Source organism: Kitasatospora sp. GAS204B (assembly GCF_029892155.1).
GTDB lineage: Bacteria > Actinomycetota > Actinomycetes > Streptomycetales > Streptomycetaceae > Kitasatospora.
In genome coordinates this window covers 169,870-224,305 of the sequence record NZ_JARZAG010000007.1, presented here as the reverse complement: position 1 = coordinate 224,305, position 54,436 = coordinate 169,870, and the positions used below count along the sequence as shown (strand labels likewise).

Below are 54,436 nucleotides of genomic sequence, written 5' to 3'. Positions count from 1 at the left end.
GTTCAGGGCGGGCCATGGTCTCTGCCGTCATCTCTGCCAGGGTCGCGGTGGGCCCGTTCTCGGTCATCGCCTCGCGGGCCAGTCGAAGATCCTCCTGGTCCTCCTCTGCGTGGCTCCGTCCCGCGAGAGTGGCATGCCGATTTTTAATTAGTTTGGGTAATGACGTATCCTAAGTATCATGTCCGAGATGTCCGAGGGCGACCTCGCCGCTGTCAGTCAGCTGCGGTCGTCCGTGATGCGGCTGGCGCGCAGATTGCGGCACCAGCATGTGGAGCAGTCGCTCAGCCCTACCGAGATGGGGGTGCTGGGGACGCTGGCCCGGTGTGGGAGTGCGACACCGGGGGAGTTGGCGCGGCGGGAGCATGTGCAGCCGCCGTCGATGACGCGAATCATCGCGATGTTGGAGGAGAAGGGGCTGGTGCGGCGGGAGCCGCATCCCGAGGACCGGCGGCAGGTGGTGGTCAGCATGACCGACCAGGCCGCGGCGATCCTCGACGAGAGCCGTAGGCGGCGCAACGCCTGGCTCGCGGAGCTGGCCTCCGGGCTGACCGAGGAGGAGTGGGCGAGCGTGCGCGCGGCGGCGCCCGCGCTGTACAAGCTCGCGCACCTGTAGCGCACCGCAGCCGGATGCACCGGACGACAGAGAGGACGACCGCATCACCGCAGGATCGACCAGGAAGACCAGCAGCGCGGCCCCGGCCCATGCCGAGGCCGCGCCCCGAGGGGAGCAGTACGTGATACCGCAGGGCGCAGCCGGCGCCGCCAACCGTCCCGACGACACCACCATCCCGACCACCAACCTCGCCACTCCCGTGGCCACGCCGGTGACTTCGCCCGGCGACGACGACCCCTGCGAACGCACCGCGGCGGCTGAGCCCGCCGCACCGGGAACCGCGGCCTCGACCCGGTTCACCCGCCCGACGGGGACCTTCTCCTCGCTGCGGGTTCGCAACTACCGGTACTTCTTCGCCGGGCAGATCGTCAGCAACACCGGCAGCTGGATGCAGCGCATCGCCCAGGACTGGCTGGTGCTGAGCCTCACCGGCAGCCCGCTCGCGGTCGGCATCACCACCGCCATGCAGTTCCTGCCCACCCTGCTGCTCGGCCTCTTCGGCGGCGTGCTCGCCGACCGGATGCCCAAGCGGCGGCTGCTGATCGTCACCCAGGGCGCGATGGGCCTGCTGGCCGCCGTGCTGGCCGTGATGACGATCACCGGCGTGGTGACCGAGTACCACGTCTACGCCTTCGCGCTGCTGCTCGGCCTGGTCACCGTGGTGGACACGCCGACCCGGCAGGCCTTCGTCTCCGAGATGGTCGGCCCCGAGCACCTGAGCAACGCGGTCAGCCTGAACGCCGCCAACTTCCAGACCGCCCGGCTGGTCGGCCCGGCGGTGGCCGGCCTGCTGATCGCGGCGGTCGGCAGTGGCTGGGCGTTCGCGCTCAACGCGGTCTCCTTCGCGGCGGTGATCGGCGGACTGCTGGCGATGCGGACCAGCGAACTGCGCCCGGTGGAGCGGATCCCACGCCAGAAGGGCCAGCTGCGCGAGGGACTGCACTACGTGCGGGAGCGGCCGGACCTGATGTGGCCGCTGGTGCTGGCCGGGTTCATCGGGACCTTCGGCTTCAACTTCCCCACCCTGCTCGCCGGCTTCGCCCACGAAACCTTCCACGTCGGCCCCGGCCGGTACGGCCTGCTGAACACCGCGATGGCACTCGGCTCGCTGGCCGGCGCGCTCTACGCCGCCCGCCGGGGCAACCCGCGCCTGCGCTGGCTGACCGGCGCGGCGCTGAGCTTCGGCGTGCTGGAGGTGCTGGCCGCCGGGGCGCCCGGGTACTGGAGCTTCGCGGTGCTGCTCACCCTGGTCGGGATCTGCGGCCTGACCTTCAACACGGCGGTCAACTCCTACGTGCAACTGGCCACCGAACCCGAGATGCGCGGTCGGGTGATGGGCCTGCTGGTCCTGGTCTTCACCGGCGGCACCCCCGTCGGCGCCCCGCTGGTCGGCTGGGCCACCGCCGCCTACGGCCCCCGGGTCGGCCTGCTGGCCTGCGGCCTGGTCTCGGCACTGGCCGCGGCGGTGATCGGCCTGGTCCTGGCCCGCTGCGCCGACCTGCGCCTGCGGGTCGACCTGCACCGGGGGAGCGGCGGCCGGGTGGTGGCGTTCGTGCCACGGCAGGCGCAGCCGGCGGAGTCGCCGTCGCGGGCGCGCGAGCGGGAGCTGGCGGCGGCCTGCTGACGGGACGTCGTGTGACGCTCGGTCAGATCCGGTTCTCCGAGATCTGGCCGAGCCGGCTTCGCCCGTCCGGTGTCCCCTGTGGAAGCGTCAGCTTCCTGCTCCTCGCCCTAGGCGCAGCGCGGCAACGGACTGGCTGAGGCCGGACTTCTCCAGTTGGGCCAGGACGTCATCGAGGGTCTGCGGAGGGTGACGCCGGGATGTTGCGATCTCCTGGATGCAGGCGTAGACGACGCGATCGTCCAGATCGATGAGGTCCAGGACGAACTCGTCGGCACTCTTGCGCTCGATGTTCCATCTGGCGAGACGATCGACGGGGAAGTCCTTCCGGTTCTCGGTGACGATGACCTGGGCGCCGGCCTTGATGGCGGCCGCGAGCACGTGGCGGTCGTCGGGATCAGGTAGTTCGAGCCCGTCGATGAGGGTCTCGAACCCCGTGACCAGGCAGTCTCGGATGGCGCCGTTCATCAGTTGCCGACGGCGGTGCAGCTTCTCCTGCGGGATGTTCATGTTCTCGGCCAGGTTGCGGTCGACCTCATCAAGGATGAGATCGGACCATCTGGCGCGGACGAATCCCTTCTGGCCGACGCGAATCAGCAGGTCTCGAAGCGTGTTCGGGTAGAGCACGCACGCGTCGTAGATCACGACAAAGGCCATGTCAGAGCAGTCCCAGCTCCTGGTCCAGCCGCATCAACTCGTCGGCGGCATCCTTGCGCTTGGCGTCGTCCTCGCGCAGGTACTGATGGACATCCGCGAAGCGGATCCGCCGGTGGCGCCCGACAAGCCTGAAGGGGATCTCGCCGGACTCGAGCAACCCGATCAGGTAGGGACGCGACACGTTCAACAGGTCGGCCGCCTGCTGGGTGGTGAGCTCGGCGTCCACCGGCATGATCTGGACGCCCTGCCCGTTGGCGAGAGCAGCCAGCATGGAGGCGAACAGCTCCACCACCGGCCGGGGCAGGACGAGAGCCTCGTCCTGGGCACCGGTCTCCAGATGGACGTGGATGTCCTCGTCCTTCTGTGCGGTGTGTGCCAGGTAGTCGTTGACTCTTCGCAGTGCCCGTTCGGCGTGGCCGGCATCGACGGTGCCCGGTTCGATCTTCTTGCCGCTGACAGTACTCATGGCTACCTCCGCTACGAGCCTAATCGAAGTATTCGAAATATTCGCAGCAGGTGCAATCCCTAGCTTGTGCTGATCCATGTTCTCGGAGTTGTGTTCACCCGAACGGGTGCATTGCATCCCGACCGCGTAGCGCGCACGTTCGGCTGGTCACCGCGGCGAGGCCGTCGGCGAGTTCCCCGGCTGTCGGGCGCTCGGGGGCGGGTGCGGTGAGGACGTCGGCGAGGATCGTCGTCAGGTGCGGCCACGGCCGCGCGGTGGTCAGCGGGATGCCGGCGGCGATCGCCTTCCGCAGGTCGGCCGGGCTGGTGTCCTTCGGGGTGAGGCCGGCGGCGGTGTAGCCGGGCGGCGAGTTCCGGGGCGACCAGGTGCCTGATACCGCCGTTGAACTCGCGCCACGGGTCGGGTCCCGCGCGCCATGACCAGGCGAAGTCGACAACTTCACGCCGCTGTTCGCCCCGGTCGAGCTGGCCGACGTCCTAGTGCACGCGGCGGGTGGCGAGGGCGCGGGACGGGACAGCTGAACGGACGGACTGGACGAGGGTGGTTCAGGGGGATCATGTACTACTAGGGTCGGGCTTCGTGCCGATCACCGACGTAGCTGTGCCCCGCAGGGCGAGGCTCGCCTTCCGCCTGATACTCACGGTAACGGCGCTGTGGAGCGTGGTGCTGCTCGCCTGCGTCTATGTCACCGTGCGGCTCGACCGGGCCGGCAACACTGTGGACCAGTACGGCGACCCCAACCTCGCAGCTGGCATGGCCGAGACCGCGACGGCTGCCATCGCCGTCCTGGCGGCGGTACCGACCGTGCTGTGGTTGATCACTACGATCGCGTTCCGGCGCGGCTCCCGGTTGGCCCCGGTCGTGGCAGCCCTGGTCACCGCCCTCACCGTGCTGTGTTCGATACCGGTCCTGAGGTTCACCGTAGGTCTCTTCTCCGGTGAGGCGTACGTCGTCGCCTTCGTCGTGATCGTCGACTGCCTGAGCGTGGTCGCAGTGTTCGCCGCGTGGACCCGCAGGAGCTGACCGCGCATCAGCAGCCCTTCGGGAAGCGCTAGTCCGGCGGGTGGCCCGCGACGAAGTAGGCCGGGGCCGTGGGGGAGTGGTGGCGGGCCAGGGTGAGGGTGGCGTGGTGGAGGGGGGCGCGGTCGCAGGGGGTGGGGTTGGCGGGGGGGGGGTTGGCCCAGGTGTAGCCGTGCAGGGTGGGGGCGGCGGTGTCGGGGATCCGGGCGAGGGCGGTCTGGGCCGGAGTGAGGGGCTTGGTGAAGAGGAAGGCGACGGTCTCCGGGGTCTGGAGATCGGAGGCGGTGTAGTCGACCGCTGCGAGGTCGGTAGCGGTGAAGCGCAGGTCCAGGCCGAGCTGGGCCAGGACGTGGCGGCGGGCGGCGAGGTGCGGGGGGACGTCCGGATCGGCCGGCCCGCCCGGGAGTTGGCGGCACGGGTGGGCGGTGAGGTGCAGCAGCAGCACGGTGGAGTCGTCGGGGTGGAGGAGGACGGCGCGCACGGTGAGGAGGCGGACGGTCACGTGTTGGCGTCCAGGGAGCGGATGGCGCGGGCGAGTTGGTGGAGTTCGGTGAGGTGGAACGGGCGGAGGCGGACCAGGACGGAGCCCTCGTGGGTGATGAGCCAGCCGTCGCCGGGTTCGGGGAGGTCGAGGTCCGCGTCGGTGAGGGCGGTGGTGAAGTCGGCCAGGGCGGCGGCCGCTTGGCGGCGGGGGTGGGTCATGGGGACTGCACCAGCCACTTCGCGTCGACCTCCCACTCGGGGCCGCCGCGCTCCGGACGGAGGTAGACGAGGTCGCGGGTGCGGTCCATGACGACGCCGAGGCGTTGGTTGAGCGAGTCGTAGACCAACTCGCCGCGCTTGCGGGGTTCGTGGGGGTGGTCCGGGGGTGTGCTGCTGTAGGGGTCGACGGTGGGGTAGGGCGGGGTGAGGCGGAGGAAGAGTTCGGGCCGACCGCCGCAGTCGGCCGGGCACTCGCACTCGGGCAGGCCGCGCTCGATGTAGGGCGGGGGAGGGGGAGTGGTGGGGTGGGGATGGCTTGTCATGGCAGATGGGCTCCGCGACTGGTGGCAGATCATGGCAGAGCAGGGCAAAGAGGAGGATTTTGGCCGTTTTCCCTGCGCACTTCAGTCTCGTGGTGTGACCATGGCGTCACAAGCGGTTGGGTAAGAGAGCTGCCAAGACTGTTGAGGGGATGATCATGGTCGTGGAGCTGGAAGTCCTTGACGGTGGGGTGTCGGACGAGGGGCCGATGACTTGGGGCAGGGTGCTGCGGATGCTCCGGGAGGAGAAGGGGCTGACGCAGGCGCAACTGGCTGACCTGCTGACAACTCATCAGACGATGATCAGCCACCTGGAGCTGGGCAAGGTCCAGCCAGACGAATCGTGGGCCAGGAGGCTGGATGAGGCGCTGGGGGCGGGTGGGTTGTTGGTGGCGGCGTTCAAGCTGGTGGAGCCGTACTTGTCACGGCCGCATCCGAACTGGGACGCCTATGAGGAGTATCGGAAGCTGGAGGGGCAAGCAGTTCGGTTGTATGAACTCGCCACCGGGCGGATGCCCGGCCTGCTGCAGACCGAGGAATACATGCGTGCACTGTTCGTCTCCTACAACCCTGCGGAGACCGAGGCGAAAGTCAGAGAGAGGCTTGCTCGGCAGAGCCGAAGGTTCGCATCTGGCAGACCTCACCTGGTCGCCGTGGTCGACGAGGCAGTGCTACGGCGTGTTGTGGGGAGTCCGGCTGTGATGCGAGCGCAGCATGCCCATCTGCTGAAGATGATGCGGATGGCCGATGCTGTCATCCAGGTGCTCCCGTTGCGGGAAGGCGACGCTGCGCGAATGTCTATGAGTGGCATGCTCATTCTTGAACAGACGAGTGGTCAGAAGCGCGTCTATTCGGAGAGTCTTGATCAGGGACACTTCATCGACAGCGCACGCCAAGTGAGTCGGTACGTCGATGAGTATGATCGGCTGCGCGCGCAGGCCCTGTCTCAGAGGGAATCTGCTGAGCTGATCCGAAGTGTCATGGAGGGAATGGCCGATGACCAACATTACGTGGATCAAGAGCAGCTACTCGGGCGCGAGTGGCGGCGCGTGCGTCGAATGGGCCCCACAGTCCGCTACCCGAGGCCTCGTCCCCGTGCGTGACTCCAAGGACCCCGAGGGCCCCGCCCTCACCTTCCCCGTCGCCTCCTTCACGGCGTTCCTTGCGGGCGTCAAGGCGGGTTCGCTTGCCATGCTCTAGCTCATGAGACTCTTCGTCGCCGTCCACCCCTCCCCCGAAGCGGTCCGCGAACTCGCCGACGCCACCACCCCCCTCCGCACGCTCCCCGGCGCGGAGCGCCTGCGCTGGACGGCTGAGGAGGGCTGGCACCTCACCCTCGCGTTCCTCGGCTCGGTGCCCGACGACCAACTCCCGGCCCTCCGCGAGGCCCTCGCGCAGACCGCGCTCGGCTACCAAGCGCACCGCCTCCGCCTCGCTGGTGGTGGGCACTTCGGTGACCGCGTCCTCTGGGTCGGGCTGGCCGGGCAGACGTGGGCGTTGCGTTCGCTGGCCCGGGCGGTGCTCACGGTGACGGCCGAGGTCGCCGAAACGCCGGACGCCGAACTCGACTTCCACCCCCACCTCACCCTCGCCCGCACCGGGCGCGGTGGCCACCCCGGGCGCGAGGAGCGCGCCGCGCTGCGCACGGCGGCCGAGCGGTTGGAGGAGTTCCAGGGTGTGGAGTGGCCGGTGACGGAGTTTCAGTTGATGCGCAGCGACTTCGCCAGCGGCGGCTCGCGCTACACCGTCGTGGACCGCTGGCCGCTCACTCGCTCCTGAGCGGCGGCCACGCGCGCATCGCCGCCGCCGCGAGCAGCTCCAGCTCCGCCCGCCCGACCCCGTCCCTGGACTGCTGCGACATCCCCTGCAGCACCGCGGCGGTGAGCCGGGCCAGGGTGCCCGGGTCGGTCTCGGGCGGCTCCTCGCCGCTGGCCACCGCCGCCGCGATCAGGCGTTCGAAGTCCGCGACGCTGCCCTCCCGGATCGCCCGCAGCTGCTCCCGCACCTGCGGGCTGCCGCAGTTGACCCCAGCGCTGATCACCAGGCAGCCGTGCGGCCGGCCTGGCGTGGTGAACTCCGTTGCTGAGTCCCGGAGCAGTCGCGCGATCCCCGCCCGCACCGTCGGCTCCTCGGCCAGCGCGCGCGCCACGTAGGCGCCGTGGGTGTGGCGGAACCCGGCCACCGCCTCCTCGAAGAGCGAGCGCTTGTCGCCGAAGGCCGCGTAGAGGCTGGGGGCCCGGATGCCCATCGCCTCGGTCAGGTCGGCGATCGAGGTCGCCTCGTAGCCCCGCTCCCAGAACAGCATGGTGGCGGCGTCCAGGGCCGCCGCGCGGTCGAAGGACCGGGGGCGGCCACGGGGCGGGGGAGTCGGCATGCCCAAATTCTATATCGCCCGCTACAGAAACCGTGCTACGGTCCTTTCCATAGCGACTGCTACAGAATGGTGGGGTGCGATGAGCAGGCTTGCGGGGAAGACGGCCCTGGTGACCGGCGGCAGCCGGGGGATCGGCAAGGGGATCGCGCTGCGGCTGGCGCGCGAGGGCGCGCTGGTGGGGGTGCACTACGGGAGCAACGAGGCGGCCGCCAAGCAGACGGTGGCCGAGATCGAGGCGGCCGGCGGGCAGGCGTTCGCGCTCGGCGCCGAGCTGGGCGTGCCGGGCGACGCGGCGGCGCTCTGGGCCGCGTTCGACGCGGCGCTGGCCGCCCACAGCGGTGCCTCCGGTCTCGACATCCTGGTCAACAACGCTGGGATCGCGGCCCGGGGGACCATCGAGGAGGTGGCCGAGGCCGACTACGACCAGGTCTTCGCGGTCAACGTCAAGGCGCCGTTCTTCATCATCCAGCAGGGCCTCGACCGCCTGCGGGACGGTGGCCGGATCGTCAACATCTCCTCCGGTGTGACTCGGATAGCCATGCCCGGCCTGATCGCCTACTCGGCCACCAAGGGCGCGCTGGACGTGTTCACCAAGACGCTGGCCCAGCAGCTGGGCGCCCGTGGTGTGACGGTCAACACGGTGGCGCCGGGAGTCACCGACACCGACATCAATGCCGACTGGCTGGCCGACGACGCGGCCCGGGTCGGGGCCGCGGCGTCCTCGGCCTTCAACCGGATCGGCACCGCCGCCGACGTGGCCGACGTGGTCGCCTTCGTGGCCTCGGCCGACGCCCGCTGGGTGACCGGCCAGTTGCTGGACGCCACCGGGGGCTCCCACCTCTGAAAGCGCTCATCCCGGCCGGGTACGCTCAAACAGTGGACCCCAAGACTCGAACCCGTATCGTCTCCGGCGCCTTCCTGCTGATCCTGGTGGCGGTCGCGATCGGCGCGCTGCTGCAGAAGTAGCGCGCCCGCAAACGGCGGAAGGGCCGCTGCCTCGCCGGCAGCGGCCCTTCCTTCCGTCGTCAGTGGGTCAGAGCTGCTCGACCACGTAGTCGATGCAGGCCGTCAGCGCCTGCACGTCGGCCGGGTCGATCGCCGGGAACATCGCGACCCGCAGCTGGTTGCGGCCGAGCTTGCGGTACGGCTCGGTGTCCACGATGCCGTTGGCCCGCAGCGCCTTGGCCACGGCGGCGGCGTCGATCGCGTCGTCGAAGTCGATGGTGCCGACCACCTGCGAGCGCTGCGCCGGCTCGGCGACGAACGGGGTGGCGAACGCGGACTTCTCGGCCCAGCCGTAGAGGTGCGCCGAGGATTCAGCCGTACGGGCGACGGCCCAGTCGAGCCCGCCGTTGCCGTTCAGCCACTCCAGCTGGTCGGCCAGCAGGAACAGGGTGGAGATCGACGGGGTGTTGTACGTCTGGTCCTTCGAGGAGTTGTCGATCGCGGTCGGCAGGTCGAAGAACGGCGGGACGTAGCGGCCGGAGCCGGCGATCTCGGCGGCCCGCGCCAGCGCGGCCGGCGAGAAGGCGGCCAGCCAGAGCCCGCCCTCGGAGGCGAAGGACTTCTGCGGCGCGAAGTAGTAGACGTCGGTCTCGGTGATGTCCACCGGCAGGCCGCCGGCGCCCGAAGTGGCGTCCACCAGGACCAGCGAGCCGTCGCCCGCGGTGCCCGCCGGGCGGCGGATCGGCATCGCGACGCCGGTGGAGGTCTCGTTGTGGGTCAGCGCGTAGACGTCCACGCCGGCCTCGGCGACCGGCAGCGGGTGGGTGCCGGGCTCGGTCTTGATCACGCTCGGGTCGTCCAGCCACGGCACGGCCTTGACCGAGGAGGCGAACTTCGAGGAGAACTCGCCGAAGCTCAGGTGCTGCGACTTCTGCCGCACCAGCCCGAGGGCGGCGATGTCCCAGAAGGCGGTGGAGCCGCCGTTGCCGAGCACCACCTCGTATCCCTCGGGAAGCGAGAAGAGGCTGCTCACGCCCTCGCGCACGCGCTTCACCAGGCTCTTGACCGGAGCCTGACGGTGCGAGGTGCCGAGCAGTGAGGTACCGGTGGCGGCGAGGGCGGTGAGGGCCTCGGGGCGCACCTTGGACGGGCCGCAGCCGAAACGGCCGTCGGCGGGCTTGAGGTCAGCGGGGATCTGAATCTGGGCCACCCGCGCAGCCTACTGGTCGGGCCGTGGGCCCAGCGCCCGCCGTCCGGCCGCTGAGATGTGATCTCCAGCGGCCGGACGGCGAAGAGCAGCTGATCGGGCGTCAGCGCGATTCAGGCGTCAGCGCGCGATCGAGTCGTAGCCCTCGATCTCGCGCGGGCTGCGGGCGGCCGGGCCGATGTAGCGGGCGGCGGGGCGGACCAGGCGGCCGGTGCGCTTCTGCTCCAGGATGTGCGCCGACCAGCCGGCGGTGCGGGCGCAGGTGAACATCGAGGTGAACATGTGCGCCGGGACCTCGGCGAAGTCCAGCATGATGGCGGCCCAGAACTCCACGTTGGTGGCCAGCACCCGGTCGGGGCGGCGGTTGTGCAGCTCCTCCAGGGCGGCCTTCTCCAGCGCCTCGGCGATCTCGAAGCGCGGCGCGCCGAGCTCCTTGGCGGTGCGGCGCAGCACGCGGGCGCGCGGGTCCTCGGCGCGGTAGACGCGGTGGCCGAAGCCCATCAGGCGCTCGCCCTTGTCGAGGGCGTTCTTGACCCACTTGGCGGCGTCGCCGGTGCGCTCGATCTCCTCGATCATGCCGAGCACCCGCGAGGGGGCGCCGCCGTGCAGCGGGCCGGACATCGCGCCGACCGCGCCGGACAGCGCGGCGGCGACGTCGGCGCCGGTGGAGGCGATGACCCGGGCGGTGAAGGTGGAGGCGTTCATGCCGTGCTCGGCGGCCGAGGTCCAGTAGGCGTCGATCGCCTTGACGTGCTTGGGGTCCGGCTCGCCGCGCCAGCGGATCATGAAGCGCTCGACGACCGTCTCGGCCTTGTCGATCTCGCTCTGCGGGACCATCGGCAGGCCCTGGCCGCGCGCGGACTGCGCGACGTAGGAGAGCGCCATGACCGCCGCGCGGGCGAGGTCGTCGCGGGCCTGCTCGGCGGAGATGTCGAGCAGCGGCTTCAGGCCCCAGACCGGGGCGAGCATGGCGAGCGCGGACTGCACGTCGACCCGGATGTCGCCGGAGTGCACCGGGATCGGGAAGGGCTCGGCGGACGGCAGGCCGGGGTTGAACTTGCCGTCGACCAGCAGACCCCAGACGTTGCCGAACGAGACATGCCCGACCAGCTCGTCGATGTCCACGCCGCGGTAGCGCAGCGCACCGCCCTCGCGGTCCGGCTCGGCGATCTCGCTCTCGAAAGCGATGACTCCCTCAAGCCCGGGTACGAAATCGGACATCACGCGGCTCCTCAGTGACGTGACGGGCCGGCCGCCTGGGTGGGGCGACGTGGCCAGTGACCGTTTTGGTGTTTGGCACTCGGTGCCAGAGTGGCAGGCACTGGGTGCATTGCGCCATACACCACTGCGGTGATGTTGCCCAAAGGGCCGCTCGACCTCACATCCGACACGGTGGACACCGGGGATCTTCCGGTGCGAACCGGCGCGTTTCGGACATCGGTCCGGACCGTAGGGGGCGAAGCGTTGGCGAGACACCATATCTCTTGATGTCGAGATTCCATAGGTGGAGCGTGGTCCGCTGCTTGTCGTACGGGATGATGTTGGCGTGCAGACTCCGGAAAGCGCCCAGGCCGCGCACCACCATTCCGCCCCCGACCTCGCCCGGATGCGCCGCCAGTACGCCGAGGCGGGTCTGTCCGAGCACGAGCTGGCTCCCGATCCGGTGACCCAGTTCAGCCGCTGGTTCGCGCAGGCCGAGCGGGCCGGGATCGCCGAGGCGAACGCCATGGTGCTCTCCACCGCCGACGCCGCGGGCCGCCCCAGCGCCCGGACCGTGCTGCTCAAGGGGTTCGACGAGCGCGGATTCGTCTTCTTCACCAACTACGGCTCGCGCAAGGGCACCGAACTGACGGCCAATCCGCACGCCGCGCTGCTCTTCCCCTGGCATCCGATCCAGCGTCAGGTGATCGTCAGCGGCAGCGTGGAGCGGACCGGCCGGGACGAGACCGCCGCGTACTTCCGCACCCGCCCGCACGGCTCGCAGCTGGGCGCCTGGGCCAGCGAGCAGTCCAGCCCGGTCGCCTCCCGCGAGGTGCTGGAGCGGCGCTACGCCGAGCTCGCCTCCCGCTACCCCGAGGGGGAGGGCGTGCCGGTGCCGCCGTTCTGGGGCGGGTTCCGAGTGGTCCCGGAGGCGGTGGAGTTCTGGCAGGGGCGGCCGAACCGGCTGCACGACCGGCTGGTGTACGCGGCGGACGGGGACGGGTGGACGGTGCGGCGACTCTGCCCGTGAGGCCGAGTAGACGGCGGTTGCGCTCGGACGGCACCCCGATACGCGAAACGATGTAGCCCGCCCGGGTGGTATTTCTCCGCCGCCCGGACCAGTCCGAACGGCAAGTCAGCAGGTCGTCGCAGCTCGGGGGCGGTGTAGTCGGCGGCCCGACCTCGGACAACGCACGCCACTTGTGCCGATTGGCCTGCTATGGACTCCACAAGGGGCTACTTTTTACCCACACCCGCGGCAGTTGAACCGCGGCTCCCCGAAGAGGACCACGCGACATGACTACGACGACTCTGGCTCCCGCCCTTGCCGAGCACGCCGACCTGCCGGCCGGTGCCCGCGTGTCGCTGGACGAACTGGCCACCCTGGGGGTCGATGAGCTCACCGCGGCCCTCTATCGGGCGCTGCCGGGGGCGGATTCGAGCCAGATCGCGGTGGCCGCCTTCAACTCCTCGATCTAGCAGCGGAACAGCAGCGGACTCCACGCGCTCCTCAAGACGTTCCTCAAGCCGCGGGCGGCGGACATGACCCAGCCACTGGTGCCCTTCTCGCAGTTCGTGATCAAGGTGCACGGCCGCTGTGACCTGGCCTGCGACCACTGCTACGTCTACGAACACGCGGACACCAGCTGGCGCGGCCGCCCCCGGGCCGTCAGCGAGCGGGTGCTCGACCAGGCGGCGCGGCGGATCGGCGAGCACGCGCTCGCCCACCGGCTGCCCGCCGTGCACGTGGTGCTGCACGGCGGGGAGCCGCTGCTGGCCGGCCCCGCGCTGCTGCGGCGGGCGGCCGAGAGCCTGCGGGCCGCGCTGCCCGCCGACTGCCTGCTCGACCTGCGGATCCACACCAACGGGGTGCGACTGGACCGGGCCTTCTGCGAGTTGTTCGCGGAGCTCGGGATCAAGGTGGGCATCTCGCTGGACGGCGACCGGGCCGCCAACGACCGGCACCGGCGGTTCGCCGACGGGCGCAGCAGCCATCCGCAGGTGCTGGCGGCCGTCGAGCTGCTGCGCACACCGGAGTTCCGGCAGCTGTACGCCGGGCTGCTCTGCACCATCGACGTGGCGAACGACCCGCTCGAGGTGCTGGACGCGCTGCTCGAACTGGCGCCGCCCCGGATCGACTTCCTGCTTCCGCACGCGACGTGGGACGTGCCGCCGAACCGTCCCGCCACGCTGGGCGAGCACCCCTACGCCGACTGGCTGCTGACCATCCATCAGCGTTGGCTCCAGCTGGGCCGCCCGGTGCCGGTGCGCACCTTCGAGTCGATCCACCGGACCCTGCGCGGCGGTTCCAGCCTCACCGAGTCGCTCGGTCTGGACCCGGCCGATCTGGTGGTGATCGAGACCGATGGCACTTTCGAGCAGGCCGACAGCCTCAAGACGGCCTATGACGGCGCACCGGCGACCGGTTTCGACATTTTCGCGAACACGCTGGACGAGGTCGCCCGCCATCCGGGGATGATGGCTCGTCAGTCCGGTCTGGCCGGGCTGAGCGAGGCGTGCCGGGCCTGCCCGGTGGTCCGCAGCTGCGGCGGCGGGCTGTACGCGCACCGGTGGCGCACCGGCGCCGGCTTCGACAACCCGTCCGTCTTCTGCGGAGACCTCATGCGGCTGATCACCACCATCCGGGACCGGATCGCCACCGCGGTCCCCGCTGCGGCGCCCGCGCCCGTCCCGGCGCGGCTGACGGACGGTCAGCTCGACCAGCTGGCCCGCGGCCACGGGGACGCCGCCACCCTGGCCACGCTCGCCGCCGGGCAGTTGGACCTGACCCGCCGGCTGCTGGCGGCCGTCGGACCGGCGGCCGGGGAGGCCTGGCAGTTGCTCACCGAGCTGGACGACCAGGCGCCGCACGCGGTGGACGCGGTGCTCGCCCACCCGTACGTCCGGGCCTGGGCGGTGCGCTGCCTGCGGACCGAGCAGGACGGTCCGCGGGCCGACCTCGGCGGATTGGCGGAGATCGCCGCCGCCGCGCTGATCCGGGCCGGGTACGCCGCTGAACTGCCGGTGCCGGTGCGCGGCGGCGCGGTGCAGCTGCCCACGCTCGGCCGGGTGCTGGTCGGCGGCGCGGGGCAGGCGGTGGTGCGCGCCGGTGCGGACGGTTTCGCGGTGCGCGCGCCGGGCGGCGCCGAGCAACTGATCGGGTTCGACCAGCCGGGCGGCGAGCGCTGGCTGCCGGTGCGCCGGTTGAGCCTCGCGGGCGGCTGGTCGGTGGCTCTGGAGGACACCGATCCGCAGCGGGACAGCCACCAGTGGCCGGTCGAGCAGCGGCTCACCGAGGAGGCGCTGGCCGTTTGGACCGGCGCGCTGCGCGAGGCCTGGGAACTGACGCTGCGTGATCTGCCGGGGTACGCGGTCGGGATCGCCGCCGGGCTGACCACCATCACGCCGCTGCGCCCCGGGCCGGCCGGGCAGCAGGTCAGCGCGGCGGCCCGGCAGGCTTTCGGCGCGGTCGGGATCGCCCGGCCCGCCACCGCGCCGATCCTGGCGCTGCTGATCGCGCACGAGTTCCAGCACGTCAAGCTGGGCGCGGTACTGGACTTCCACGACCTGTACGACCCGGCGGACCAGCGCCGCTACCACGCCCCGTGGCGCGCGGACCCGCGCCCGCTGGAGGGCCTGTTGCAGGGGACGTACGCGCACCTGGCGGTGACCGACTTCTGGGGTACCCGGGTGGCCGCCTACGACGGGGTGGGCGGCGAGGCGGCCGAGTTCGCGCGCGGCCAGCTGGCGCTCTGGCGCGGGCACACCGACCGGGCGATCGACACGCTGCTCGACTCGGGCTCGCTGACCGCGCTCGGCGAGCGGTTCGCGGCCGGCATGCGGGCCACCGTGGCGCCCTGGCCGGCCGCGCCGCTCGAGGCCGAGAGCGAGACCGAGGCCGAGGCCGAGGCCGAGACCGAGGCCGAGACCGAGACCGAGGTGGCGGCCCCCGCCCGGCAGGGGGCGTGGACCACCGCTCCGGTGGCGAGTACCTGAGGTGCTGACGGTCGACCAGCTGACCGCCCAGCTCCGCGGCCTGGGCGTCGGCCCCGACACCGGCGTGCTGCTGGTGCACGCCGCGCTGCGCTCGCTCGGCCCGGTGGCGGGGGGTTCGGCGGGGGTGCTGGCCGCGCTGCGCGCCGCGCTCGGGCCCGAGGGCACGCTGGTGGCCTACACCGCGACGCCGGAGAACTCGGTGACCTCGCGACTGCACGTCGAGGCCACCGCCGGCCTCTCGCCCGTCCAGCGGGCCGCCTACCTGGCCGCGATGCCTCCGTTCGACCGGCTGACCACCCCGTGCTCGCCGACCGTGGGCCGGCTCTCCGAGGAGCTACGCGCCGCCGGCCGCGCGCTGCGCAGCGCGCACCCGCAGACCTCGTTCGCCGCGCTCGGCCCGCTGGCCGGGCACCTGGTCGCCGAGCACCCGTACGACTGCCACCTCGGCGAGGAGTCCCCGGTCGGGCAGCTCTACCGGACCGGCGCGTGGGTGCTGATGCTCGGCGCGCCGCTGACCTCCTGCACCGCCTTCCACCTGGCCGAGTACCGGGTGCCCAGCCCGCCGCGCAAGCGGTACGGGTGCATGGTCAAGGGGCCGGACGGCACGGCGCGCTGGGAGCGGTTCGAGGGGGTGGACCTGGACGACCGGCACTTTCCCCGGATGCTGGCCCGGATCCGGCGCCGGTTGGATCGGGCCAGGACGGGGCCGGTGGGTGGCACCGCGGCCCTGCTGATGCCGGTGCGGCCCGCGGTGGACGAGGCCCGCGAGTGGTTGCTGGACGAGCTGACCGGCCGTGAGGCGGCTGGAACCGGTGGGGAGATCGGCGCAAAGGCCTGACAGTTGACCGCGCCCTGACGCATGATCAGGGGGTGGGGCGATCGCGGTATTCCCCGGGGAGGCCGGTCTTCCTACACTGGAGGTCCCTGCGGGGAACTGGCGGTCGGCGCGGGGGAGGCTGCGTGAACGACGCTGAAGGCGGGCGGAAGGCCTCGGCGAAGCCACACTTCTTCCTCAGCTACGCGCACATGCCGCCGGTCGGCACGCGCAATCCCAACGCCCGGGTCAGCCAGTTCTACGAGGACCTCTGCGAGGCCGTGCTGCAGCTGACCCCGCTGCCCACCGCCGATCCGGTGGGCTTCATGGACGAGACCATGCACCAGGGCGACAACTGGGCCGCCAAGATCTCCGAAGCGCTGGCCACCTGCCGGGTCTTCGTGCCGCTCTACCATCCGCGGCTGTTCCGCAGCACGCCGTGCGGCCAGGAGTGGTACACCTTCGCCCAGCGCACGGCCAACGCGCCCGGCGGAGCGGAGCAGAACAGCGCGATCGTGCCGGTGCTCTGGGTGGGCATGCAGGACGGCGCGCTGCCGCCGGTGGCACACGCCGTGCAGTACAACCACCCCAGCTTTCCGCGCGCCTACGCCGAGGACGGGCTGTACGCGCTGATGGCCCAGCGCCACCACCAGGGGCTGTACGAGAAGGTGGTGTACAAGCTCGCCCGGCGGATCGTCGAGGTGGCGCTGGAGACCGTGGTCCCGGTGGTCGAACCGGTCGACTTCACCACCAACCCCTCGGCCTTCCCGGGGCGTTCGGCCGCCGACGAACTCACCATCGCGGTGCTGGCGTTCAGGGACTCCGAGGTGCCCGCGCACCGCGATCGCGGCTACTACGGCGCCGGGCGCACCGACTGGAACCCCTATCTGCGCGGCGCCGAGACGGCGCTGGCCGAGAAGGCGATGCAGCTGGCCCGGCAGTGCGACCTCAACCCGACGGTGCACGAGTTCGACCTGGCGGCCGGTCGGCTGATGGAGCTGGAGCGGCCGCAGGGCCCGGGCGTGGTGCTGCTGGACCGCTGGGTGCTGCAGGATCCGCGACGGCGGGAGCTGGTCCGGGAGTTCGCCCGGCGCAACCCGGCCTGGGTGGCCGTGGTGGAGCCGTGGAACCGGGACGACCCGCAGTGCGTGGCGCGCTCCGCCGAACTGATCACGCTGACCAACCAGGTGCTCGGCCGGGCCGTCAGCGCCCGGCCGTCCTTCCGTCCCACCGCCGGCGATGCCGGCGATCCCGAAGGGGTGCCCACCGCACCGGACTTCGGCCTGGCCTTCCAGCACGCCGCGGTCCGCGCGCAGAAGGCCTTCAAGGAACGGGCGCTGCCCAGGCCACCCGGCACCGGCGAGAGCCGGCCGCGGCTGGCCGGCGCCTTCGAGGACCCGCGGCCGCCCACCGGCCGCCATCACGAGCCCGACCCGCGCACCGCCTATTTCGAACCGCGCACCACCGAGGACGACCAGAACGAAGGAGGAGATCATGACGTCTGACCGGACTCGCAACCTCCGGCTGGGTGGGCGCGGTTCGGCCTCGCCGCTGACCACCCCCGGACCCGCCGCGGGCCGCCCCGGCATCGAGGAGGACCGCCAGGGGCGGATCATCACGTTCTACTCCTACAAGGGCGGCACCGGGCGCACCATGGCGCTGGCCAACACCGCCTGGATCCTGGCCGCCAACGGCTTCCGGGTGCTCACCGTGGACTGGGACCTGGAGGCCCCCGGGCTGGCCAAGTTCTTCCACCCGTTCCTGGACGCGGCCGAACTCGCCGACGCGCCGGGCGTGATGACGCTGATCAACGACTACCGCGAGGAGGCGCTGCGGGAGACCGAGCTGCACGCCGACGCGCTCCTCGAGCCCGAGCGCTACCAGCGGGAGCTGCGCGAGATCGGCCACCACCCCGGCTGGCACCTGGACTTCGCCAAGGTGGCCGGGCACGCGGTGCCGCTCTCCTGGGGCGGCTTCCCGGCCGGCGGCAGCATCGACTTCCTGGCGGCGGGGCGGCAGGACCGGGACTACTCCGGCACCCTCGGCAGCCTGGACTGGGACCTGTTCTACGAGCGCTTCGACGGCGGGCAGTTCTTCGACGCGCTGCGCGCGGACATGCGCAAGCGCTACGACTACGTGCTGATCGACAGCCGCACCGGGCTCTCCGACACCGCCGAGATCTGCACCGTGCAGATGCCCGACGACCTGGTGGTCTGCTTCACCCTGAGCGACCAGAGCATCGACGGTGCCTCCCGGATCGCCCAGCACATCGCGGACCGCTACCGGGACCGCGGGATCCGGATCCTGCCGGTCCCGATGCGGATCGACGACTTCGAGAAGGACAAGGCGGACGCCGGGCGGGCGCTGGCCCGGATCCGCTTCGACGGGCTGCCCTCGGGCCTGTCCGGCGAGCAACTGGTCCACTACTGGGGCTCGGTGGAGATCCCGTACCGGCCGTTCTACGCCTACGAGGAGATCCTGGCCACCTTCGGCGACCAGGTGGGGACCCCGACCAGCATGCTGTCGGCCTGCGAGCGGCTCGCCGACACGATCACCGAGGGCCGGGTGAACGCGCTGCCGCCGATGGACGAGGAGGTGCGGCTGCGCTACATCGAGGCCTTCACCCGCCGCCGTCCCACCGTGCCGGCCGACATCTACCTCAGCTACGTGCCCGAGGACCGGATGTGGGCCGACTGGATCGAGTACGTGCTGACCGCGGCCGGCTTCCGGGTGTTGCCCAGGGACGTGGGCGCCGGGGCGGACGCGCGGGCCGAGACCGAGCGCTCGGTGGACGCGGCCTACCGCACGGTCGCGGTGCTCTCCCCGGCCTACCTGCGCGCCCCGCAGGCCCGCGCGCTCTGGGAGTCGGTGGTCGGCTCGGACCCGTCCGGCACCCGGCGCCAGCTGATCCCGGTCCGGGTCGGCGCCACCCCGCTGGCCGCCCCGTTCAGCAGCCGCAACCCGGTGGACCTGGTCAACCTCAAGGAGCCGCAGGCGCTGGTGGCGCTGATCAAGGCGCTGGGCCGGGAGGAGGCGCCGGCCGTGGACACCGCGAGCGGGCCCCGGTTCCCCGGCACCCAGCCGGAGATCTGGAACGTGCCGCCGCGCAACAGCTACTTCACCGGGCGCGCCGAGGTGCTGGAGCGGCTGCGCAACCAGCTCGGCGGCGGGGCGACGGCGGTGCTGCCGGTGCCGCAGACCCTCTACGGGCTCGGCGGCGTGGGCAAGACGCAGGTGGCGCTGGAGTACGCGCACCGGTTCATGGCCGACTACGACCTGGTCTGGTGGGTCTCGGCCGAGCAGGAGGACGAGATCCAGGGCCAGCTGGCCGAGCTCGCGCGCAAGATGGGCCGGGCCACCAACGAGCCGGTGGCGCTCGCCACCGAGATCGCGCTGGAGGCGCTGCGTCGCGGTGAGCGGGTCAAGCGCTGGCTGCTGATCTTCGACAACGCGGACGAGCCGGGCGAGATCCGCCGGTACTTCCCCGGCGGCAACGGCCACATCCTGGTCACCTCGCGCAACCAGGCCTGGGCCACCCACGCCGAGGCGCTGACCATGGACGTCTTCACCCGCGGCGAGAGCATCGACCACCTGACCCGGCGCACCGCCGGCGCGCTCAACCGGGCGGACGCGGACGCGGTGGCCGAGGCGGTCGGCGACCTGCCGCTGGCCGTCGAGGTGGCCGGCGCCTGGCTGAAGGCCACCGGCACGCCGGTCGCCGAGTACATCCAGGCGCTGCGCACCGAGGCGGCCCGGGTGCTGGAGCTCGGTCGCCCGGTGGACTACCCGATGACGGTCGGCGCCACCTGGCGGGTCTCCATCGCCCGGCTGCGCGAGCAGTCACCGGCCGCCGCCCGGATGCTGCAGCTGTGCGCCTACTTCGCGCCCGAGCCGATCTCGATGAACCTCTTCTACAGCGACCAGATGATCCGCGCGCTGGTCCCCTTCGACCCGGGGCTGAGCGACAAGTTCCTGCTCGGGCGGGTGATCCAGGCGATCGGCCGGTACGCGCTGGCCAAGGTGGACGCGGGGGCCAACAGCATCCAGGTGCACCGGCTGGTCCAGGAGGTGATCCGCTCGGAGATGACCCTGGAGGAGCAGACCGACACCGTGCACGAGGTGCACCGGATCCTGATCGGCGCCCGCCCGGTCGTCGGCGACACCGACGACCCGGCGAACTGGCCGGCCTTCGAGGAGATCTGGCCACACCTGTCGCCGTCCCGGGCGCACGACTGCGACGAGTCCGACACCCGGCAGCTGATGATCGACCGGGTCCGCTACCTGTGGAAGCGCGGCGAGTTCGCCCAGGCCCGTCGGATGGGCCACCTGCTGGACGACGCCTGGACCGCCAAGCTCGGCCAGGACGACCGGCAGACCCTGCTGCTGCGCTTCCAACTGGCCAACGTGATGCGCTCGCAGGGCCAGTACGCGGAGGCCATGGCGCTGGACGAGGCCACCCTGCGCAGCCAGCGCCAGGTGCTCGGCGAGCACCACCCGTACACCCTGATGACGGCCGGCTCGCTGAGCGCCGACCACCGGGCGCTGGGCGAGTTCGCCGAGGCGCTCGAACTGGACCGGCAGACCCTGGACCGGTTCCGCGAGCAGTTCGGCGAGGACAACCCGCGCACCCTGTCGATCGCCAACAACCTGGCCATCGACCTGCGCCTGGTCGGCGACAGCAAGGCGGCCCAGGAACTGGACCAGGACACCCTGGACCGGCGCACCCTGGTGCTCGGCCCCAAGCACCCCTACACCCTCTCCAGCAAGTCCATGCTCGCCCGCGACCTGCGGGAACAGGGCGACTACCAGGGATCCGTGACGGTCCACCAGGAGGTCGTCGAGGCCTACGCCGAGGTGCTGGACATCGACGTCCCGGAGATCCTGCGCAACGCCAAGTCGCTGGCGGTCTCGCTGCGCAAGGCGGGCCGGCAGGCCGAGGCCCGCCGGCTCACCAAGGAGACCTACGAGCGCTACCTGGAGCGGTACGGCGAGAACGCGCCCGACACGCTGGCCTGCGCGCTCAACCTGGCCGCCGACTACAGCGCCGGCGGCGACAAGGACGCGGCCCGCGACCTGGCCCGCCAGGTCTTCGTCGGCCATCAGCAGCTCTTCGGCCCCGAGCACCCGTTCACCCTGGCCTGCGCCAACAACCTGGTGATCTACCTGCGCGGCAGCGGCGGTCTGGAGGAGGCCGCGGAGCTGGGCGCGGTCACCGTGGAGACGCTCAGTCGGGTGCTGGGCCCCGAGCACCCGTACACCCTGAACGCGATGATCAACCTGGCCAACGTCTACGGCGACTCGGGCCGGCTGGTCGAGGCCGAGGCGCTGGAGCAGACCGCCTACCGGTCGCTGTGCGACCGCTACGAGCCGCGCCACCCGGACGCGGTGGCCTGTCAGGCCAACCTCGCGGTCACGTTGCGGGCCCAGGGCAAGGTGAACCAGGCCGCCGAACTGCGCTCGCGCGCGGTGGCCGAATTCATCCGGCAGCTGGGGGAGGAGCACCCCAACACCGTCTCGGCCAGGGGGTGGAAGCGGATCAACCGCGACCTGGAGCCCCAGCCGGTCTGACGGTCAGGCGGTCGCGTCGGCCGCCGCCCACTTCAGGGCGGCGGTCATCACCCGCAGCGAGCCCAGGTGGGCCGCGCCCGGCTCCAGGAAGAACGTGGCGTCCGGGATGTGCGCGGCCAGCCAGCGGGAGTGGTCGACCGGGGAGAACATGTCGTCGGCGCCGTGCCAGAGCCAGGTCGGCGCCGTGACGTCCTGTGCCTTGAACCCCCAGTCGGTGGTGAAGGCGCGCACGTCGTCGATCCAGCCGTCGGCGTTCTGCCGGAACGCCTCCCGGTAGTTGCTCAGCAGCAGCCGGCGGATCCCGGCGTCCGAGACCACCGCCCGGTCGGTGCCGGACAGTTCGCTGCGCAGGCCGGCCAGCAGGGTGTTCGGGTCGTCCCGGATCCGGCGGGCCCGCTGCGCCATGGTGGCGGCGATCCGCTGGTGGTCGCGCTCGGCGGCCCGGTAGTCGCGGTCGTTGGAGGGCGCCATCCCGCCGTACCAGTCCAGGCCCTCGGCGTTCCAGGGGGCCAGGCTGACCAGCGCGGCCACCCGGTGCACCCGCTCCGCCAGCAGCGCGCCGCAGGCCAGCGCGTGCGGGCCGCCGCCGGAGCGGCCGACCACGGCGAACCGGTCCAGTCCCAGCTCGTCGGCGATGGTCTGCACGTCCACTGCCGCCGCAGCGACCTGACGGCCGATCAGGCGGTCCGAGCCGCCGTAGCCGGGGCGGTCGAAGGAGATCAGGTGCACGCCCAGGTTGTAGAGCACGGTGCTGCGCGGAATCGGCCCGAGTCGGCTGCCGGGTGTGCCGTGCATCAGGAAGACCGGGCGGCCTTCGGGATCACCGAAGGTCTGCACCGCCAGCCTGCGGTGGTCGGCGGTCTTCACCAGTCGGGGCTGCACGCCGGGGACCTCCAGTGTTCAGGGGACGGGGACGGGCCTCACAGGCTCGGGCCGCGGACCTCGCGGCGGGCCTGCCAGGTGGTGTGTTCGCGGGAGACGGCGTCCTCGGCGTCCCGCGCGAGTCTGGCCCAGAGCTCCTCCGAGTCCTCGGCGGCCGGGTCCAGCTGGGTCAACTGGTCCTGGATGATCCGCAGTTCGTCGGCCGCCAGCCGGTAGGCGGCGGCCAGCGGCCGGTACTGGCGCAGCTGGGCCCAGGCGATCACCGAGACGGCCACCGCCGAGACGGCGCCCGGTGCGTCGTAGTGGGACCAGCCGGTGGCGCGCAGCACCGCCAGCACCAGGCCCATGGCCGGCAGCGCGATGCCGAGCTGTTCGGTCAGCCGTCCGGCCCGGTCGCAGTAGGCGGCCTTGGCCCGGTACCAGCGGTGCTGGGCCTGTACCCGCTCGCGCAGGTAGACCTCGCGGCGCACGGCCAGCGGCTGTTCGCGCAGGCTGCGCATCGCCACCGTCACCTCCGCGCGCCGCTCGGCGTCGCCCGGCAGCACCGCGCTGTGCCGGAAGCCGCGCAGGATGCCGCGCAGCTGCAGGTGGTAGAGGCCCTCGGCGTCCGGCAGCGTGGTCGGCGGTGGCTGATAGGCGTCGGCCCGGACCGCGTACTTCCAGGCCAGCGTCTTGACCGACTCGGCGGCCGCCCGGCCGTCGTACCAGCGGCCCTGCGGATTGCGCCGGCTGACCCCGGCCGCCAGGCCGGCGGTGCCCAGGTAGGCCAGCGCCGCCGCCCAGGCGAACGGGCGGGAGCCGACCGAGCCGACCGCGGCGGCGGCCGTGAGCAGCAGCAGTTCCCAGCGGACCAGCTGGACCGAGCGCTGCTGGTGGCGCAGCGAGGCGGAGTCGGCGAGCCGGAACAGCTCCGGCATCAGGTCGGCCTCGCGGACCGGGCCCGTGGATCCCGCACCGGCTGCCATCGAGTCCGCCCCCCGTACGTGCGTGGTGTCCCGCTGGACGCTGACGTACTGCCCACGGCGGAGCCCGGGTACGCCTTCGCCCGGGCCAGTATGAGCGGTGCCGCACGTCGCGCACAGGTCTGGTACGCGCCGTTCTGGCCCGGCGGGACGGGCCGGTCGGAAGTTCGGCCGGAAGTCTGGTCAGAAGTTGTAGAAGATCCGGTCGGCCTGCTCGGCCATCAGCTTGGCGTTCCAGTCGGTGCCGCCGTCCACGTTGCCGGAGCGGAACAGCGGCGGCGTGCCGCCCTCACCGTTCACCGCGCGCTCGGCCAGCAGGCCCACCGCGCCGACCACCACGGCCTGCATCAGCGCGCTGGTCACGATGGTGGAGACCGGGCCGAAGGCGGTGTCGGCGCCCGGGTGGGTCAGCTCGCCGTCACCCACCGCGATCTTGCTGTCCAGGACCACGTCGCAGTGGTCCTTCAGGAAGGTCCCGGACGGGTGCTTGGCGGTGACCTGGCCCGGATAGGCCAGCGAGGTCACCCCGACCACGCGCAGGCCGCGGGCCCGGGCGTGCGCGGCCAGCTCCACCGGCATCACCTGGCGGCCGGAGAGCGAGATGACGAAGAGCAGGTCGCCGATGGTGGCGGGGGTCAGGTCCAGGGTCGTGGTGGCCAGCCCGGAGACCCGCTCCAGCGCGCTGCCCAGCGGCGCCGGCAGCACGGTGACCCCGGCCATCCCCGGCACGTTCAGCAGGTTGAAGGGGACCAGGCCGCCGGCCCGGTAGACCACGTCCTGGGCGGCCAGCGAGGAGTGCCCGGCGCCGAAGGCGAAGATCCGCCGGCCCTCGGTGACCGCGTCGGCGAGCAGTTCGGCGGCCCGGCCGATCGCCTCGCCCTCCTCGGCGCGGACCCGCTGGAGGTGGTTCACAGCGGCCTCGAAGTACTGCCCGACCAGGTCATCCATGAGAGATCTTCCCTAACCGCCAGTGGAGAAAGCTACGGCGAGCACGGTGGGCCCTGTGGTGGTCCGCTGTCAACAGGGACGAAACCGGACGGGAAGCCCTCCGGGGGGCGCTCGGTTGTCACCTCGGTACGTCAGAATTGGCGGTGAGGACACCGAGGAACGGAGCCGGCGGCGATGTCTGGGCTTATCGATACGACTGAGATGTACCTCCGCACCATTCTGGAGCTGGAGGAAGAGGGCATCATTCCGATGCGTGCCCGGATCGCCGAGCGGTTGGAGCAGAGTGGACCCACGGTCAGCCAGACGGTCGGCCGGATGGAGCGTGACGGCCTGCTGCGGGTGGCCGGGGACCGTCACCTGGAGCTCACCGAGGAGGGGCGCCGGCTGGCGGTGCGGGTGATGCGCAAGCACCGGATCGCCGAGTGCCTGCTGGTCGACGTGATCGGCCTGGAGTGGGAGCAGGTGCACGAGGAGGCCTGCCGCTGGGAGCACGTGATGAGCGAGACGGTCGAGCGCAAGGTGCTCACCATGCTCGGCCACCCGACCCAGTCGCCCTACGGCAACCCGATCCCCGGGCTGGACGAGCTGGGCGACACCAAGGCCGAGGGCGAGGGCTTCGACGCGGCCCTGGTCACGCTCGACGCGCTGCGCCCGGTGGGCGAGGGCGCCAGCGTGGTGGTCAGACGGATCGGCGAGCCGATCCAGACCGACGAGGACATGATGCGCACCCTGCGCCGGGCCGGGGTCCGCCCCGGCGCGACCATCCAGGTCTCGTCGACCGTCGGGGGCGTGCTGGTCGGCAGCGGTGTGGACGCCGCCGAGCTCGGCAAGGAGATCGCGGCGCACGTCTTCGTCGCGCACGTCTGACTGGACTCGTCTGACCGGACTCGCGGCGGCAGCGTACGTGTGACGCAGGGCCCGGCACGTCCCCACGTGCCGGGCCCTGCGCGGTCCCCACCCTGATCCCCCTGATCCCCCCTGATCCCCCCCGATCCCCTCCGTGCCACGCCCGGCTTCCCCGTCCCGGCGTCCCCTCCGGCTCCCCCGGTTCCTGTGCCCCCGGTCCCGGTGTCTCTCTGCCAGCTGTCCCTTTCGTTGTGGTTTGTGCTCTCGGTGCCTGCCTCATTCATCCCCGGGGTGGCCGGTGCCAATCCCGTGGCCCTGTCACTCGTCCGAGCGGCTTGGCCCGTTGATCACCGGGTAGGCGGCATGCCGGAGAGCGGGCCCGATGTCCGGACCCGCCCTGGTGGTTGACGTCGCGTCAGCGCGACCGCACCGGCGCCGCCTGAGGTCGCGCCTTGGGCGGCGGGACCACCCGGGCGGCCGGCGCGTCCCGGCCGCAGGCGTAGGCCAGCGGATTGATCAGCTCGGCGGCGTCCGGCAGCCAGCGGTTGAGCGCGGACGGCGGCCTGGCCCACTGCGCGAAGCTGTACGGCCCGATCCGGGAGGGCGGCGCGACGATCCAGTCGCCCTCGCCGTGGACCGCCAGATCCAGCCGCCCCGGCCCCCAGCCGAGTTTGCGGAGCATCTCCGGCAGCTTGGCCACCGCCCCGGGCAGCACCAGGAAGAGCAGCCGGCGTCCGCGCTGCCCGGCCACGGCCGGCACCGAGACGACCGGGCCGAGCTGCAGCTGCAACCGCTCCATCCGGGCCAGCGCCAGGCAGCCGGCCACCTCGGGGACGTCCAGCGCGTCGAAGGAGCGCCCGGTCGGCAGCAGGATCGAGGACTGCGGCTGCTCCGTCCACCAGCGGCGCACCACGCCGGGGCCCGCGCTGGCCCGCCGCTGCCAGTCCTGGGTGGTGGGATGCGCCCCCGGCAGCGGGCAGTTCGGCAGGCCGCACGAGCAGCGGGCCGGCCCGTCCTCCTCGATCAGGCGGGTGCCGGGCACGATCTCCCAGTGCCGCTCCTCCGCGTACCTGACCGCCTCGATCAAGAGCGGGGAGATCGGCTTTCCGTCACTGCCCTGTTCAGGGGCTCCTGGGGTCTCTTCCACATGCAGCACAACTGCCCCGTGTGGAGCGGGTTACGGGGTGGCGCGGGGTCGGTCGTCGGGAGCGGGCAATGTCACCCGAACCGGTGAGAGGCGGCGCGGGGCCGGCTGCCGCCGCGGTGGGCGGCGTATGCGTCTGGTGAGGTGGCGCGCCCTGGCGCGGAACCTGGCGCTCCGCAGGCGTTGGGGCGGCGTTGCCATGGCGTTCGCCCCCCGTCGATCGGGTGGGCGCAACGGGGGCGCACAGGAGCATTTAGCAGGGCGCGCACGCTGATCCGGTCGTCCGCATGGGTATCCCGATGGTGTCGTTGATCGCTAACCTGGCCTCAAGTTCCTTCACTGGCCGGGTAGTCGGCTGCGCCATCGGACACCCCTCGGGGAGCCCGTCCGGCACGTCGGCACCAGAGCAGCAGAGTCGACGCCCGCCGGCCAGAACCCGGGGGCGCTGGGGAGGCGAAGCCCATGGCCGCGAGACAACTCGTCGCACGACAGCCCAACGAGCGTCTGCAGTCGCTGATCCAGGAGGCGAGCTGCTCCAACGCGGGTCTCGCCCGCCGGGTCAACCTCTGCGGTGCCGAACACGGGCTCGATCTGCGGTATGACAAGACCTCGGTCGCCCGCTGGCTGCGCGGCCAGCAACCGCGCGGCCAGGCACCGGCGGTGATCGCCGAGGCGCTGGGCCGCAAGCTCGGCCGCGGGGTGACCGTGGACGAGATCGGCATGGCCGACGGCAAGAACCTCACCTCGGGGGTCGGCCTGCAGTTCGCCGCCACCCTGAGCGGTGCCCTGGAGCAGGTCTGCGAGCTCTGGCGCAGCGACGTCAGCCGCCGCGACTTCCTCAACGGCGCCTCGGTGGCGGCCTCCGCGCTGGTCGAGCCCAGCCGGGACTGGCTGATCACCCCGCCGGACCCGGTGGTCGCCCGCACCGGCGGCCCGCGGGTGGGCCCGGCGGACGTCTCGGCGATCCGGGCCACCACCGAGATGCTGGTCGATCTGGACCACCGGTTCGGCAGCGGGCACGTCCGCCCGGTGGTGGTCCACTACCTGAACAGCGTGGTCTCCGGGCTGCTCAGCGGCGGCTACCGGGAGGAGACCGGGCGTCAGTTGTTCGCCGCGGTGGCCCGGTTGACGGAGCTGGCCGGCTACATGGCGGTGGACACCGGGCAGCCCGGGCTGGCCCAGCGGTACTACATCCAGGCGCTGCGCCTGGCCCAGGCCGCCGACGACCGCGGCTACGGCGGCTACGTGCTGGCGGCCTCGATGAGCCACCTGGCGGCCACCCTGGGCAACCCCCGGGAGATCGCCCAACTCGCCCGGGCCGCACAGGAGGGCGCCCGCGCGGTGGCCACCCCGACCGCGATGGCGATGTTCTACGCGGCCGAGGCGCGCGGGCACGCGCTGCTGGGCGACGTCCGATCCTGCGAGTTGGTGGCGGCCAAGGCGGTCGCGGCGATGGAGCGGCGCAATCCCGAGGACGACCCGGACTGGATCGCGCACTTCGACGAGGCCTACCTGGCCGACGAGTTGGCGCACTGCTACCGGGACCTGGAGCTGTCCAAGCAGGCCGAGCGGCAGGCCAGGATCGCCCTCGACCTGCACCCGGTCACCCGGGTGCGGCGCCGTGCGGTGGACCTGGTGCTGCTGGCCACCGCGCAGTTGCAGCAGCGCGACATCGAACGGGCCTGCGAGACCGGGGCCCAGGCGATGCGGCTGCTGAACGGGCTGCGCTCCAACCGGGGCGTGGAGTACCTGGACGACTTCCGGCGGCGGCTGGAGCCGTACCGGGACCACCGGGTGGTGCGCGAGTTCCAGCAGCGGGCCGAAGTGGAGGCGGCGTGAGTGAATTTTGACGGCTCCGCACCGGATGGGAGGCGAATGCGGCAGGAGTCGCGAAGGTAACGCCCGCCCGCGTGGTCACCCGTAGCGGTGAACCGGTAGCGTGGGCGGGACGTTCCGATGGAACTCCAGTAGAAGTGTGGTCCGCCGTCAGCCGAGCGCGCGGCAGAACCGAGGAAGGCCCGGGTGCTCACACCGGACAGACAGTGCGGGCGGTTCGCCATCAGACGGACCGCCCGGCCGCCGCTGACCGTACCGGTGCGCTCATGGCCGTGCACAGGTGAGGATTCGCGTTGAGCCAGCGCCGCTCGTACCCCAACTCCGGTGACTTCAATCTGGACGATCTGTTCCGCCCGGAGCCGGCCGCCCCCACACAGGCGCAGCAGCCGCCGGTGCCGCCGCAGCAGCAGCAACCGCAGCCGCCGCAGCAGGCCGGGCCGCAGTCCCGCCCCGGCGAGCCCGAGTACCTCGCGCCCGGGGCGCCCTGGGGCGAGCAGCCGACCGGGTACGGCGCCCAGCCGGCGCCCGAGCCGGCCGGTGAGACGCAGTACCTGCCGCCGTACCCGACCAGCGAGCCGGCCGCGGGGCAGAGCTTCGGTGGCCAGCAGTCGTTCGGTGGCCAGCAGGGCTTCGGTGGCCAGCAGAGCTTCGACGGGCAGCAGCAGTCGTTCGGTGGCCAGCAGGGCTACGGCGACCAGCAGAGCTTCGGTGGGCAGCAGAACTTCACCACCTCTGCGCAGAACCCGCAGTATCCGCACACCCCGGCCTACCCGGCCCCCAACGAGCAGACCACCCGGCTCGGCCGGGCCGGTGGCGGTCCGGCCGAGCCGGGCGGCCGGTTCTCCCGCAAGGCCGTGGTCGGCGGCGTGGTGGCCGCCTGCGTGGTCGGCGGCATCCTGGTCGGCGTGCTGGCCAGCGGTGGCGGTTCCGACACGACCAAGCCGAAGGCCAAGCACACGGCGGCCAAGGGCACCGAGAGCCCGACCGGCACCCCGAGCGGCGCCACGAACGGCAACAGCGCGCTGAGCCCGCAGGCGCAGGCCCAGGCCCAGGCGCTGTCCAGCCTGCTCGGCACGGCCAACGCCAGCCGGCAGGCGGTGATCGGCGCGGTCGGCGCGGTCAAGAAGTGCGACAACCCGGCCGCCGCCCAGACCGCGCTGACCCAGGCCTCGACCCAGCGCAAGCAGCTGATGACCAGCCTGGCCGCCCTGAAGGTGGACAAGCTGCCCACCGGCCAGCAGCTGGTCGACCAGCTCAACCAGGCCTGGCAGGCCTCGGCCAACGCGGACGACGCGTACGCGGCCTGGGCGGGCGACTTCGCCCAGAGCTGCGACCCGACCAAGGTCGGCCAGGACCCCAACCTGCAGAGCGGTGACCAGGCCAGCGGCGCCGCCACCACCGCCAAGGGGCAGGCCTCCGGCACCTGGAACGCCATCGCCCAGCAGGCCGGGCTGTCCTCGCTCAGCCCGGCGCAGCTGTAGCGCTCGTAGCCGTCAGCAGGGGCCGGTGCCCGGGCCGCCGAGGTGGAACGAGGTCGGCGTGACCTGGCCCGCCGCGTACAGGGCCGGGCTGGTCGCGGTGACCGTGAGCTTGGCGCGGTCGGTGGCGCCGAGCAGGTGGAAGTCGGAGATCCAGCCCGAGCCGTGCGAGGCGGGGAAGCGGCCGTCGCCCATCTGCTCGCAGGTGCTGCCACTGGCGTGCGCCACCTCGCCGAACGCGGTGACCATCTGCGCCCGGGTGTAGGTCCCGTTCCAGAGCGAGCCGGGGAAGTAGCCGACCGCCTTCTCGTTGTAGAAGACCCACCAGTCGCCGCCCACGTTCTGGATGCTGAACCGGGCGGGTGTGCCCGGCCGCAGCGCCATGCCCGCCTTGGCGGTCCGGGAGACCTGGACGAAGCCGCAGCCGTTGTAGCAGCTGGTCGCGCCGTCCACCCAGTGGTAGACGAACAGGTGCGGCAGCACGTCGCCGTTCAGCCCGAAGTCCACGGTCCAGCCGATCTCCACGGTGGACTTCTGGTCGCCGGACTGCAGCGCCAGTTCCTGCAGCGAGTGCGAGTCGGTGTCCCCGGGCTTGATCGCGGGCGCGGCCTGGAGCATCCGCACGGTCGCCCCGGCGGTGTCGGTGACCTGGCGACCGGACACGTAGTCGTAGCAGGCGCCGAACCAGCAGACCGGGCCGCTGCCGCTGACCAGCGGCGGACCGAGCGGGGCGGGGCTGGGGGCGGCGGTGGCCTGGGCCGTGGGGGCGGCGGCCAGCAGGCTGAGGGCGGCGGCGAGCGTGGTGGCACCGCTGATGAGGGCCTGGCGTATGCGCATGGGGGTTCCGTTCCGGTCGGGCGAGTGGGGGAGCGCGCTGTTAAGCCTTGATGTAAGTGTGTTTACACATCCACTTACATTGGCGGTTAAGCTAGTGCCGCCAGACCCGCCCCGCAATACCCTGTGCGAGCGTGACGACCATGAACGACGAGCCGACCGACCGCGCCGGCATCGGCCCCCGGGTGCTGCGGCTGCGCACCGAGCGGGGCCTGACCCAGCGCGCCCTGGCGGAGCCCGACTACACCGCCGCGTACATCTCCACCCTGGAGGCGGGCAAGGTCCGCCCGTCCGAGACCGCGCTGCGCCACCTCGCGGACCGGCTCGGGGTCAGCGTCGAGCAGCTCGTCACCGGGCGCCCGCCGCACCTGGCCGCCGAGCTCGGCCTGCGCCTGGCCGAGGCACGCCAACTGCTCTGCGCCGGCGAGCCCGCCGAGGCCGCCGTCCGCTTCGCCGCGCTGGCCGCCGAGGCCGAGCGGCACGGCCTGGCCGAGCAGCACGCGGCGGCGCTGCTCGGCCGCGGCGACTGCGCCCTGGACACCGGCGAACTCGACCAGGCCATCGAGCACTTCCAGGCGGTCGAGGAGCTGCTCCGGGACGCCCCGCTGCCGCAGCGGGTGCCGGCCCTGCGCGGCCGGGCGGTGGCCCACCTGCTCGCGGGCGACCTGCGGTACTCGTGCTACCTGCTGGAGAGCGCGATCGACCAGCTCAACACCGGCGGCCTGGCCGACCCGCAGGCGCTGCTGCTGCTCTACTCCGCGGTGATCGCTCCGTACATGGACCTGGGCGCCCACCGCCGGGCCGCGCAGGCCGCCGAACTCGCCCTGGCGCTGGCCCCGCGGGTCGACGACCCGGCGCTGGTGGCCCGGCTGCACCGGGGCGTGGCCCGCACCCTGCTCGCCGAGGGCCGGGCGGCCGAGGCCGAGGCCTCGCTGGCCAAGGCCCAGGAGCTCTACCAGCAGCTGCGGATCCGCACCGAACTCGCGCACTGCCACTGGATGCGCGGCTACCTGCGGGCCCAGGACGGCGAGTTGGCTGCCGCCGAGCGCGAACTGCGCACCGCCCGCGAGCTGCTGGCACAGGGGCGGACCACCCTCTACCTCCAGCAGATCGACGTCGAACTGGCCGACGTGCTACGCCGCGCAGGGCGGCCGGACGAGGCGGTGGCGCTGCTGGCCGACCTGCTCGACTCGCTGCACCCGGGGCGCGGCGCGGTGCACGGCGGCGCCGCGCACCGCCTGCTGGGCCGGCTCGCCGAGGAGCGCGGCGAGCCGGGTGCGGCGGAGGCGCACTACCGGGCGGCGCTGGAACTGCTGCAGGGCGCGGGCGCGACGGCCGACCTGGCCGACCTGTGCCGCCTGCTGGGCGACCTGCTGCGCCGCACCGGGCGTCTGGAGGCCGCGCTGGACGTCTACCGCAGCGGCCTGGGCCACCAGGCCGCGCCGGGCACCACCACGCTCGGCCCGGCCCCGGCGGCCCCGCCACTCTGACCGGCCGGGCCGCCAGGGCGTCAGGGTGTCAGGCCGTCAGGGTGCGAGGCCGGGGTCAGGTCAGGACGGCAGCGGTGTGGGCGTCCCGGGGCCGGCCGGCGGCTTGCCGCCGGTCAGCACCCAGCGCACGTCCACGAAGCCCGGCTGCGGCTCGGCCAGCCGTCCGTTCTTCACCTGCTGGAAGGTGACCGAGGTGTTCACCAGCCGCGGTGTGTCGGCGCTGGCGAGCATGCTGGTCAGCCCCCAGCTGAGCGGCGGGGTGGCGCCGCCGGTGTTGATCGGCGTGCCGCCGTCCAGTTCGCCGCGCAGCGCCGTCGCGGTCACCGGCTGGTCGCCCAGCCGCTGCACGGACTGGAGGAAGACCTGGTAGGCGACCCAGGTGGTCTCCACCCCGGGGTCGGAGACGTCGATGCTGGCCAGCCCGGCGGCGGCCCGGCCGTTCACCACCGCGCGCAGCGGGTCCCAGACCTTGGACACCTCCGGCGGGTACCAGCCGGTCGCGTAGGCGTCGGCCAGCGGGCCGCTGTCGCCGCCGGTGGAGTCCACCACGGACTGCTGGAAGCTGCCGATCACCGAGGCGAGCCGGGTGTTCTGGCGCGGCTGGCGGCGCAGCGCGTCCAGCAGGTTGACGGTGGGGACCGGGCTGAGCGCGGCGGTGACGCAGTTGCCGGGCCGGTCGGCGCCGATCGCCTGCTGGGCCTGGGCGGTGAAGTCGGAGGAGGTCTCCCTGGCCGGGACGTCGGTCAGCTTGACGTTGTCCGGGGCCAGCGCGGCGGCCAGCGCGCCGACCAGGGTGTCGCCGACCGGGGTGTCGGGCCGGATCAGGGCCACCGTCCGGCAGCCGGCCGCGACCAACTGCCGCCCGCTGCCGGCGATCAGCGCGGGGGTGCCGCCGGCCACGGGGTAGGAGATCGGGCTGGTGAACTCGGGGCTGGAGAGGCCGTAGCCGCCGATGTACGGGATGCCCTTGGCCGACAGCTGCGGCATGAAGGCTTCGCCGTACTGGCTGTAGGAGCCGATCACCGCGACCGCGCCGGCCGCCACGGCCTGGGCGGCGCAGGCGGTGGCACCGTCGGCGGTGTTGTGCTCGTTGCAGGTCAGCACCTTGAGCCGGTGCCCGGCCACCCCGCCCTGGGCGTTGACGGTGTCGCCGATCGCGGTGGCCAGCGTGGTCATCCCGGGCCGGTCGGTCGACCCGGTGTTGGCCGGTGCCCAGGTCATCACGGTCAGTTCGGCCTGGTCGGTGCCGGCGGCGGCCGAACCGCCGCAGCCCGAGGTGGCGAGCAGCGCGGGGAGCAGCGCCGCGGTGGCGGCCAGCCCCACCGCGCGACCGCGCGTGGTCCGGCCGGGCCGCGGCCCAGGTGTTCGAGTCATCGTGGCTCTCCCCTTGCCGTCGACGGGTACGCCAACAGCTTTGATGGGGGTTCACACGGCCAGAGGGCGGAAATCCGTACAGTCGGCAAACGTGAGATGAACACGATTTGTGAACGCGTGTAGATCCCGTTCGGACGGGAACGTACGATCGTTGCCCATGGCGGTCAGCACAGAATCTTCGAACAGCTCTCCACGAAACCCTTCTCGTCCGGGGCGCCGCTCGAGCACCATGGGCGGCATGCCGCTCAACGATCTGCCCTGGTGGCGCTGGCGCGCCCGGTTGCGCTCAGCCCTGCACATGCTCGCCGACCCCACTTTCCAGCAGGACTACTGGGCGGGCGGTCGACCGGGCTACGGAGATGTGACCGACGCCGTCTACCGCCTGGTCGAGGACAGCTGGCTGGACCGCTGGTCGGCCGAGAAGTACGTGGGCACCGTCGTGCGGGACGCCGCCGAGGCGGCCCTGGTGGACGCCGCCGTGCTGCGCGTGCTGCGGATCCTGCACGAGGTCGGCGCGGACGCCCCGGCGGCCGCCTATCTCGGGCATCCCGACTGGCCGGACGCGGTCGCGGCGGCCTGGGCCGCGCACGAACTGCTGGCGCTCAACGACGGCGAGGACCCGCAGCTGCCGCCTCGTTCGCTCGAAGTGCTGAGGATCCTCACCCGGATCGGCTGACCGGCACCCGGCTGTGCCACCCTTGACGGATTCGGACCGCCCCCCGAGTCCCGGGCGGTCTCACAGCCGGGCGACCCCGAAGGACCAAGTGGTGGAGCAGCAGACCGCGACCGAGCCGATCCAGTACGTGCTGACCATCTCCTGCCCGGACCGGCAGGGGATCGTCCACGCGGTCTCCAGCTATCTCTTCATGACCGGCTGCAACATCATCGACAGCCAGCAGTTCGGCGACCGGGACCCCGACAGCGGGCTCTTCTTCATGCGGGTGCACTTCGCGGCCGAGAAGCCGGTGAGCCTGGAGGGCCTGCGGGCCAGCTTCGTGGCGATCGGCGCCTCGTTCGGGATGGAGTGGGAGATCCACCCGGCCGAGGCGAAGATGCGGGTGGTGCTGATGGTCAGCAAGTTCGGGCACTGCCTGAACGACCTGCTGTTCCGTACCTCGATCGGCGCGCTGCCGGTGGAGATCGTCGCGGTGGTCTCCAACCACACCGACTTCGAGGAGCTGACCGCCTCCTACGGCGTCCGCTTCGTGCACCTGCCGGTCACCCGGGAGACCAAGGCGCAGGCCGAGCGGCAACTGCTCGACCTGGTCGAGGCCGAGGGCGTCGAGCTGGTGGTGCTGGCCCGCTACATGCAGGTGCTCTCGGACGACCTGTGCAAGGCGCTCTCCGGCCGCGTGATCAACATCCACCACTCCTTCCTGCCGAGCTTCAAGGGCGCCAAGCCGTACCACCAGGCGCACGTGCGGGGCGTGAAGCTGATCGGTGCGACCGCCCACTACGTGACCGCCGACCTGGACGAGGGGCCGATCATCGAGCAGGAGGTGGCCCGGGTGCGGCACGACGTGACGCCGGACCAACTGGTCGCCATCGGCCGGGACGTGGAGTGCCAGGCGCTGGCCCGCGCGGTGAAGTGGCACAGCGAGCACCGGGTGCTGCTGGACGGGACGCGGACGGTCGTCTTCGCGTAGGCCCTGTCCAGGGTCAGGGGCGCGACAGCAGCGGTACCGCCGCCAGCAGTTCGCGGATCGCCTCCCGGTCGCCGTACTCGCCGACCGGCAGGTGCGCCGGGTCCCGGTGCGCGGCCGCGAGTTGGCAGAATTCCACGCCGTCGATCACCAGTTCGGCGACCGGGTCGCGCATTGCTTCGTCGCGCGTCCCTTCGTCGGCCGTCGCTTCGTCGGCCCGCACGGTGCCGGTCGGCGGCGGGCCGTCCAGCGGGATCAGCCACTCGCCGTTGGCCGGGCCCTCGATCACCAGCCGCAGCGTGCGGGCCGCGCCCGCGCTCGGGGCCGGGCCCGTGTAGGCGTGCCGCCGCCGGCCGGCCAGGGCGCCGGGCAGCATCCGGGCGGCCAGGTCGACCATCTGCCGCAGGTGCGGCGGGGCCGGGACGGCGTACGGGTAGTCGACCGCGCGGGCCACGTCATCGCCGTGGATCCAGGTCTCGAAGGCCCGGTCGATGAAGGCGTCGCGGACCGCGAACCGGGCGAAGCCGTAGTCCACCGGCGCCTCGGCGGCGGCAGGGCCGATCTCGCGCAGCACCGCCTGGGTCTGCGCCCGCCAGAGCGCGCGCACCGCCGCCGGGGTGGCGCCGGCCTGGGCCCGGGTCAGTCGATCGGTGCGGTCCAGCAGTTCGCGGAACGGATCGGCCGGCTCCGCGCGGTCGCCGCCCTGCGCGGGCACCCGCGGCGCACCATCCGGCACCGGATCGGGCAGGCCGAGCGCCTGGGCGAGCAGCCCGTCCACCGCGGCCAGATGGCAGAGCACCTCGGCCGGGCGGCGTCTGGGCACCCCGCCGTGCCAGGGCAGTTCGGCCACCTCCTGCCACTCGGCCGGGCCCAGGTCGCGCAGCAGCGCGTCCAGCTTGGCGGTCTCCGCCGCGTACGGGGCGGCCCACGGGGCGAGCGGGCGGTCGGCCGCGCGGCGGGTCAGGCAGAAGTCGAGCACCTGCTGGCGCAGCCCGTCCGGCTGGTCCAGCGGGTCGTCGGCGCGCAGCCGGGCGGCGGCCCGGCGCAGCCGTTCGCCCTCCTCGGCGCAGTCCGGGCAGTCGGCCAGGTGCCGCTCCAGCTCGGCACCCTCCTCGGGCAGGCAGGCCTGCAGCGCCCAGGCGCCGAGCAGGCCGCGCAGCACCTCGTGTTCCTGCTCCGTCCGCACGAGCTGAACTCCCGTCATCGCCGCGGCCCCTGCCGCAGCCGCACAGCTGCCGCCATCATGACCCGCCATCATGACCCGGAGTCCAGTGCCGAGGCCAGCAGCTGCAGGCCCAGGCGCAGGCGCTGCTTGGTCGCCTGCTCGCTGATGCCCAGGCGCCGGGCGGTCTCCTGGTAGGTCCGGCCGTCCAGCCAGGTGGTCTCCAGGGTCTCGCGCAGCGGCAGCGGCAACGCGGCCACCACGTACTGCACCTGGGCGTCGGCGGTCCGGTCGTCGATCTCGGCCTCGCCCAGGTCGGCTCGGCGCAGCCGCTCCACGGCGTGCCGACGGGTGAGTTCGCCGACCCAGGAGCGCAGCGAGCGCAGCTCGGGGTCGAACTCCTCCGGGTGCTCCCAGAGATGGCCGAAGACCTCGCGGGTGAGCTGTGCCGCGGCCGCCTCGTCGCCCAGGATCCGCCAGGCCAGGCCGTGCACCAACGGCGCGAGCTGGTCGTAGAGCTCGCCGAGGGCGCTCTCCTCGCCACGGGCCAACCGCGACCGCATCTGCTGGTCCCAGTCCGGTGCGGTCATGACTCCACGGTATAGCGGGCCCGGCGGCTCCGAGGGCCTTTTATCCGAAGAGCTGTGGGGCGTGTTCGAGGGCGGCTGGACATATGTCGCACGGGTGGTTTCGCCGCGTGGCCGCCGCTGGTCACCGGGGCCGGAGCGGTAGGTTCGTCACGCCGGTGCACACACCGACCGACGTCGAGGACAGTCCTACCGGTAGCTCGTCAGGCAGCAGGTGGTGGAGCGGTGCAGGTGCTTCAGGTACAGCTGGCGGTGGCGCCCGACCCCGTCGAGGTCGGCCGGGCCCGCCGATGGGTCCGCGCGCAGGTGCTCGCCTTCGGGGCGGCCCCGGACGCGTCGTTCGCCGAGGCGCTGGTGCTGGTGGTCTCCGAGCTGGTGACCAACGCGGTGGTGCACACCGGGCGCCCCGCCGTGCTGCGGCTCTGCTGGCCGCCGGACACGGCGCCGCTGCGGGTGGAGGTGGCCGACGCCTGCTGCACCGCGCCCGCGCCCCGGCACGCGAGCGCGGCGGCCACCAACGGGCGGGGCCTGGAGCTGGTCGAGCTGCTCTGCGCGCGCTGGGGCTGGTATCCGCAGGGCTCGGGCAAGTTGGTCTGGTGCGAGATCGACCGGGACGGGGCGGGCTGCGGAGAGTCGGTCCAGTCGGGGCACGCCTCCGGGGCGTTGACGGCCTGACGCCGGCGGCCTGACGTCGGGGACCTGACGGCCTGACGGCCGGATTGTGCCGTTGCCCCGGCCGAAACGGAGCGCAACCATTCCGAATTTCGGACAAGCCATTGACGTGTCGTATCCAGCTGATCACTGTTGGGTCAGCTCTCCGTCGCGAGGGGACGCCAAGGACCAGGTGGCTTGGGGGATCGGGCTTTCGGGCCGGGTCGGTCGCCGCAGCCTTGGCGAGTGCGGAGCGCCGCGTGCGGGTCAGGGCCCGTACCGGTGGCCGCCCGGGTCAGGAACGCCCGGCGCGGCCGCCGTGCTTTGCGGCGAGTCCTCCACCGAGCTTCGTGCCGGCGCCGCTCAGCCGGCCGGTGTGCGGAAGGTCCGCCGGTAGGCGCTCGGCGCCAGGTCCAGCCGCTCGCGCAGCTGCAGTCGCAACGAGGCCGCCGTGCCGAACCCGGACCGCCGGGCCACCTGGTCGATGCTCAGTTCGGTGCGCTCCAGCAACTCGCGGGCCAGCGCGGTGCGCTGCACGGTCAGCCACTGTCCCGGGCTGCTCCCGGTCTCCTCGCGGAACCGCCGGGTGAAGGTGCGCACGCTCATCCGGGCCCGCTCGGCGAGCTGGCGCAGCGTCAGCGGTTCGTCCAGGTGCCGCAGCGCCCAGTCGCGCACCGCCGCCGTGCTGTCGCCGGTGTTGCCGCTCGGGGTGGGCAGGTCGACGTACTGCCGCTGCCCGCCGTCGCGCCACGGCGGCACCAGGCAGGTGCGGGCCACCTGGTTGGCCACCGCGCTGCCGTGGTCGCGGCGCACCATGTGCAGGCAGAGGTCCACCCCGGCGGCCACCCCGCCGGAGGTGAGCACATCGCCGTCGTCCACGTAGAGCACGTCGGGGTCCAGTCGCACGCGTGGGAAGAGCTGGGCGAAGCGCTCGGTGTAGCGCCAGTGGGTGGTGGCCGGGCGCCCGTCCAGCAGCCCGGCGGCGGCCAGCACGAAGGCGCCGGTGCAGATCGAGGCGATCCTGGCGCCGGGGCGGATCCGGGCCAGCGCGGCGGCCAGCGGCTCGTCCAACCCGCCGCACAGGAAGCTCGGTCCGAGGTCGCGGGCGGCCGGGATCAGTACCGTGTCGGCCTGCTCCAGGAGTTCGGGGCCGTGGTCGACGCTGATCGTGAAGTCGCTGCTGGTGGCCACCGGGCGGCCGTCCACCGTGCAGGTGGCGACCTGGTAGAGCGGGCTGCCGTCCGCGGCCGTCGCGGACTCGAAGATGCGGGAGGGTATGCCGAGTTCGAAGGCGATCACGCGGTCCAGGGCCAGGACCGCCACGCGGTGTGGTGCCGTCGTCATGCGCCCCATTCTGGCTGCACCACCCGGCCGATGGCCCGATTTTGACGGAAGCTGGCAGTCGGGCCACTCGTCGTGCCGCCGGGCGCTCGCGAGACTCGGTCGGGTGACCACCGAGCTGACCCCTTCCGCCGCCGACCGCCCCGACCGCCTGGACCAGCCCGACGGCCCCGGCCGGCGCCCGACCGGCCGCCGTCCCGCCGCCGGCCTGCACTACGCCTGGATCGTGGCCGCCGTCTCGCTGCTGGTGCTGGTCGGCTCGGCCGGCTTCCGCTCCGCGCCCGGCCTGATGATGGACGCCTGGAACAGCCAGTTCGGCTGGTCGCACGCCACCATCGGGATCGCCGTCTCGGTCAACCTCACCCTCTACGGCCTGACCGCCCCGTTCGCCGCCGCGCTGATGGACCGCTTCGGGGTGCGCCTGGTGGCGGTCTGCGCGCTGCTCACCATCTCGGTCGGCTCCGGGCTGACCGTGCTGATGACCCAGGCCTGGCAGTTGGTCCTCTGCTGGGGGTTCCTGGTGGGCCTGGGCAGCGGCAGCATGGCCGGCGCCTTCGCCACCACGATCAGCGGGCGCTGGTTCCACGCCCGGCAGGGCCTGGTGCTCGGCGTGCTGACGGCGGGCGGGGCGACCGGCAACCTGATCTTCCTGCCGGTGCTCTCCTGGCTGGTGCAGCACGAGGGTTGGAAGATGGCCGTCATGGTGGTCTCGCTCTGCGCCACCGCCGTCGCCGTCCCGGTGCTGCTGCTGATGCGCGAGCGGCCCGCCGACCTGGGATTGCTGCCGTACGGCGCGCGGCCCGGCGAGGTGGTGCCGGCCGCGGCCGGTGGGCGGGCCCTGTCGCGCACCCTGCGGGTGCTGCGGCACTGCCTGAAGGTGCGTCAGTTCTGGCTGCTGGCAGGCTCGTTCGCGATCTGCGGGGCCACCACGGTGGGCCTGGTCGGCACTCACTTCATCCCCGCCGCGCACGACCACGGGATGCCGGAGACCACGGCGGCGAGCCTGCTCGCGCTGATCGGCGTCTTCGACGTGTTCGGCACCGTGGCCAGCGGCTGGCTGACCGACCGGGTCGACTCGCGCCGCCTGCTGGTCGTCTACTACGCGCTGCGCGGCCTGTCGCTGGTGCTGCTGCCGCAGCTCTTCGCGGGGTCGGTGAAGCCGCCGTTCCTGGCGTTCGTGGTCTTCTACGGCCTGGACTGGGTGGCCACCGTGCCGCCCACCGTCGCGCTCTGCCGGCGGCACTTCGGCGAGGACGCGCCGATCGTCTTCGGCTGGGTGCTGGCCTGCCACCAGATCGGCGGTTCGATCGCCGCCACGGCGGCCGGGGTGCTGCGCGACCGGTACGGCAACTACGACCTGGCCTGGTACGGCGCGGGCGGGCTGTGCGCGCTGGCGGTGCTGCTCTGCCTGGCGCTGCGCGGCCGACCGGGGCGGGCCGGGGCAGGGGTCGGGCCGGCTGTCGCACCCGCCCAGTAGCATCGATGAGCATGACCTTGCACTTCGCCCTCGACCCCGAACTGACGCCCGAGCTGCGCGCGGAGATCGTCACGCTCTGGACCGACGCCACCAACGCGGGCGGTGCGGTGGGCTTCGTCCCGCCGGCGACCGAGGACCGGGTCTGGCCGACGGCGCGCAAGCAGTTCGCCGGCATCGGCAAGGAGGGCGACCCGGACGCCGACCGGCTGTTGATAGCCAGGTCCGGGGACGTGCTCGCCGGGGTGCTCTTCTTCGAGTCGATGCGCTTCGACCTGATGGACCACTGGCGGTTGCTGAAGCGGGTCATGGTGGCGCCCTCGCTGCAGGGGCGCGGCTACGGCGTCGAGTTGATGGCCGAGGCGGAGCGGATCGGCCGCGCCTGGGGCCTGGCCGGGCTGCGGCTCACGGCGCGCGGCGGGATGGGCCTGGAGAAGTTCTACGGGCGCTGCGGGTACACCGAGGTCGGCCGGGTGCCGGGCGCGATCCGGGTGGCGCCGGGGGACGAGCGGGACGACATCACCTTCTGGCGCGATCTGCGTCCGCAGGCGTAGCGCCGGACGGGCGGGCGCCGGGCGCCCGGTTCGGCATGCTTCACTGGGAGACTGCCCCACCCGCCGTACCGCCCGTCCCGGAGGAATCCACCCGTGAGCAGCAGCAAGTCGCACGCCACGCTTCGATACACGTCCCTGCGGGCCAGCATCTTCCTCGCCTGCCTGCTGGTCACCACGCTGCTGGGCCATTTCCAGATCATCCCGGTGGTGGGCGCCACCGGCCTCGTCTTCCTGGTGCTGCTGGCCGGCCTGATCTCGGCGCCGATCAGCTACGTGGTGCTGAGCAAGCAGCGCGACGAGATGTCCGAGCAGGTCGTGAACAAGGTCAACACCATCCGCTCGCGCACCGGCCAGCGGATCGCCGCGCAGAACGCCGAGGAGGACGCGGCCGTCGACGCCGCGCGCGCCGCGTCGACGGGCGCCGCGGCCGGCGCTGGTGCCGCTGCCGAGGCCAGTGCCGAGGCCGGCGCCGAGGCCGGCGCGTCCCAGCAGTCCTGACCGCCGTGCCGACGCCCGCCGAGTCCGGGCACCCCGGGCCCGGTACCCCGACCCGGCGCCCCACCGGCCGCGACGTGGCCCAGCTGGCCGGCGTCTCGCAGGCGACCGTCTCGCTGGTCTTCTCCGGCGCCGAGGCCGGCCACCGGGTCTCCGCCGCCACCCGCCAGCGGGTGCTGGACGCGGCCCGCGGGCTCGGCTACCGCCCGCAGGCGGCCGGCCGCCAGCTGCGGCTGGGCCGCAGCGGCCTGGTGCTGCTCGCCGTCCCCAACCTGCAAGGCCCGTTCTTCGGCCGGGTGCTGGCCGGCGTGCACGAGGAGGCCGCCCGGCACGGTCTCGACGTCGTGGTCAGCTCCGGCTGGAGCGCCACCACCCTCGCCGAGGCCGCCACCACCAGCCGTTTCGACGGGCTGCTGATCTGCTCCCCGGACGACAGCCAGCTCGGCGAGCTGCCCGCGGGCACCCCGGCGGTCTTCCTGGACGCCGACCCGGCCGCGGCCGGCGGCGCCCCCACCGTCGAGTTGGACCTCGCGGGCGGCATGGCGGCCGCCGTCGGCCACCTGCTCGCCCTCGGCCACCGCCGCCTGGGCCGGCTCCGCTCCACCCACAGCGCGCACACCTTCCGGGTCCGCCAGGCCGCCTTCGAGGCCGCCGCCCAGGGCCTGGCCGTGCTGGAGCTCGGCGTGCCGCTCAACCGCGGCGAATCCGCCGCCCGGGCCGCCGCCACCGAGCTGCTCAGCCGCCCCGACCGCCCGCACGCCGTGCTCTGCGACGACGACGTGGTCGCCTCCGGCGTCTACCAGGCCGCCGCCGACCTGGGCCTGCGGATCCCGCACGACCTCTCGGTGGTCGGCATCGACAACGTCTCCGTCGCCGCCCTGCTCACCCCGCCGCTGACCACCGTCGACCTGCCCGGCGAACACCTGGGCGAGGTCGGCGTCGCGGCGCTGGTGGCCCGGCTGGACGGCCGCGCGGCGCAGCCGGTGGCGCCGCTGGCGACCTCACTGATCGTCAGGTCCTCGACGGCGCCGGCCTGAGCTACCGCCCCAGGAACGTCGCGACCGCCGTCGTGAGCCACCCGGCGTCGTCCAGCCACGGGAAGTGCCCCGCACCCGGCTGCACGGCGAGCCGGGCGTTCGGGAACAGGGCGGCGAACTCTCTCGCGTGGGCCGGCGTGGTGCTCCAGTCCAGCTCGCCGGCCACCAGCAGCACCGGCGCCGGGAGGACGGCGAGCGCGGCGCGGGTGGCGTCCGGGTCGAACGCGCCGTCCGCCAGGAAGCGGTCGGCGGCGTCCTCGTTCTGCTGTTCCTCCCCGGACGCGTCGAATGCCTGCACCGCCGCGTCCCAACGGCCGTAGTGGAACGGGGCGATGGCCAGCCAACTGGCGTCCGTGTCCGCCCCGGCCTCGATCGCCTCGAAGCCGGCGTAGGCCGCCGCGAACCACGGCTCGTCCTTGCGCAGCAACGCCGCCGTGCGCCTGGTCTCGCCGGTCACCGGGATGCCGACGGCCCGGGTGCTCGGGGCGATCAGCGCGAGCCGGCCGATCCGCCCCGGGTGCCGCTCGGCGTACCGCACCGCGAGGTTGGCGCCGGCGGAGTGGCCGAGCAGGTCGATCCGCTCCAGGCCCAGGTGCTCGCGCAGCGCCTCGACGTCGCCGACCAGGCGGTCGCAGCGGTACGACTCCGCGTCCTCGGGCACCGCGGAGTCGCCGGTGCCCCGCAGGTGCAGCACGATCAGCTGCCGGTGCGCGGCGAGGCCGCCGAGGTCGCCCAGGTATCCGGGGTCCCGCATCGGACCGCCGGGCAGGCAGACCAGCGGGGCTCCCTCGCCATGGAGGTGGTAGGCGAGGACGGTGCCGTCGGGCGCGCTGAAGGTGGGCATGGCGGGGAGCTTGGCAGGGCGCGAGGTCGCGGGCAACGGGTTTGTGGCGTGGGAGCCCAGTGGGATTCCTACTCGTTTGATAATCTGGCCCCATGACCGAGACTCCCTACAGCATCGGCGAGGGTCCCGCGACGCGCGTGAGCCTCTCGCTGCCCGAGGGCACCGCCGAGGCGATCCGCACCCGGGTCGGGAAGCGTGAGTTCTCCGCCTTCATCGCCTCGGCGGTGGAGCGGGAGCTGCGCGGGCAGCTCCTGGACGAGTACCTCGCCGACTACGAGCGCCGCAAGGGCCCGGTCTCCCCGCCGGAACAGGCGCGCGCCCAGCAGGTGTTCGACGAGGTCTTCGCCGAGGAGGGCGGATGGCCCGCCGCAAGCTGAGCCAGCAGGGCACGTTGGTGCTCGACTCCGAGGGGCTGTCGAAGCTGGTCCACGACCACGAGCCGACCGTCGCGCTGGTCGCCGAAGCCCGCAAACGCGGTATGGAGGTGGTGATCAGCGCACTGACCATCATCGAGGCCGTCCACGGGCGCACGGACCAGGCCCGGCTCCGCCGGCTGCTGTCCGGGGTGCGGATCGTCCATGTCGGCGACGAAGAGGCTCGGGCCGCCTCCGCACTGCTGATCGCTGCCGGCCTGCACGGGCACAAGTACGCGATCGACGCGGTGGTAGCCGAGTTGGCGCTGCGGCAGCAGCGGCCGGTGGTCATGCTGACCTCTGACCTGGACGACAAGGTCAAGCTCTGTGGCGAGCAGGTCCGACTGGTGGCGGTGTAGTGATCGCCGGCCGCGTTGCGATGGTCCCAGGACTCCCCACCAGGATCCTGAGTGACCGTCAGCGTGCGTGCCTGCGTGCCTGCGTACGGGCCGCAGCCGTCAGCCGGCCAGCGCCGCCCGCGCTGCCGTCGCTGCCACCGCCGGAGCCACCGGCCGCAGTTGCCGCCGGGCGACGAAGAGCAGTACCCCGCCGAGGCTGATCCCGCCGACCGCGCACCAGGCCACCGCCGCGAGCGAGCCGGACACCAGCGAGCCGGAGACCGCGTAGCCGAGCGCGTTGCCGGTGGCGAACAGGGTGATCAGCCAGGCGAAGGCCTCGGTGACCGTCCCGGTCGGGGCCAGCTCGGCGACCAGCACGAAGGCCGCCGCGAGCAGCGGGGCCAGGCCGAGGCCGGAGACGAAGGCGAGCGCCGCCATCGGTCCGGGGCCGGGCAGCAGGAGCAGCGGCAGGTAGCAGGCGCCCATCGCCAGGGCCAGCGCCCAGGTCCGGGTCGCGGTGTCGCTGCGCCAGCGCATGGCGCCGTAGCCGAGCGCGCCGAGCAGCCCGGCCAGGGCCGCCAGGGCGAGCAGCAGCCCGGCGCCGCCCGGCAGTTGGTGCGGGTGGCGCTCGGCGTAGGCGATGAAGAGGACGTTCTGCGCGCCGACCGTCCACCCCGCGCCGGCCAGGCCGATCAACAGCAGGACCAGGCCGGGGGAGCGCAGCGGGCCGAGCAGTCCGGCGCCGTGCTCGCGGGGCGGCGCCTGCCAGCGGCGGGCCGGTCCGGCGGTGGCGACCACCAGGGCGCCGGCCAGGCCGAGGCCGGCGGCGGCCCACAGCGCGGCGACCGGGCTGGCGACCGCGGCGATGCCGGCCACCGCCAATGGGCCTGCCACGTAGAGGATCTGCTGGGAGGCGGAGTCGAAGGCGTAGGCGGTGTCGAGCTGCTCCTCGGCGACCACCTCGGGCCAGAGTGCGCGCAGGCAGGGTTCGAGCGGCGGCATGCACAGGCCGGCCAGCGCGGCGCCGCCGATCGCGGCCGCCGGGTTGCCGGGGGCGAGCGCCAGTAGCGCGTAGCCGAGCCCGGCGACCACGGCGGAGCTGAGCAGCACCTTGGGCTGCCCGGTGCGGTCGACGAGCCGCCCGAGCACCGGGCCGCCGATCGCCGCCGAGATCGCGTAGGCGGCCGTGGCCAGCCCGATCCTGCTGTACGGCGCGCCCGCCTCGCGCAGCGCGAGCGCGACGACGAGCGCGGTCATGCCGGCCGGGAGGCGGCCGAGCAGGGTGCCGAGCAGCAGTCGGGTCACGTGCGGGGCACGGAGCAGGGCGAGGTAGCCCACGGGGGTCTCCCGGGCGGTGGTGGTGGCGGATGGCTCCTCAAGTTATTCGTATAACCATGGGCCGTCAATCTGACTGCCCGTTGATCGGACCGGCACTTGGTGTGGCGGCCTCGCACATGCCGCCCTGTTCGCATATCAAAGAAGTACTTTGAACATCTCAAATATTTACTGTTAGTGTGTCGCCCATGACCACCCCAGGCGCACTCCGGCAGCAGGACATGAGCGACGCGCTCATGCCGTGCGCGCTGCCGCTGTCGCCGTGCCTGCCGGGTGCAGGCCGCTCGTGTCGCTTTCCGAGCTGTAGCTAGGCGGCGTACCCCTCGCTACGAACCGTCCGGCTGATCGGCTGCCCGGCTGATCCGGCCCGGACATCTCCCGTGCGCCGCCCGCCCCTGCCGTTGCCCGCGCTTTCCCCCGTCCTGCCCCGGAGCCGCACCCCCATGTCCACTGCCACCCCCGCCCCCGCGCCGTCGGGCCTGGCCCGCCTGCGCCGCACCCCGTTCTGGGTGCAGAACGTCGCCGGCCTGGTGCTCGGCGTCGTGCTGGGCTTCGTCGCCCGCCAGAACGACGTCTCCTGGCTGACCACCACGCTGGACACGGTCGGCAAGACCTTCGTCCAGCTGCTCAAGCTGGCCGTCCCGCCGCTGGTCTTCACCGCGATCGTGGTCTCGATCGCCAACCTGCGCAACGTCACCAACGCCGCCCGGCTGGCCGTGCGGACCCTGCTCTGGTTCGGCATCACCAGCCTCATCGCGGTCTCCATCGGGCTGGCGATCGGCCTGGCCACCGACCCGGGCCACGGCACCCACTTCGCCACCAGCGGCCTCAAGGCCCCGGCCGACGCCGGCTCCTGGGTCGACTTCCTGACCGGCATCATCCCGACCAACATCGCCGACGCGTTCCTCAAGGTGAACGTGCTGCAGATCGTCTTCCTCGCGGTCGTGGCCGGCGCCGCGATCCTGAAGGCCGGCGAAAAGGCCGCGCCGGTACTGAAGTTGAGCGAGTCGCTGCTGGAGCTCGTGCAGACCGCGCTCTGGTGGGTGATCCGGCTCGCCCCGCTCGGCACGCTCGGCCTGATCGGCAAGTCCGTCGCCGAGTACGGCTGGGACCTGCTGCGCCCGCTCGCCACGTTCACGCTCGACATCTACGTCGGCTGCGCGCTGGTGCTCTTCGTCGTCTACTCGTTGCTGCTGCGCTTCGTCGGTGGCCTCAACCCGCTGCGTTTCTTCCAGGGCGCCTGGCCGGCCATCCAGTTGGCCTTCGTCTCCCGCTCATCGGTCGGCACCCTGCCGGTCACCCGCCGGGTCACCGAACGCCTTGGCGTCCCGAGCGAGTACGCCTCGTTCGCCGTCCCGTTCGGCGCGACCACGAAGATGGACGGCTGCGCCGCGATCTACCCGTCGATCGCCGCGATCTTCGTCGCGCAGGTCTACGGCATCCACCTGGGCGTCGGCGACTACCTGCTGATCGCGTTCGTCTCGGTGATCGGCTCCGCTGCGACGGCCGGCCTCACGGGCGCGATCGTGATGCTGACGCTGACCCTCTCCACGCTCGGTCTGCCGCTGGAGGGCGTGGGCCTGCTGCTGGCGATCGACCCGATCCTGGACATGATGAGGACGGCGACGAACGTGGCGGGGCAGGTCGTGGTGCCGTTGCTGGTGTCGGCCCGGGAGGGAATCCTCGATCGCGGCGCCTACAACGACCCGACCGGTGACCTGTACGAGGGGCGGAGTTCGGCTGTCGAGAGCGGGGTCACTGGTCCGGACAGGCTCCCTGCTGCTGCGTGACCATGCGCCCGGCCCCCTTCCCGTCTTTCTCGGGAAGGGGGCCGGCTCATGCTCCGGCCCTGGCTCCAGGAATCTCTGACAGATAGTCAGATCTTGGCGATTCTGGGCGGTGTGCGGGGCCGGCGGGTAGGCCGCCTCGACGGCGAACAGGGAGTTCGCCGCCTTCGACTGGGCGTCAGGCAATTTGCGGGTCCCCGACCTCCTCATGACCCGACTGAATCACCGGGTGCTGCGGAACCGGGCCACGTACGTCGACGGTGGAACGCCGAGGTGCCGAAGGAAGACCCGGCGCAGCGTCTCGTCGCTTCCCAGGCCCGAACGGCGGGCCGCGCCGGTCACCGACTCCCCAGCTTCCAGCAGGCCACGCGCCACCTCCAGTCGCACCTGTTCGACGTACGCCGACGGCGTGGTGTCGAGCTGCGCCCGGAACAGCCGGCTCAGCTGACGGGAGCTCAGGCCGACCCGCCGGCTGAGCGCCACCGCCGAATGGTCAGTCGCCGGGTCGGCCGCGACCGCGTCGAGTGCGGCACGCAGGGCGTCGTGGCGTGGGCGCGGCATCCGCGCTGGCACCGAGAACTGCGACTGCCCGCCGGCCCGCTGCATGAAAACCACCAGGTCGCGAGCCACCTCGCGGGCGGCCTGCGGGCCGAGGTCGTCCTCGACCAGCGCGAGGGCGAGGTCGATGCCGGCGCTGACACCGGCCGAGGTCAGCAGGTGGCCGTCGCGGACGTAGATCGAGTCCGGCTCGACCGTGACGCGCGGGTAGCGGCGGCTCAATGCCACCGCGTGCCGCCAGTGCGTCGTGGCCCGGCGGCCGTCCAGCAGCCCGGCCTCGGCGAGCACGAACGCGCCTGTGCACACGGACGTGACGCGGCTCGCCGAGGCGGCCAGCAGGGCGGCGGCGGCGACCAGGCCGTCGGGCACGGGCCCGTCGGGGAGGGTCAGCGAGCCGGGCACGACGACGGTGTCCGCGTGGACGGCGAAGGCGTCGGCGCCCACGGGCAGCACGGTCCCGGTCGAGGCGGTGACGGTCGCGCCGCCGGGGGAGCAGAGCACGACCTCATACGCCCCTGCGGTGCTGAAGACCTCCAGCGGTGCCGCGACGTCCAACAACCGGACGCCGTCGTACGCGAGCACGGCGATTCGGCGGCTGCGCGGGAATGACATCCATCGAGCATACGGCGCCTCGACGGCCGGATCTGTGGGTGAGGTGTCCGACCAGACATGGCCGTGAGCTGCCCGGTCGGGCCAGAGTGAAGGGGAGGCCACCGGCCGCGCCGAACGCCCCGGCCCGGCCTCCCGGGCACCCACCGGCGCCCCGCTCTGCGGACACCAACGAGTGCCCCGACCTCTCGGGTGCACCGTGCCCCGAGCGCACCGCAGCACCGAAGCGAGGAGCGTCATGACCCACCGGCCACCCGTCCCCCCGTTCACCGAGGCCACCGCACTACTGAAGGTCCAGGCCGCCGAGGACACCTGGAACACCCGCGATCCCGAACGAGTCGCCCTCGCCTACACGGAAGACTCCGAGTGGCGTAACCGCGACGTCTTCCTGCACGGCCGCCAGGAGATCGTCGCGTTCCTGCACGCCAAGTGGGAGCGCGAGCTGAACTACCGCCTGCGCAAGGAGCTGTGGGCCTACACCGACAACCGGATCTCGGTACGCTTCGAGTACGAGTGGCATGACGCGTCCGGGCAGTGGTGGCGCAGCTATGGCAACGAGCAATGGGAGTTCGACGCGAACGGCCTGATGCGCCGCCGCTACGCGAGCATCAACGACCTGCTGATCGGCGCGGACGAGCGGCGGCTGGCCCCCGGGGCCGGCTGACCACCCGGCCCCGCCTGGACAGCACTGCCACCACCCGGGTGCCTGTTTCTTCCGGCTTTCTCTGGTCCCACAGTTCCCAGGGCTTCGGCGTAGCCAGTAGTACCCGATCTGTGATCATCTGACCCGGTGAGGATGAGAGGTGCTCGCGGATCCTGATGCTCCGCCGTCTGGGCCTGATGGATCGTCAGACCCACCAGCGGTCGTGAGACAGCTACGGCCTGGGGCCACTGGCTGGCCGGGCTGGGAGCGTCATCGGCGCCGCACCGGCGAGGTGCGGCGCCGGGGGCGCGCCGGAGCACTCTGCGCGCGGCGGCGCCCGGGGGTGCCGATTCCAGCGCCTCTTCGACGAAGCCGCGCAGGGCTTTCCCGGCCGGGCGGGCGTCGAGTTCTTCGACCAGGGCGTGGCGGGGGCAGCCGCTCCGGTTCGACCTCCTCCAGGTTGTCGCGCACTGCCTGGGCGCGGGCGGTGCGGCCGGTGGCGGCGTAGTGGACGGCCAGCGTGTCCTCGGCGCCTGCGGCCACTCCCCACCACAGCTCGGCCTCGGTCTCCCGGCCCAACCCGTAGAGGAGGCAGCCGAAGGCGGTGGCGCCCACGGTGTCCAGGAATTCCAGGAAGCGCGCCATCTCGCCGACCGAGGCCTCGTCGGCGACGTTCGAACACAGGTGGCGCAGGTCCCGTCGTTGTCGATGATGCGCTCCGAGAGGAGGCGCGTGAACGCGACCGGATCATGCCCCTCGAACTCCTTCGCCAGGGTCTCGGCATCGGATTTCAGAAGCTTGTGGAGATCCACTCCTCAGTTCCCCTCTTGGTCGCTGCGGGGGTCGAGCAGGTGCTGCAAATGTCGCCATCCCAGGCTGTAGTACTAGGTGCCGCGCTACCGTGCGACCGTCTGTGGCCGCTGGTTGCGCGGCTCGTTCAGTCCCGGCTCCGGCCGGCCCGCCAGGCAGGAGGGCCGCCGGGCCCCACCCGGGCATGTGGCGTGGATCACGGCAACGGCCGGGTGCGGTCGGACAGGTACGGGTGTGGACAAATCGATTCGCGCCCGGGTGCGAGCCGGGGATTCAGTGGCGTTCGGGCAGATCTTCGAGGATCACGCCCGCGCGGTGCACCGCTATGCCGTCCGGATGACCGGGGACCGGGCCGTCGCCGAGGACGTGGTCTCACTGACCTTCCTGGAGGCCTGGCGCCTGCGTGCGCGGGTCGACCCCGAGGGGGAGAGCCTGCGGCCCTGGCTGCTGGGCATCGCCACCAACGTCATCCGCAACACCCGCCGGGCCGCGCGCCGTCACCAGCAGGCACTCGCCAAACTGCCGCCGCGCGAGGCCGCGCCCGACTTCGCCGCCGAGCTGACCGGCCGTATCGCCGACGCCGAGCAGCTCGCCGCCGCGAAGGCCGCGCTGGAGCAGCTGCGCCCGGCCGAGCGGGAGGTGTTCGCGCTGTGCGTGTGGGAGGGCCTCGACCACGCGGCCGCCGCTGAGGCGCTCGGCAAACCGGTCGGAACGGTCCGCTCGCGGCTGTCACGCGCCCGCAGCCGATTGCGGGAACTCACCGCCAAGGAGCTGGCCGCAGCCCGCTCCGCAAGAAGCACGCACCCCCCGGAAAGTACGCAACGCACCGGCATCTGCGGACAGGTAGCAGGAGACCGCGCGCTCGCGGTCCGGTCGACCAAGGAGACGATCCGATGAACGCCACCCCCCGAGGCCGGTCCCAGCAGACCGAGCGGGAGGAGCTGGCCCGGCTGCTGCCGGCCGCGGCCGTACCGGAGCTCTCCCCTCACCGCCACTTCCTGCTGAAGGAGCACCTGATGGACGCCGTGACCGAGCACTCCCGTAGCGCTGCCAAGCGCCGGACCCTGGCCCTGCGGGTGGCGCTCCCGATGGGCCTGGCCGCCGCCGTCGCCGTCGCCGGGGTCACCCTCACCACCGGGGTCGGCCGCTCCCCCGCACCCGCCCCGGTCGTTGCCGGCGGCGGCGCCAGCGCCGGGAGCCAGCCGCTGGGGAACGTCACCAACGCCGCGTACACCCTGCAGAGCGGCAGCGACGACCTCGTCAAACTCACCATCCTGGACGGCTACAAGCCGGTCGACGCGACCCAGCTGCAGCGCGACCTGGACCGGGCCGGCGTCCGCAGCCGCGTCTACGCCGGCGAACCCGGCTGCCACGCCCCCGACCCGACGATGGCCTCCTACCCGCCGGAGACCGAGGCCAAGGGAAACCAGGACGGCGGACAGGGCCGGCTGGCGGCCTACGGCTGGGACATGGAAGAGGAAGCCAGCCAGGACGGCGGCCGGCAGGTCCTCACCATCCGCCCCAGTGCCATCCCGGCCGACCTGCAACTCTTCATCTACCTGCCGCTGGCCAAGACCGACCCGGCGCACAGCTCCCGCGAACTCCAGGCCGGTCTGATGCAGAGCCCCGCCCCCAACTGCATGCCCGCCAAGACCTACGTCAACCCACTGGCCAGCCTGTACCCGACACCGGCGCCGACGCACTGACCTCTGTCGATGCCCCGTCACCGGACTTGCCTCCGCTCGGAGGTCCGGCGGCGGGGCACTTGGGGGGATCGAGCAACTCCGCGACGAGCTGGCCGCGTTCGTGGTCGAGGTCTGATCTGCCGACCCGGTAGCCACACGCACGCGAGAAGACGCTCGACCTGGTTGCCTACAACAGCCCGACGGTTGGGGAGCTGTATGCCGAGCCGGCGTCTGCGGTGAACGAGGCTGCGGCGAAGGTGCCTGCCACGGTCTGAGTGGGCGCAGAACGCAGCGAACCCTCGACCGGTTTGGTCGCGGGTTCGCTCTCTGTGGGTCCCGAGGACGGCTCACACGTCGCCGAACTCGCCACCCTTCACGCCCGCTACGAAGGCAGTGAAGCCCTCGGGGGAGAAGAGCAGGGCGGGGGCGTTGGGGTTCTTGGAGTCGCGGACGGGGACCACGCTGCGAAAGTTGTCGGCGACCTCTACGCACGCGCCCTGTTGCTGGCTGTAGGTCGACTTTCGCCAACTGGCCTGAGATATGTCCATACTCACCCAAGGTCCTCTCGAACAGCGCGGATCAGCTCGATGGATGCAGTCTCGGAAAGTGCGCCCACCTGAAGACGATGGTAGTTCCTATCCCAGGTGGTAAGGGCTCTGGGATCGCGTTGAACGTGGCCTTGACCTTCGGACTCCGAGTACCCGATCAAGCTTCGGTCAGCGAGTGTCAGCAGATGCACGGGGAGTGCGAACGGACGATCCGCGCCCATGGAGTAGGGGGCTACCTGGATGATCGTCCCTGGACTCTGGGCGCGCTCTTCCAGCGCGACGAGTTGCCTGGCCATCACTGCCCGTCCGCCAACAAGCCGACGGATGCAGCTTTCATCGAGAACGGCGTGAAGTAGGGGTGCATCAAACGCGGTGAGGCCCTGTTGGCGGGTAAGCAGGCGTGCGCACCACTCGTCGGCCTCTTCCCGGCTGATGGTTCCTCGCTGTACCTGGGCGTCCACGAGCGCTCCGGTGTACTCCACCGTTTGAAGCAGGCCCGGTATCACTCCGATCTCGAAGACTCGAATCTCTCGTGCCTTCGCCTCCTTCGCGGCGTACCCCTCGAAGCCGTCAAGCAGTGAGGCGCGTCGAACCTCGCCGTGCCGATCAACCCACAGTGTTCCTGTTCCGAACGCTACGTCAGCTGCGGTGGCAAATCGGAGAGTTGGAGACTTGCGGCCAATTTCTACCGCCGAGATGTGCACTGCCGAGTAGCCCATGCGTTCGCCGAGCTCCTCCTGCGTCCACCCGCGCTCCTCGCGTGCGCTGCGGATCTGAGCGCCGAAGCGGGCGCGCGGCGACGCATCCGGGTCCAGCTCTGAGCGATTCAAGATCTACTCTCCCTCCAGATCTGGCGCGGTTGAAGGCTTCTTGACTGTACGGGACAGTGAGTCGTCCTAGTAGTGGAATCACTACGGAGAGGAGCGACGATGGGTGCAAGCAGATCGCCCAAGCCCCCAAAGGAGCTGTACACGCCCCGCGTTGGCGAGGTGGTGCGGGACGCCAGGACCGGCCGGACCGGGGTGTACCAGTGCCCCGGGTACGGCAAGTACCCCACGGTGTTCCTCCGGCCGGAGGGCGGCGGAGTGGAGTGGGAGGTTCCGGCCAGCGAGGTTGAACTAGTGCCTGTCGCAGGCGAGTTGGAGCCAGTCCGGCAGTCCGGGGTCCGTAGCCGGCCGCAGCACAGGACCGAGCTGTGAAGCCCCGAGCTGGCCGCGCTGCGGACTTCGCCGGCAGCCCGATCTCGCTGCCGCCCCGCCACATGTGGCGGTGGGGTCGGTGTGTGTGCTGCGACCGCCAGACCGTCGTTGCCCCCGGTCCGCAGATCCACACGGACGAGGGTAGAGAAGTCACTCTCCCCTACTGCCTGGTGGGCTTCGAGCGGGCCGCCCGGTACACCCGACGCGCCCAACTGCGAGCCGCCCTCTATGACCTGGGAAGGGCACTCGCGTGAGCCGGCTGGAGCGGGCGGACGGCAGCCGCGTCTTGCTGGATCCGCCACCGCTCACCGGCTCCGCGGTGGGGCGCGGACGACACACCAAGATGAAGGAACAGCCCGTGAGCACGATCGCGACCATTCGCCAGCCCGGTGACAGCCTGGCGCGGCCCTACGACCACACCGCTGCCGAGGCCGACCTGCGCTTGCTCGGCCGGCACCTTGACGACCAGGCGAAGGCGGGCGCGAGCACGGCCATGCTCGACGCGACGCTCGGCGTGATGCGGTTGGTGCACACGCGGATCGCCACCGAGTCGGCCGTCCGCCGCCCGAAGGCGCTTCGTCGGCTACTCGTCGGGTGAGCCCAGTCGGCTCGACCGACGAGACCTGGACCCCCGCGCAGCCGAGTCCTGGGGAGGACGCTCGCCGGCTGCCCGCCCCTGCCGCAGCAGCGCGCGCCGGTTAGCCGGGGCGGGCCGCTACTCGGCCCAACGACATGAAGGAAGCGGGGGTGCTCGGCACCCTCCTCGAGCTCAGCGACGCAGGCGGTCACCGGAGGGCGGCGTGGCGCATGTCGCAGAGGGCGGAGGCCAGGCGGGCGGAGCCGACGGTGGCCGCGAGCGAGGTGGCCTGGGCGGCGTGGTGGTCGGCCTCGGTGCGGTCGCCCTGCCGGTAGAGCACGGTGGACAGGCGGGCAGTTGCCATCGCCCGCACCCGGGTCTGGGCGGTGTCGCCCTCGGCGGCCCGGCGAAGATCGGCGACGACCTGGGGCCTCAGGTGGCCGGCGGTCAGCAGGCGGCGGAACGGGCGCTCCGGCCCGGCCCGGGGCCGTACAGTCCTGGCCATGACCGACACCAGCGCGTCGTGGCGCGAGATCGAACGCACCACCGTCTTCAGCAAGTTCGGCCGGTCGGTGGATCGCGTCGACTTCGAACTGCCCGACGGCAGGAAGGAGGAGTTCTTCCTCAAGCGCGAGCGCCCGGCCGGCGCGGTGCTCGCTCTCACCGCCGACCAGCACGTCATCCTCGCTCGCCAGTACCGCCCGGCCCCGACCGCGTGTTGTACGAACTCCCCGGCGGCTTCATCGAACCCGGCGAGCAGGCGGCGGAGGCCATCGCCCGGGAACTGCTGGAGGAGACCGGTCTACCAGGGCGAGGTCCACGCCGCCGGACCGTACTGGCACGACGCCT

At 72.4% G+C, this 54,436-nt stretch carries 57 protein-coding genes (1 of these 57 cut by a window edge); 32 read left to right on the top strand and 25 right to left on the bottom strand.

The genetic code is table 11. The features are described 5' to 3' along the window. The first annotated feature begins 178 nt into the window (after positions 1-178). Both P3T41_RS12355 and P3T41_RS12350 read left to right on the top strand, forming a co-directional pair. On the top strand, positions 179-613 hold the full coding sequence (locus P3T41_RS12355; protein WP_280689748.1) for a MarR family transcriptional regulator: 435 nt from the start codon (positions 179-181) through the stop codon (positions 611-613). A 121-nt stretch (positions 614-734) separates the two neighbouring features. Then, positions 735-2,237, top strand: coding sequence for an MFS transporter (locus tag P3T41_RS12350; RefSeq protein WP_280689747.1), 1,503 nt, complete (start codon positions 735-737; stop codon positions 2,235-2,237). 87 nt (positions 2,238-2,324) lie between these two features. Here P3T41_RS12350 and P3T41_RS12345 read toward each other — a convergent pair whose 3' ends face one another. The 3 genes from P3T41_RS12345 to P3T41_RS12335 form a co-directional block, all read right to left on the bottom strand. After that, positions 2,325-2,891 carry a PIN domain-containing protein gene (locus P3T41_RS12345; RefSeq protein WP_280689746.1) on the bottom strand — a complete coding sequence of 189 codons (567 nt, stop codon included), beginning with the start codon at positions 2,889-2,891 and terminating at the stop codon, positions 2,325-2,327. A 1-nt stretch (position 2,892) separates the two neighbouring features. Further along, entirely contained in the window at positions 2,893-3,357 is a 465-nt protein-coding gene (locus P3T41_RS12340) for a helix-turn-helix domain-containing protein (RefSeq protein ID WP_280689745.1), read from the bottom strand. A gap of 94 nt (positions 3,358-3,451) precedes the next feature. Then, a complete protein-coding gene (locus P3T41_RS12335; protein WP_280689744.1) occupies positions 3,452-3,799 on the bottom strand; it encodes a hypothetical protein in 348 nt (115 codons plus the stop codon). A gap of 137 nt (positions 3,800-3,936) precedes the next feature. Here P3T41_RS12335 and P3T41_RS12330 point away from each other — a divergent pair, with 137 nt between their 5' ends. After that, a complete protein-coding gene (locus P3T41_RS12330) occupies positions 3,937-4,380 on the top strand; it encodes a hypothetical protein (protein WP_280689743.1) in 444 nt (147 codons plus the stop codon). Positions 4,381-4,408: 28 nt separating this feature from the next. Here the strand turns inward: P3T41_RS12330 and P3T41_RS12325 are convergent, their stop codons facing one another. Genes P3T41_RS12325 through P3T41_RS12315 form a run of 3 tightly spaced genes read right to left on the bottom strand, consistent with a single transcriptional unit; the run spans position 4,409 to position 5,402 of the window. Next, positions 4,409-4,879, bottom strand: a complete 471-nt coding sequence (locus tag P3T41_RS12325) for a hypothetical protein (RefSeq protein ID WP_280689742.1) — start codon at positions 4,877-4,879, stop codon at positions 4,409-4,411. After that, on the bottom strand, positions 4,876-5,079 hold the full coding sequence (locus tag P3T41_RS12320; protein WP_280689741.1) for a hypothetical protein: 204 nt from the start codon (positions 5,077-5,079) through the stop codon (positions 4,876-4,878). Before P3T41_RS12320 ends, P3T41_RS12325 begins: the two co-directional genes overlap by 4 nt. Then, on the bottom strand, positions 5,076-5,402 hold the full coding sequence (locus P3T41_RS12315; RefSeq protein WP_280689740.1) for a hypothetical protein: 327 nt from the start codon (positions 5,400-5,402) through the stop codon (positions 5,076-5,078). The genes P3T41_RS12320 and P3T41_RS12315 overlap by 4 nt, the downstream gene beginning before the upstream one ends. A gap of 149 nt (positions 5,403-5,551) precedes the next feature. Here P3T41_RS12315 and P3T41_RS12310 point away from each other — a divergent pair, with 149 nt between their 5' ends. The 3 genes from P3T41_RS12310 to thpR are packed head-to-tail and all read left to right on the top strand — an operon-like array spanning position 5,552 to position 7,178. Then, on the top strand, positions 5,552-6,502 hold the full coding sequence (locus tag P3T41_RS12310; protein WP_280689739.1) for a helix-turn-helix transcriptional regulator: 951 nt from the start codon (positions 5,552-5,554) through the stop codon (positions 6,500-6,502). After that, positions 6,414-6,599 carry a DUF397 domain-containing protein gene (locus P3T41_RS12305; RefSeq protein WP_280689885.1) on the top strand — a complete coding sequence of 62 codons (186 nt, stop codon included), beginning with the start codon at positions 6,414-6,416 and terminating at the stop codon, positions 6,597-6,599. The genes P3T41_RS12310 and P3T41_RS12305 overlap by 89 nt, the downstream gene beginning before the upstream one ends. 3 nt (positions 6,600-6,602) lie before the next feature. Then, complete coding sequence (thpR, locus tag P3T41_RS12300; protein ID WP_280689738.1) at positions 6,603-7,178, top strand: RNA 2',3'-cyclic phosphodiesterase; 576 nt, start codon at positions 6,603-6,605, stop codon at positions 7,176-7,178. On the opposite strand, the gene P3T41_RS12295 is transcribed toward thpR, so the two are convergent. Continuing rightward, positions 7,165-7,773 carry a TetR/AcrR family transcriptional regulator gene (locus tag P3T41_RS12295; RefSeq protein ID WP_280689737.1) on the bottom strand — a complete coding sequence of 203 codons (609 nt, stop codon included), beginning with the start codon at positions 7,771-7,773 and terminating at the stop codon, positions 7,165-7,167. The two genes, thpR and P3T41_RS12295, sit on opposite strands and share 14 nt — an antisense overlap. A 79-nt stretch (positions 7,774-7,852) precedes the next feature. Here P3T41_RS12295 and P3T41_RS12290 point away from each other — a divergent pair, with 79 nt between their 5' ends. Next, positions 7,853-8,617, top strand: coding sequence for an SDR family NAD(P)-dependent oxidoreductase (locus P3T41_RS12290; RefSeq protein ID WP_280689736.1), 765 nt, complete (start codon positions 7,853-7,855; stop codon positions 8,615-8,617). Positions 8,618-8,806: 189 nt separating this feature from the next. Here P3T41_RS12290 and serC read toward each other — a convergent pair whose 3' ends face one another. Next, on the bottom strand, positions 8,807-9,928 hold the full coding sequence (gene serC, locus P3T41_RS12285; RefSeq protein WP_280689735.1) for a phosphoserine transaminase: 1,122 nt from the start codon (positions 9,926-9,928) through the stop codon (positions 8,807-8,809). A 117-nt stretch (positions 9,929-10,045) separates the two neighbouring features. Beyond that, the gene (locus P3T41_RS12280; RefSeq protein WP_280689734.1) at positions 10,046-11,146 is read right to left on the bottom strand and encodes a citrate synthase 2; all 1,101 of its coding nucleotides are present in this window, start codon (positions 11,144-11,146) and stop codon (positions 10,046-10,048) included. A gap of 385 nt (positions 11,147-11,531) precedes the next feature. Here P3T41_RS12280 and pdxH point away from each other — a divergent pair, with 385 nt between their 5' ends. From pdxH to fxsT, 6 genes are all read left to right on the top strand, one after another. After that, positions 11,532-12,155, top strand: coding sequence for a pyridoxamine 5'-phosphate oxidase (gene pdxH, locus P3T41_RS12275; RefSeq protein ID WP_280689884.1), 624 nt, complete (start codon positions 11,532-11,534; stop codon positions 12,153-12,155). A 266-nt stretch (positions 12,156-12,421) separates the two neighbouring features. Continuing rightward, positions 12,422-12,604, top strand: a complete 183-nt coding sequence (locus P3T41_RS12270; protein ID WP_280689733.1) for a hypothetical protein — start codon at positions 12,422-12,424, stop codon at positions 12,602-12,604. Positions 12,605-12,667: 63 nt separating this feature from the next. After that, positions 12,668-15,121, top strand: coding sequence for an FxsB family cyclophane-forming radical SAM/SPASM peptide maturase (locus tag P3T41_RS12265; RefSeq protein ID WP_280689732.1), 2,454 nt, complete (start codon positions 12,668-12,670; stop codon positions 15,119-15,121). Position 15,122: 1 nt separating this feature from the next. Next, positions 15,123-15,959 (top strand): AAC(3) family N-acetyltransferase, encoded by an 837-nt coding sequence (locus P3T41_RS12260; RefSeq protein WP_280689731.1) that lies wholly within the window; start codon positions 15,123-15,125, stop codon positions 15,957-15,959. Between the two features lie 122 nt (positions 15,960-16,081). Beyond that, a complete protein-coding gene (locus tag P3T41_RS12255; protein ID WP_280689730.1) occupies positions 16,082-17,440 on the top strand; it encodes a TIR-like protein FxsC in 1,359 nt (452 codons plus the stop codon). 148 nt (positions 17,441-17,588) lie between these two features. Continuing rightward, positions 17,589-21,503, top strand: a complete 3,915-nt coding sequence (gene fxsT, locus P3T41_RS12250) for an FxSxx-COOH system tetratricopeptide repeat protein (protein WP_280689883.1) — start codon at positions 17,589-17,591, stop codon at positions 21,501-21,503. 3 nt (positions 21,504-21,506) lie between these two features. On the opposite strand, the gene P3T41_RS12245 is transcribed toward fxsT, so the two are convergent. The 3 genes from P3T41_RS12245 to P3T41_RS12235 all read right to left on the bottom strand — a co-directional run bounded on the left by P3T41_RS12245 (position 21,507) and on the right by P3T41_RS12235 (position 24,295). After that, positions 21,507-22,385 carry an alpha/beta fold hydrolase gene (locus P3T41_RS12245; RefSeq protein WP_280689729.1) on the bottom strand — a complete coding sequence of 293 codons (879 nt, stop codon included), beginning with the start codon at positions 22,383-22,385 and terminating at the stop codon, positions 21,507-21,509. Positions 22,386-22,423: 38 nt separating this feature from the next. Then, the gene (locus tag P3T41_RS12240) at positions 22,424-23,350 is read right to left on the bottom strand and encodes a DUF4231 domain-containing protein (protein WP_280689728.1); all 927 of its coding nucleotides are present in this window, start codon (positions 23,348-23,350) and stop codon (positions 22,424-22,426) included. A gap of 180 nt (positions 23,351-23,530) precedes the next feature. Beyond that, entirely contained in the window at positions 23,531-24,295 is a 765-nt protein-coding gene (locus P3T41_RS12235; protein ID WP_280689727.1) for an SIS domain-containing protein, read from the bottom strand. Between the two features lie 174 nt (positions 24,296-24,469). On the opposite strand from P3T41_RS12235, the gene P3T41_RS12230 reads away from it, so the two are divergent. Continuing rightward, on the top strand, positions 24,470-25,162 hold the full coding sequence (locus P3T41_RS12230) for a metal-dependent transcriptional regulator (protein WP_280689726.1): 693 nt from the start codon (positions 24,470-24,472) through the stop codon (positions 25,160-25,162). 394 nt (positions 25,163-25,556) lie between these two features. Here P3T41_RS12230 and P3T41_RS12225 read toward each other — a convergent pair whose 3' ends face one another. After that, positions 25,557-26,228, bottom strand: coding sequence for a bifunctional DNA primase/polymerase (locus P3T41_RS12225; RefSeq protein WP_280689725.1), 672 nt, complete (start codon positions 26,226-26,228; stop codon positions 25,557-25,559). Positions 26,229-26,747: 519 nt separating this feature from the next. On the opposite strand from P3T41_RS12225, the gene P3T41_RS12220 reads away from it, so the two are divergent. Then, a complete protein-coding gene (locus tag P3T41_RS12220) occupies positions 26,748-28,124 on the top strand; it encodes a transcriptional regulator (RefSeq protein ID WP_280689724.1) in 1,377 nt (458 codons plus the stop codon). A 290-nt stretch (positions 28,125-28,414) separates the two neighbouring features. Further along, positions 28,415-29,602, top strand: coding sequence for a hypothetical protein (locus P3T41_RS12215; RefSeq protein ID WP_280689723.1), 1,188 nt, complete (start codon positions 28,415-28,417; stop codon positions 29,600-29,602). 12 nt (positions 29,603-29,614) lie between these two features. On the opposite strand, the gene P3T41_RS12210 is transcribed toward P3T41_RS12215, so the two are convergent. Continuing rightward, complete coding sequence (locus P3T41_RS12210) at positions 29,615-30,436, bottom strand: neprosin family prolyl endopeptidase (protein WP_280689722.1); 822 nt, start codon at positions 30,434-30,436, stop codon at positions 29,615-29,617. Between the two features lie 140 nt (positions 30,437-30,576). Between P3T41_RS12210 and P3T41_RS12205 the strand changes: the two genes are divergently transcribed. Then, positions 30,577-31,923 carry a helix-turn-helix domain-containing protein gene (locus P3T41_RS12205; protein WP_280689882.1) on the top strand — a complete coding sequence of 449 codons (1,347 nt, stop codon included), beginning with the start codon at positions 30,577-30,579 and terminating at the stop codon, positions 31,921-31,923. Positions 31,924-31,983: 60 nt separating this feature from the next. On the opposite strand, the gene P3T41_RS12200 is transcribed toward P3T41_RS12205, so the two are convergent. Continuing rightward, positions 31,984-33,297 carry an ABC transporter substrate-binding protein gene (locus tag P3T41_RS12200; RefSeq protein ID WP_280689721.1) on the bottom strand — a complete coding sequence of 438 codons (1,314 nt, stop codon included), beginning with the start codon at positions 33,295-33,297 and terminating at the stop codon, positions 31,984-31,986. Positions 33,298-33,454: 157 nt separating this feature from the next. Here P3T41_RS12200 and P3T41_RS12195 point away from each other — a divergent pair, with 157 nt between their 5' ends. Together P3T41_RS12195 and purU are read left to right on the top strand one after the other, a co-directional pair. Next, on the top strand, positions 33,455-33,973 hold the full coding sequence (locus P3T41_RS12195; protein WP_280689720.1) for a hypothetical protein: 519 nt from the start codon (positions 33,455-33,457) through the stop codon (positions 33,971-33,973). 91 nt (positions 33,974-34,064) lie between these two features. After that, on the top strand, positions 34,065-34,943 hold the full coding sequence (purU, locus tag P3T41_RS12190; protein ID WP_280689719.1) for a formyltetrahydrofolate deformylase: 879 nt from the start codon (positions 34,065-34,067) through the stop codon (positions 34,941-34,943). A 13-nt stretch (positions 34,944-34,956) separates the two neighbouring features. Here purU and P3T41_RS12185 read toward each other — a convergent pair whose 3' ends face one another. After that, positions 34,957-36,144 (bottom strand): maleylpyruvate isomerase N-terminal domain-containing protein, encoded by a 1,188-nt coding sequence (locus P3T41_RS12185; protein WP_280689718.1) that lies wholly within the window; start codon positions 36,142-36,144, stop codon positions 34,957-34,959. Between the two features lie 50 nt (positions 36,145-36,194). Next, a complete protein-coding gene (locus P3T41_RS12180; protein WP_280689717.1) occupies positions 36,195-36,692 on the bottom strand; it encodes a sigma-70 family RNA polymerase sigma factor in 498 nt (165 codons plus the stop codon). 222 nt (positions 36,693-36,914) lie between these two features. On the opposite strand from P3T41_RS12180, the gene P3T41_RS12175 reads away from it, so the two are divergent. After that, a complete protein-coding gene (locus P3T41_RS12175) occupies positions 36,915-37,364 on the top strand; it encodes an ATP-binding protein (RefSeq protein ID WP_280689716.1) in 450 nt (149 codons plus the stop codon). A 339-nt stretch (positions 37,365-37,703) separates the two neighbouring features. Here the strand turns inward: P3T41_RS12175 and P3T41_RS12170 are convergent, their stop codons facing one another. Further along, a complete protein-coding gene (locus P3T41_RS12170) occupies positions 37,704-38,684 on the bottom strand; it encodes a helix-turn-helix domain-containing protein (RefSeq protein WP_280689715.1) in 981 nt (326 codons plus the stop codon). A gap of 148 nt (positions 38,685-38,832) precedes the next feature. Here P3T41_RS12170 and P3T41_RS12165 point away from each other — a divergent pair, with 148 nt between their 5' ends. From P3T41_RS12165 to P3T41_RS12150, 4 genes are all read left to right on the top strand, one after another. Then, complete coding sequence (locus tag P3T41_RS12165) at positions 38,833-40,158, top strand: MFS transporter (protein ID WP_280689881.1); 1,326 nt, start codon at positions 38,833-38,835, stop codon at positions 40,156-40,158. 11 nt (positions 40,159-40,169) lie between these two features. Next, the gene (locus P3T41_RS12160) at positions 40,170-40,709 is read left to right on the top strand and encodes a GNAT family N-acetyltransferase (protein ID WP_280689714.1); all 540 of its coding nucleotides are present in this window, start codon (positions 40,170-40,172) and stop codon (positions 40,707-40,709) included. Between the two features lie 93 nt (positions 40,710-40,802). Continuing rightward, complete coding sequence (locus P3T41_RS12155) at positions 40,803-41,207, top strand: DUF4229 domain-containing protein (protein WP_280689713.1); 405 nt, start codon at positions 40,803-40,805, stop codon at positions 41,205-41,207. A gap of 5 nt (positions 41,208-41,212) precedes the next feature. Beyond that, on the top strand, positions 41,213-42,241 hold the full coding sequence (locus tag P3T41_RS12150; protein WP_280689712.1) for a LacI family DNA-binding transcriptional regulator: 1,029 nt from the start codon (positions 41,213-41,215) through the stop codon (positions 42,239-42,241). A gap of 1 nt (position 42,242) precedes the next feature. Here P3T41_RS12150 and P3T41_RS12145 read toward each other — a convergent pair whose 3' ends face one another. After that, positions 42,243-43,085 (bottom strand): alpha/beta hydrolase, encoded by an 843-nt coding sequence (locus tag P3T41_RS12145; RefSeq protein ID WP_280689711.1) that lies wholly within the window; start codon positions 43,083-43,085, stop codon positions 42,243-42,245. A 92-nt stretch (positions 43,086-43,177) separates the two neighbouring features. Here P3T41_RS12145 and P3T41_RS12140 point away from each other — a divergent pair, with 92 nt between their 5' ends. Further along, positions 43,178-43,462, top strand: a complete 285-nt coding sequence (locus P3T41_RS12140) for a hypothetical protein (RefSeq protein ID WP_280689710.1) — start codon at positions 43,178-43,180, stop codon at positions 43,460-43,462. Then, entirely contained in the window at positions 43,444-43,857 is a 414-nt protein-coding gene (locus P3T41_RS12135; RefSeq protein WP_280689709.1) for a PIN domain-containing protein, read from the top strand. The genes P3T41_RS12140 and P3T41_RS12135 overlap by 19 nt, the downstream gene beginning before the upstream one ends. A 99-nt stretch (positions 43,858-43,956) precedes the next feature. Here the strand turns inward: P3T41_RS12135 and P3T41_RS12130 are convergent, their stop codons facing one another. Beyond that, complete coding sequence (locus tag P3T41_RS12130) at positions 43,957-45,174, bottom strand: MFS transporter (RefSeq protein ID WP_280689708.1); 1,218 nt, start codon at positions 45,172-45,174, stop codon at positions 43,957-43,959. Between the two features lie 440 nt (positions 45,175-45,614). Between P3T41_RS12130 and P3T41_RS12125 the strand changes: the two genes are divergently transcribed. Continuing rightward, positions 45,615-46,961 (top strand): dicarboxylate/amino acid:cation symporter, encoded by a 1,347-nt coding sequence (locus P3T41_RS12125; RefSeq protein WP_280689707.1) that lies wholly within the window; start codon positions 45,615-45,617, stop codon positions 46,959-46,961. A 219-nt stretch (positions 46,962-47,180) separates the two neighbouring features. Here P3T41_RS12125 and P3T41_RS12120 read toward each other — a convergent pair whose 3' ends face one another. Further along, positions 47,181-48,128 carry a DJ-1/PfpI family protein gene (locus P3T41_RS12120; protein ID WP_280689706.1) on the bottom strand — a complete coding sequence of 316 codons (948 nt, stop codon included), beginning with the start codon at positions 48,126-48,128 and terminating at the stop codon, positions 47,181-47,183. 235 nt (positions 48,129-48,363) lie between these two features. Here P3T41_RS12120 and P3T41_RS12115 point away from each other — a divergent pair, with 235 nt between their 5' ends. Next, positions 48,364-48,789, top strand: coding sequence for a nuclear transport factor 2 family protein (locus P3T41_RS12115; RefSeq protein ID WP_280689705.1), 426 nt, complete (start codon positions 48,364-48,366; stop codon positions 48,787-48,789). Positions 48,790-49,038: 249 nt separating this feature from the next. Here the strand turns inward: P3T41_RS12115 and P3T41_RS12110 are convergent, their stop codons facing one another. Further along, entirely contained in the window at positions 49,039-49,413 is a 375-nt protein-coding gene (locus P3T41_RS12110) for a hypothetical protein (RefSeq protein WP_280689704.1), read from the bottom strand. 399 nt (positions 49,414-49,812) lie between these two features. Between P3T41_RS12110 and P3T41_RS12105 the strand changes: the two genes are divergently transcribed. Both P3T41_RS12105 and P3T41_RS12100 read left to right on the top strand, forming a co-directional pair. Then, on the top strand, positions 49,813-50,475 hold the full coding sequence (locus P3T41_RS12105; RefSeq protein WP_280689703.1) for an RNA polymerase sigma factor: 663 nt from the start codon (positions 49,813-49,815) through the stop codon (positions 50,473-50,475). Next, on the top strand, positions 50,472-51,284 hold the full coding sequence (locus P3T41_RS12100; RefSeq protein WP_280689702.1) for a hypothetical protein: 813 nt from the start codon (positions 50,472-50,474) through the stop codon (positions 51,282-51,284). The genes P3T41_RS12105 and P3T41_RS12100 overlap by 4 nt, the downstream gene beginning before the upstream one ends. 326 nt (positions 51,285-51,610) lie before the next feature. Here the strand turns inward: P3T41_RS12100 and P3T41_RS12095 are convergent, their stop codons facing one another. Both P3T41_RS12095 and P3T41_RS12090 read right to left on the bottom strand, forming a co-directional pair. Further along, positions 51,611-51,811, bottom strand: coding sequence for a DUF397 domain-containing protein (locus P3T41_RS12095; RefSeq protein ID WP_280689701.1), 201 nt, complete (start codon positions 51,809-51,811; stop codon positions 51,611-51,613). Positions 51,812-51,813: 2 nt separating this feature from the next. Beyond that, on the bottom strand, positions 51,814-52,641 hold the full coding sequence (locus P3T41_RS12090; protein ID WP_280689700.1) for a helix-turn-helix transcriptional regulator: 828 nt from the start codon (positions 52,639-52,641) through the stop codon (positions 51,814-51,816). A gap of 619 nt (positions 52,642-53,260) precedes the next feature. Between P3T41_RS12090 and P3T41_RS12085 the strand changes: the two genes are divergently transcribed. Continuing rightward, on the top strand, positions 53,261-53,608 hold the full coding sequence (locus P3T41_RS12085; protein ID WP_280689698.1) for a hypothetical protein: 348 nt from the start codon (positions 53,261-53,263) through the stop codon (positions 53,606-53,608). A 187-nt stretch (positions 53,609-53,795) separates the two neighbouring features. Here P3T41_RS12085 and P3T41_RS12080 read toward each other — a convergent pair whose 3' ends face one another. Further along, positions 53,796-54,092, bottom strand: a complete 297-nt coding sequence (locus P3T41_RS12080; protein ID WP_348533650.1) for a hypothetical protein — start codon at positions 54,090-54,092, stop codon at positions 53,796-53,798. Here P3T41_RS12080 and P3T41_RS36935 point away from each other — a divergent pair. Next, positions 54,024-54,436, top strand: the 5' portion of a protein-coding gene (locus tag P3T41_RS36935) for an NUDIX domain-containing protein (RefSeq protein ID WP_348533648.1). 76 nt of this gene lie beyond the right edge of the window; the window shows 413 of its 489 coding nt (coding positions 1-413); the start codon lies at positions 54,024-54,026; its stop codon lies beyond the right edge, outside the window. The genes P3T41_RS12080 and P3T41_RS36935 overlap by 69 nt on opposite strands.

Bases quoted from the DNA above. Each gene is read 5' to 3' on its own strand.
- P3T41_RS12355 (WP_280689748.1), top strand. From the start codon at position 179: ATGTCCGAGATGTCCGAGGGCGACCTCGCCGCTGTCAGTCAGCTGCGG.
- P3T41_RS12345 (WP_280689746.1), bottom strand. From the start codon at position 2,891: ATGGCCTTTGTCGTGATCTACGACGCGTGCGTGCTCTACCCGAACACG.
- P3T41_RS12340 (WP_280689745.1), bottom strand. From the start codon at position 3,357: ATGAGTACTGTCAGCGGCAAGAAGATCGAACCGGGCACCGTCGATGCC.
- P3T41_RS12320 (WP_280689741.1), bottom strand. From the start codon at position 5,079: ATGACCCACCCCCGCCGCCAAGCGGCCGCCGCCCTGGCCGACTTCACC.
- P3T41_RS12315 (WP_280689740.1), bottom strand. From the start codon at position 5,402: ATGACAAGCCATCCCCACCCCACCACTCCCCCTCCCCCGCCCTACATC.
- P3T41_RS12310 (WP_280689739.1), top strand. From the start codon at position 5,552: ATGATCATGGTCGTGGAGCTGGAAGTCCTTGACGGTGGGGTGTCGGAC.
- thpR (WP_280689738.1), top strand. From the start codon at position 6,603: ATGAGACTCTTCGTCGCCGTCCACCCCTCCCCCGAAGCGGTCCGCGAA.
- P3T41_RS12295 (WP_280689737.1), bottom strand. From the start codon at position 7,773: ATGCCGACTCCCCCGCCCCGTGGCCGCCCCCGGTCCTTCGACCGCGCG.
- P3T41_RS12290 (WP_280689736.1), top strand. From the start codon at position 7,853: ATGAGCAGGCTTGCGGGGAAGACGGCCCTGGTGACCGGCGGCAGCCGG.
- P3T41_RS12280 (WP_280689734.1), bottom strand. From the start codon at position 11,146: ATGTCCGATTTCGTACCCGGGCTTGAGGGAGTCATCGCTTTCGAGAGC.
- pdxH (WP_280689884.1), top strand. From the start codon at position 11,532: ATGCGCCGCCAGTACGCCGAGGCGGGTCTGTCCGAGCACGAGCTGGCT.
- P3T41_RS12270 (WP_280689733.1), top strand. From the start codon at position 12,422: ATGACTACGACGACTCTGGCTCCCGCCCTTGCCGAGCACGCCGACCTG.
- P3T41_RS12265 (WP_280689732.1), top strand. From the start codon at position 12,668: ATGACCCAGCCACTGGTGCCCTTCTCGCAGTTCGTGATCAAGGTGCAC.
- fxsT (WP_280689883.1), top strand. From the start codon at position 17,589: ATGGCGCTGGCCAACACCGCCTGGATCCTGGCCGCCAACGGCTTCCGG.
- P3T41_RS12240 (WP_280689728.1), bottom strand. From the start codon at position 23,350: ATGGCAGCCGGTGCGGGATCCACGGGCCCGGTCCGCGAGGCCGACCTG.
- P3T41_RS12235 (WP_280689727.1), bottom strand. From the start codon at position 24,295: ATGGATGACCTGGTCGGGCAGTACTTCGAGGCCGCTGTGAACCACCTC.
- P3T41_RS12230 (WP_280689726.1), top strand. From the start codon at position 24,470: ATGTCTGGGCTTATCGATACGACTGAGATGTACCTCCGCACCATTCTG.
- P3T41_RS12220 (WP_280689724.1), top strand. From the start codon at position 26,748: ATGGCCGCGAGACAACTCGTCGCACGACAGCCCAACGAGCGTCTGCAG.
- P3T41_RS12210 (WP_280689722.1), bottom strand. From the start codon at position 30,436: ATGCGCATACGCCAGGCCCTCATCAGCGGTGCCACCACGCTCGCCGCC.
- P3T41_RS12205 (WP_280689882.1), top strand. From the start codon at position 30,577: ATGAACGACGAGCCGACCGACCGCGCCGGCATCGGCCCCCGGGTGCTG.
- P3T41_RS12200 (WP_280689721.1), bottom strand. From the start codon at position 33,297: ATGACTCGAACACCTGGGCCGCGGCCCGGCCGGACCACGCGCGGTCGC.
- P3T41_RS12195 (WP_280689720.1), top strand. From the start codon at position 33,455: ATGGCGGTCAGCACAGAATCTTCGAACAGCTCTCCACGAAACCCTTCT.
- P3T41_RS12185 (WP_280689718.1), bottom strand. From the start codon at position 36,144: ATGACGGGAGTTCAGCTCGTGCGGACGGAGCAGGAACACGAGGTGCTG.
- P3T41_RS12180 (WP_280689717.1), bottom strand. From the start codon at position 36,692: ATGACCGCACCGGACTGGGACCAGCAGATGCGGTCGCGGTTGGCCCGT.
- P3T41_RS12170 (WP_280689715.1), bottom strand. From the start codon at position 38,684: ATGACGACGGCACCACACCGCGTGGCGGTCCTGGCCCTGGACCGCGTG.
- P3T41_RS12160 (WP_280689714.1), top strand. From the start codon at position 40,170: ATGACCTTGCACTTCGCCCTCGACCCCGAACTGACGCCCGAGCTGCGC.
- P3T41_RS12145 (WP_280689711.1), bottom strand. From the start codon at position 43,085: ATGCCCACCTTCAGCGCGCCCGACGGCACCGTCCTCGCCTACCACCTC.
- P3T41_RS12140 (WP_280689710.1), top strand. From the start codon at position 43,178: ATGACCGAGACTCCCTACAGCATCGGCGAGGGTCCCGCGACGCGCGTG.
- P3T41_RS12135 (WP_280689709.1), top strand. From the start codon at position 43,444: ATGGCCCGCCGCAAGCTGAGCCAGCAGGGCACGTTGGTGCTCGACTCC.
- P3T41_RS12125 (WP_280689707.1), top strand. From the start codon at position 45,615: ATGTCCACTGCCACCCCCGCCCCCGCGCCGTCGGGCCTGGCCCGCCTG.
- P3T41_RS12120 (WP_280689706.1), bottom strand. From the start codon at position 48,128: ATGTCATTCCCGCGCAGCCGCCGAATCGCCGTGCTCGCGTACGACGGC.
- P3T41_RS12115 (WP_280689705.1), top strand. From the start codon at position 48,364: ATGACCCACCGGCCACCCGTCCCCCCGTTCACCGAGGCCACCGCACTA.
- P3T41_RS12110 (WP_280689704.1), bottom strand. From the start codon at position 49,413: ATGGCGCGCTTCCTGGAATTCCTGGACACCGTGGGCGCCACCGCCTTC.
- P3T41_RS12100 (WP_280689702.1), top strand. From the start codon at position 50,472: ATGAACGCCACCCCCCGAGGCCGGTCCCAGCAGACCGAGCGGGAGGAG.
- P3T41_RS12095 (WP_280689701.1), bottom strand. From the start codon at position 51,811: ATGGACATATCTCAGGCCAGTTGGCGAAAGTCGACCTACAGCCAGCAA.
- P3T41_RS12080 (WP_348533650.1), bottom strand. From the start codon at position 54,092: ATGGCCAGGACTGTACGGCCCCGGGCCGGGCCGGAGCGCCCGTTCCGC.